At 73.3% G+C, this 54562-nt stretch carries 54 protein-coding genes (1 of these 54 cut by a window edge); 25 read left to right on the top strand and 29 right to left on the bottom strand.

Annotated elements, in window-relative coordinates; translation table 11 throughout:
- Nucleotides 1–1517: the 5' portion of a helicase-related protein gene (locus tag H596_RS21480; protein ID WP_037301332.1), read on the bottom strand. Its footprint begins 1336 nt before the window's first position; only the first 1517 of its 2853 coding nucleotides appear in the window; the start codon lies at nucleotides 1515–1517; the stop codon falls past the left edge of the window.
- Between the two features lie 87 nt (nucleotides 1518–1604).
- On the opposite strand from H596_RS21480, the gene H596_RS0113055 reads away from it, so the two are divergent.
- The 5 genes from H596_RS0113055 (at nucleotide 1605) to H596_RS0113035 (ending at nucleotide 7134) form a co-directional block, all read left to right on the top strand.
- A complete protein-coding gene (locus H596_RS0113055; protein ID WP_027285273.1) occupies nucleotides 1605–2735 on the top strand; it encodes an MFS transporter in 1131 nt (376 codons plus the stop codon).
- Between the two features lie 69 nt (nucleotides 2736–2804).
- On the top strand, nucleotides 2805–4325 hold the full coding sequence (locus H596_RS0113050) for a replicative DNA helicase (protein ID WP_027285272.1): 1521 nt from the start codon (nucleotides 2805–2807) through the stop codon (nucleotides 4323–4325).
- A gap of 207 nt (nucleotides 4326–4532) precedes the next feature.
- On the top strand, nucleotides 4533–5582 hold the full coding sequence (gene alr, locus H596_RS0113045) for an alanine racemase (protein ID WP_027285271.1): 1050 nt from the start codon (nucleotides 4533–4535) through the stop codon (nucleotides 5580–5582).
- A complete protein-coding gene (locus H596_RS0113040) occupies nucleotides 5579–6364 on the top strand; it encodes an MlaE family ABC transporter permease (protein ID WP_027285270.1) in 786 nt (261 codons plus the stop codon). The genes alr and H596_RS0113040 overlap by 4 nt, the downstream gene beginning before the upstream one ends.
- Complete coding sequence (locus H596_RS0113035) at nucleotides 6361–7134, top strand: ABC transporter ATP-binding protein (RefSeq protein ID WP_027285269.1); 774 nt, start codon at nucleotides 6361–6363, stop codon at nucleotides 7132–7134. The genes H596_RS0113040 and H596_RS0113035 overlap by 4 nt, the downstream gene beginning before the upstream one ends.
- Before the next feature lie 11 nt (nucleotides 7135–7145).
- Here H596_RS0113035 and H596_RS0113030 read toward each other — a convergent pair whose 3' ends face one another.
- Entirely contained in the window at nucleotides 7146–7382 is a 237-nt protein-coding gene (locus H596_RS0113030; RefSeq protein WP_027285268.1) for a hypothetical protein, read from the bottom strand.
- A 96-nt stretch (nucleotides 7383–7478) separates the two neighbouring features.
- Between H596_RS0113030 and H596_RS22985 the strand changes: the two genes are divergently transcribed.
- A complete protein-coding gene (locus H596_RS22985; RefSeq protein WP_051212963.1) occupies nucleotides 7479–7841 on the top strand; it encodes a hypothetical protein in 363 nt (120 codons plus the stop codon).
- 1 nt (nucleotide 7842) lies between these two features.
- Nucleotides 7843–8421, top strand: coding sequence for a hypothetical protein (locus H596_RS21470; protein WP_156910114.1), 579 nt, complete (start codon nucleotides 7843–7845; stop codon nucleotides 8419–8421).
- Between the two features lie 99 nt (nucleotides 8422–8520).
- Here the strand turns inward: H596_RS21470 and H596_RS0113015 are convergent, their stop codons facing one another.
- The 7 genes from H596_RS0113015 to groES all read right to left on the bottom strand — a co-directional run bounded on the left by H596_RS0113015 (nucleotide 8521) and on the right by groES (nucleotide 17300).
- Nucleotides 8521–9678, bottom strand: a complete 1158-nt coding sequence (locus H596_RS0113015; protein ID WP_027285267.1) for a methionine adenosyltransferase domain-containing protein — start codon at nucleotides 9676–9678, stop codon at nucleotides 8521–8523.
- Nucleotides 9668–12589, bottom strand: coding sequence for a cation-translocating P-type ATPase (locus H596_RS21465; RefSeq protein ID WP_051212959.1), 2922 nt, complete (start codon nucleotides 12587–12589; stop codon nucleotides 9668–9670). Before H596_RS21465 ends, H596_RS0113015 begins: the two co-directional genes overlap by 11 nt.
- Nucleotides 12590–12891: 302 nt before the next feature.
- On the bottom strand, nucleotides 12892–13095 hold the full coding sequence (locus tag H596_RS0113005; protein ID WP_027285266.1) for a cold-shock protein: 204 nt from the start codon (nucleotides 13093–13095) through the stop codon (nucleotides 12892–12894).
- 199 nt (nucleotides 13096–13294) lie between these two features.
- The gene (locus H596_RS0113000) at nucleotides 13295–14959 is read right to left on the bottom strand and encodes a hypothetical protein (RefSeq protein WP_051212957.1); all 1665 of its coding nucleotides are present in this window, start codon (nucleotides 14957–14959) and stop codon (nucleotides 13295–13297) included.
- A gap of 34 nt (nucleotides 14960–14993) precedes the next feature.
- On the bottom strand, nucleotides 14994–15221 hold the full coding sequence (locus H596_RS0112995) for a hypothetical protein (RefSeq protein WP_027285264.1): 228 nt from the start codon (nucleotides 15219–15221) through the stop codon (nucleotides 14994–14996).
- Between the two features lie 78 nt (nucleotides 15222–15299).
- Nucleotides 15300–16934: a chaperonin GroEL gene (gene groL, locus H596_RS0112990; RefSeq protein WP_027285263.1), complete on the bottom strand. Its 1635-nt coding sequence runs from the start codon at nucleotides 16932–16934 to the stop codon at nucleotides 15300–15302.
- A 51-nt stretch (nucleotides 16935–16985) separates the two neighbouring features.
- Nucleotides 16986–17300 (bottom strand): co-chaperone GroES, encoded by a 315-nt coding sequence (gene groES / locus H596_RS0112985; RefSeq protein ID WP_027285262.1) that lies wholly within the window; start codon nucleotides 17298–17300, stop codon nucleotides 16986–16988.
- Nucleotides 17301–17615: 315 nt separating this feature from the next.
- On the opposite strand from groES, the gene H596_RS0112980 reads away from it, so the two are divergent.
- On the top strand, nucleotides 17616–17867 hold the full coding sequence (locus H596_RS0112980; RefSeq protein WP_037301350.1) for an usg protein: 252 nt from the start codon (nucleotides 17616–17618) through the stop codon (nucleotides 17865–17867).
- Nucleotides 17868–17921: 54 nt separating this feature from the next.
- Here the strand turns inward: H596_RS0112980 and H596_RS0112975 are convergent, their stop codons facing one another.
- Nucleotides 17922–18338 (bottom strand): rhodanese-like domain-containing protein, encoded by a 417-nt coding sequence (locus H596_RS0112975; RefSeq protein ID WP_027285260.1) that lies wholly within the window; start codon nucleotides 18336–18338, stop codon nucleotides 17922–17924.
- A gap of 121 nt (nucleotides 18339–18459) precedes the next feature.
- On the opposite strand from H596_RS0112975, the gene H596_RS0112970 reads away from it, so the two are divergent.
- From H596_RS0112970 to H596_RS0112960, 3 genes are all read left to right on the top strand, one after another.
- The gene (locus tag H596_RS0112970; RefSeq protein WP_051212954.1) at nucleotides 18460–19479 is read left to right on the top strand and encodes an ABC transporter substrate-binding protein; all 1020 of its coding nucleotides are present in this window, start codon (nucleotides 18460–18462) and stop codon (nucleotides 19477–19479) included.
- A 180-nt stretch (nucleotides 19480–19659) separates the two neighbouring features.
- Complete coding sequence (locus H596_RS0112965; protein ID WP_211225278.1) at nucleotides 19660–20460, top strand: ABC transporter ATP-binding protein; 801 nt, start codon at nucleotides 19660–19662, stop codon at nucleotides 20458–20460.
- The gene (locus tag H596_RS0112960) at nucleotides 20460–21290 is read left to right on the top strand and encodes an ABC transporter permease (protein ID WP_027285257.1); all 831 of its coding nucleotides are present in this window, start codon (nucleotides 20460–20462) and stop codon (nucleotides 21288–21290) included. Before H596_RS0112965 ends, H596_RS0112960 begins: the two co-directional genes overlap by 1 nt.
- Before the next feature lie 168 nt (nucleotides 21291–21458).
- Here the strand turns inward: H596_RS0112960 and H596_RS0112955 are convergent, their stop codons facing one another.
- Nucleotides 21459–22730 carry an AmpG family muropeptide MFS transporter gene (locus tag H596_RS0112955; RefSeq protein WP_037301330.1) on the bottom strand — a complete coding sequence of 424 codons (1272 nt, stop codon included), beginning with the start codon at nucleotides 22728–22730 and terminating at the stop codon, nucleotides 21459–21461.
- Nucleotides 22731–22777: 47 nt separating this feature from the next.
- Here H596_RS0112955 and H596_RS0112950 point away from each other — a divergent pair, with 47 nt between their 5' ends.
- The 3 genes from H596_RS0112950 to H596_RS0112940 all read left to right on the top strand — a co-directional run bounded on the left by H596_RS0112950 (nucleotide 22778) and on the right by H596_RS0112940 (nucleotide 25059).
- Nucleotides 22778–23401 (top strand): histidine phosphatase family protein, encoded by a 624-nt coding sequence (locus tag H596_RS0112950; RefSeq protein ID WP_027285255.1) that lies wholly within the window; start codon nucleotides 22778–22780, stop codon nucleotides 23399–23401.
- A gap of 147 nt (nucleotides 23402–23548) precedes the next feature.
- A complete protein-coding gene (locus H596_RS0112945) occupies nucleotides 23549–24361 on the top strand; it encodes a lipid-binding SYLF domain-containing protein (protein ID WP_027285254.1) in 813 nt (270 codons plus the stop codon).
- 8 nt (nucleotides 24362–24369) lie between these two features.
- Nucleotides 24370–25059: a lipid-binding SYLF domain-containing protein gene (locus tag H596_RS0112940; RefSeq protein WP_037301327.1), complete on the top strand. Its 690-nt coding sequence runs from the start codon at nucleotides 24370–24372 to the stop codon at nucleotides 25057–25059.
- A 101-nt stretch (nucleotides 25060–25160) separates the two neighbouring features.
- On the opposite strand, the gene H596_RS21460 is transcribed toward H596_RS0112940, so the two are convergent.
- From H596_RS21460 to H596_RS0112925, 3 genes are all read right to left on the bottom strand, one after another.
- A complete protein-coding gene (locus H596_RS21460; RefSeq protein WP_051212952.1) occupies nucleotides 25161–25430 on the bottom strand; it encodes a hypothetical protein in 270 nt (89 codons plus the stop codon).
- A 93-nt stretch (nucleotides 25431–25523) separates the two neighbouring features.
- Nucleotides 25524–27548, bottom strand: coding sequence for a TRAP transporter permease (locus H596_RS21455; protein WP_245584010.1), 2025 nt, complete (start codon nucleotides 27546–27548; stop codon nucleotides 25524–25526).
- A 101-nt stretch (nucleotides 27549–27649) separates the two neighbouring features.
- On the bottom strand, nucleotides 27650–28627 hold the full coding sequence (locus tag H596_RS0112925) for a TAXI family TRAP transporter solute-binding subunit (RefSeq protein ID WP_027285252.1): 978 nt from the start codon (nucleotides 28625–28627) through the stop codon (nucleotides 27650–27652).
- Nucleotides 28628–28770: 143 nt separating this feature from the next.
- Between H596_RS0112925 and H596_RS0112920 the strand changes: the two genes are divergently transcribed.
- Nucleotides 28771–29472 carry a CBS domain-containing protein gene (locus tag H596_RS0112920; RefSeq protein ID WP_245584009.1) on the top strand — a complete coding sequence of 234 codons (702 nt, stop codon included), beginning with the start codon at nucleotides 28771–28773 and terminating at the stop codon, nucleotides 29470–29472.
- Here H596_RS0112920 and H596_RS0112915 read toward each other — a convergent pair whose 3' ends face one another.
- Nucleotides 29473–30699, bottom strand: coding sequence for an alpha/beta fold hydrolase (locus tag H596_RS0112915; RefSeq protein WP_084602758.1), 1227 nt, complete (start codon nucleotides 30697–30699; stop codon nucleotides 29473–29475).
- A gap of 296 nt (nucleotides 30700–30995) precedes the next feature.
- On the opposite strand from H596_RS0112915, the gene phaR reads away from it, so the two are divergent.
- Nucleotides 30996–31535: a polyhydroxyalkanoate synthesis repressor PhaR gene (phaR, locus tag H596_RS0112910; protein ID WP_027285249.1), complete on the top strand. Its 540-nt coding sequence runs from the start codon at nucleotides 30996–30998 to the stop codon at nucleotides 31533–31535.
- Nucleotides 31536–31725: 190 nt separating this feature from the next.
- Here the strand turns inward: phaR and fabG are convergent, their stop codons facing one another.
- The 3 genes from fabG to lepA form a co-directional block, all read right to left on the bottom strand.
- Nucleotides 31726–32463, bottom strand: a complete 738-nt coding sequence (fabG, locus tag H596_RS0112905; RefSeq protein ID WP_027285248.1) for a 3-oxoacyl-[acyl-carrier-protein] reductase — start codon at nucleotides 32461–32463, stop codon at nucleotides 31726–31728.
- A 13-nt stretch (nucleotides 32464–32476) separates the two neighbouring features.
- Nucleotides 32477–33418: an ACP S-malonyltransferase gene (gene fabD / locus H596_RS0112900; protein WP_027285247.1), complete on the bottom strand. Its 942-nt coding sequence runs from the start codon at nucleotides 33416–33418 to the stop codon at nucleotides 32477–32479.
- A gap of 63 nt (nucleotides 33419–33481) precedes the next feature.
- Nucleotides 33482–35287: a translation elongation factor 4 gene (gene lepA, locus H596_RS0112895; protein WP_027285246.1), complete on the bottom strand. Its 1806-nt coding sequence runs from the start codon at nucleotides 35285–35287 to the stop codon at nucleotides 33482–33484.
- A gap of 159 nt (nucleotides 35288–35446) precedes the next feature.
- Between lepA and H596_RS0112890 the strand changes: the two genes are divergently transcribed.
- The 4 genes from H596_RS0112890 to H596_RS0112875 all read left to right on the top strand — a co-directional run bounded on the left by H596_RS0112890 (nucleotide 35447) and on the right by H596_RS0112875 (nucleotide 38168).
- Nucleotides 35447–35833 (top strand): cupin domain-containing protein, encoded by a 387-nt coding sequence (locus H596_RS0112890; RefSeq protein ID WP_027285245.1) that lies wholly within the window; start codon nucleotides 35447–35449, stop codon nucleotides 35831–35833.
- Between the two features lie 52 nt (nucleotides 35834–35885).
- The gene (locus H596_RS0112885; RefSeq protein WP_027285244.1) at nucleotides 35886–37286 is read left to right on the top strand and encodes an amidase family protein; all 1401 of its coding nucleotides are present in this window, start codon (nucleotides 35886–35888) and stop codon (nucleotides 37284–37286) included.
- Entirely contained in the window at nucleotides 37283–37633 is a 351-nt protein-coding gene (locus tag H596_RS0112880) for a hypothetical protein (RefSeq protein ID WP_156910112.1), read from the top strand. Before H596_RS0112885 ends, H596_RS0112880 begins: the two co-directional genes overlap by 4 nt.
- A gap of 283 nt (nucleotides 37634–37916) precedes the next feature.
- Entirely contained in the window at nucleotides 37917–38168 is a 252-nt protein-coding gene (locus H596_RS0112875) for a hypothetical protein (RefSeq protein ID WP_027285242.1), read from the top strand.
- Nucleotides 38169–38181: 13 nt separating this feature from the next.
- Here H596_RS0112875 and H596_RS0112870 read toward each other — a convergent pair whose 3' ends face one another.
- Complete coding sequence (locus tag H596_RS0112870) at nucleotides 38182–38646, bottom strand: nucleoside deaminase (protein WP_027285241.1); 465 nt, start codon at nucleotides 38644–38646, stop codon at nucleotides 38182–38184.
- A gap of 30 nt (nucleotides 38647–38676) precedes the next feature.
- On the opposite strand from H596_RS0112870, the gene H596_RS0112865 reads away from it, so the two are divergent.
- Both H596_RS0112865 and H596_RS21450 read left to right on the top strand, forming a co-directional pair.
- Nucleotides 38677–39708 (top strand): LLM class flavin-dependent oxidoreductase, encoded by a 1032-nt coding sequence (locus H596_RS0112865; protein ID WP_027285240.1) that lies wholly within the window; start codon nucleotides 38677–38679, stop codon nucleotides 39706–39708.
- 70 nt (nucleotides 39709–39778) lie between these two features.
- Complete coding sequence (locus tag H596_RS21450; RefSeq protein WP_037301324.1) at nucleotides 39779–40807, top strand: YeiH family protein; 1029 nt, start codon at nucleotides 39779–39781, stop codon at nucleotides 40805–40807.
- Nucleotides 40808–41102: 295 nt separating this feature from the next.
- Here H596_RS21450 and ggt read toward each other — a convergent pair whose 3' ends face one another.
- From ggt to aroQ, 5 genes are all read right to left on the bottom strand, one after another.
- Complete coding sequence (gene ggt / locus H596_RS0112855; protein ID WP_027285239.1) at nucleotides 41103–42764, bottom strand: gamma-glutamyltransferase; 1662 nt, start codon at nucleotides 42762–42764, stop codon at nucleotides 41103–41105.
- 46 nt (nucleotides 42765–42810) lie between these two features.
- Nucleotides 42811–44103 (bottom strand): calcium-binding protein, encoded by a 1293-nt coding sequence (locus H596_RS0112850; protein WP_027285238.1) that lies wholly within the window; start codon nucleotides 44101–44103, stop codon nucleotides 42811–42813.
- Between the two features lie 106 nt (nucleotides 44104–44209).
- Nucleotides 44210–45550: an acetyl-CoA carboxylase biotin carboxylase subunit gene (accC, locus tag H596_RS0112845; protein WP_027285237.1), complete on the bottom strand. Its 1341-nt coding sequence runs from the start codon at nucleotides 45548–45550 to the stop codon at nucleotides 44210–44212.
- Nucleotides 45551–45809: 259 nt separating this feature from the next.
- Nucleotides 45810–46340, bottom strand: coding sequence for an acetyl-CoA carboxylase biotin carboxyl carrier protein (gene accB / locus H596_RS0112840; protein WP_027285236.1), 531 nt, complete (start codon nucleotides 46338–46340; stop codon nucleotides 45810–45812).
- A complete protein-coding gene (gene aroQ / locus H596_RS0112835) occupies nucleotides 46337–46792 on the bottom strand; it encodes a type II 3-dehydroquinate dehydratase (RefSeq protein WP_037301320.1) in 456 nt (151 codons plus the stop codon). The genes accB and aroQ overlap by 4 nt, the downstream gene beginning before the upstream one ends.
- A gap of 143 nt (nucleotides 46793–46935) precedes the next feature.
- Here aroQ and thiS point away from each other — a divergent pair, with 143 nt between their 5' ends.
- The 3 genes from thiS (at nucleotide 46936) to H596_RS0112820 (ending at nucleotide 48523) form a co-directional block, all read left to right on the top strand.
- Complete coding sequence (gene thiS / locus H596_RS25045) at nucleotides 46936–47145, top strand: sulfur carrier protein ThiS (RefSeq protein WP_245584008.1); 210 nt, start codon at nucleotides 46936–46938, stop codon at nucleotides 47143–47145.
- 3 nt (nucleotides 47146–47148) lie between these two features.
- Complete coding sequence (locus H596_RS0112825) at nucleotides 47149–47940, top strand: thiazole synthase (RefSeq protein WP_027285233.1); 792 nt, start codon at nucleotides 47149–47151, stop codon at nucleotides 47938–47940.
- 91 nt (nucleotides 47941–48031) lie between these two features.
- Nucleotides 48032–48523 (top strand): cupin domain-containing protein, encoded by a 492-nt coding sequence (locus tag H596_RS0112820; RefSeq protein WP_027285232.1) that lies wholly within the window; start codon nucleotides 48032–48034, stop codon nucleotides 48521–48523.
- Here the strand turns inward: H596_RS0112820 and H596_RS0112815 are convergent, their stop codons facing one another.
- From H596_RS0112815 to H596_RS21445, 5 genes are read right to left on the bottom strand one after another with little or no spacing between them, the layout of a single operon-like run.
- Nucleotides 48524–50110: an ABC transporter ATP-binding protein gene (locus H596_RS0112815; RefSeq protein ID WP_027285231.1), complete on the bottom strand. Its 1587-nt coding sequence runs from the start codon at nucleotides 50108–50110 to the stop codon at nucleotides 48524–48526. It lies immediately after the preceding gene.
- The gene (locus H596_RS0112810) at nucleotides 50107–50940 is read right to left on the bottom strand and encodes an ABC transporter permease (protein ID WP_027285230.1); all 834 of its coding nucleotides are present in this window, start codon (nucleotides 50938–50940) and stop codon (nucleotides 50107–50109) included. Before H596_RS0112810 ends, H596_RS0112815 begins: the two co-directional genes overlap by 4 nt.
- Complete coding sequence (locus H596_RS0112805; protein ID WP_027285229.1) at nucleotides 50940–51917, bottom strand: ABC transporter permease; 978 nt, start codon at nucleotides 51915–51917, stop codon at nucleotides 50940–50942. Before H596_RS0112805 ends, H596_RS0112810 begins: the two co-directional genes overlap by 1 nt.
- Nucleotides 51918–51921: 4 nt before the next feature.
- Nucleotides 51922–53517: an ABC transporter substrate-binding protein gene (locus H596_RS0112800; RefSeq protein WP_027285228.1), complete on the bottom strand. Its 1596-nt coding sequence runs from the start codon at nucleotides 53515–53517 to the stop codon at nucleotides 51922–51924.
- A 12-nt stretch (nucleotides 53518–53529) separates the two neighbouring features.
- A complete protein-coding gene (locus H596_RS21445; protein ID WP_051212951.1) occupies nucleotides 53530–54318 on the bottom strand; it encodes a VOC family protein in 789 nt (262 codons plus the stop codon).
- Nucleotides 54319–54562 lie beyond the last annotated feature (244 nt).

Raw genomic sequence — 54562 nt, 5'->3', positions numbered from 1 at the left:
CCGCGCACCTGGCCCACCTTGTGGCCCTCGACCATCACCTCGCCCTGGCGGGTGACGGCGCTGAGCAGCTCCTCGCGGGCGTCGTCGAGGCGGCGGATGAGGTGCGCTGCGCGGCGGTCCACGAAGCGGGCGGTGAGGCGCTCGTGCAGCGCGTCGCTCACCGCGTCCTCCGCGGCGCGCGCGGCCTCCTGCTGCGCCGCGGCGTCCTTCACCCAGTCCGCGCGCGCAGCGATGTAGGCCCAGACGCGGATCGAGGCGAGGCGGGCCATCAGCGTGTCGAGATCGCCCTCGGTGTTGTGGCAGGCGGCGATCTGGGCGGCGATCCAGTCGGAGGGCAGCGCGCCCTCCTCGCAGAGATGGGTGAAGATGCGCGCGCAGAGCCGCGTGTGGCTGTCATCCGCGAGCTTGCGGAAGTCGGGCACCTGGCAGGCCTCCCACAGCAGCGCGACGCGCGTGCGGGAGGAGGCGAGGCGGCGGATCTCGGGCTCGCGCGCGAGCTGCGCGAGGGTGATGTGGTCCGTCGCGTCATGGCCCTTGGCGAGGCCGGGCGCGGGCGGCGGGGCGGCCAGGCTGTCGAGCAGCGAATCCACATCCGTGAAGTCGAGCGCGCTGTTGCGCCAGGCCAGCGCCTGCAGCGGCTCGAACTGGTGGCCCTCGATCTTCTCCACCATCTCCTCGGAGAGCGGCGGGCACTCCGCCGTGGTGCCGAAGCTGCCGTCGCGCATGCCGCGCCCGGCGCGGCCGGCGATCTGCGCCGCCTCCTGGGCCGTGAGCGCGCGCGGCGCCTGGCCGTCGAACTTCGAGAGGCTGGCGAAGGCCACATGGTCCACGTCCATGTTGAGGCCCATGCCGATGGCGTCGGTCGCGACCAGGAAGTCCACCTCCCGGTCCTGGTACATCTTCACCTGGGCGTTGCGCGTGCGCGGGCTGAGGCGGCCCATCACCACCGCGCAGCCGCCGCGGCGGCGGCGGATGGCCTCGGCGATCGCATAGACCTCGCCGGCCGAGAAGGCGACCACCGCGCTGCGCGGGGGCAGCTTGGTCAGCTTCGCGGAGCCGGTGTGGGTGAGCTTCGACAGGCGCGGGCGCGTCTCGATCTCCACCTGCGGAACGAGGCGCTGCATCAGCGGCCGGATGGTCTCGGCCCCCATGAACATGGTCTCGACCATGCCGCGCGCGTGCAGCAGCCGGTCGGTGAAGATGTGCCCGCGGTCGGGGTCGGCGCAGAGCTGGATCTCGTCCACCGCGAGGAACTCCACGCGGCGGTCGAGCGGCATGGCCTCCACCGTGCAGGCGAACCACTTCGCCTCCGGGGGCACGATCTTCTCCTCGCCGGTGATGAGGGCGACGTGCTTCTCGCCCTTCGCGGCGACCATGCGGTCGTAGTTCTCGCGCGCGAGGAGGCGCAGCGGGAAGCCGATGATGCCCGAGGCGTGCGCGAGCAGCCGCTCCATGGCGAGGTGCGTCTTGCCCGTGTTGGTAGGGCCGAGGATCGCTTTCACGCGGGGGTCGAACATGGAAGGGCGCTTCCCGAGCGGATTTGCGGCCTTATGGCGCATGCGCGCGCGATTGCAACGCCGCCCCGCCGCGCCGAGACTGGCGGGGTGAGCACGAGCCTCCGCTTCGCCCTCGCCTTCGGCGCGCAGTTCGCGGGCTTCGGCGCGATGATGCCCTTCCTGCCCGCCATCCTGGCCGAGGGCGGGCTGGATGCCGACGCGGTGGGGCTGGTCATGGCCGCAGGCGCGCTCACGCGGCTGGTCGCGGGGCCGATGTCGGGGCGGCTCGCCGATGCGCTGGCCGATCCGCGGCGGCTGCTCGCGCTCTCGGCGCTGCTGGCGGCGGCGACGGCGGCGGGCTTCGGCCTCGCTTCCGGCCTCGCGCTGCTGCTGCTGGTGCAGGTGCTGCACAGCGCTGCGGCCGCGCCCGTGATCCCGCTGACCGACGCCCGGGCGGTGGCGGCGGTGCGCGCGGGCGGCCTGGACTATGCGCGGGTGCGGGCGGTGGGCTCCTTCACCTTCATCCTGGGCGCGGTGGCGGCGGGGCAGGCGGCGGAATGGAGCGGCCCGCGCGCCGCGGCCTGGATGCTGGCGGGCGCGCTGCTGCTCACCGCCCTGGCGGCGCTGGCCCTGCCGCCGCCCGCCCCGCGCGCGGCCCCGCCCGACCGGCCGGGGCCGGGCCGCTCCCTCTGGGCGCCGCTGCGCGAGGGCGGATTCCGGCGCATCCTGCTCGTCTCGGCCCTCGTGCAGGGCAGCCACGCGGCCTACTACGCCTTCTCCACCCTCCACTGGCAGGCGGCGGGCCTCTCGCCCGGGCTGATCGGCGTGCTCTGGGGCTGGGGCGTGGTGGCGGAGGTGATCCTGTTCCTGGCCGGCGGCCGGCTGGCGGAGCGACTCGGGCCGCGCGGCCTCGCGCTGCTCGCGGCCGGGGCGGGGGCGCTGCGCTGGAGCGTGACGGCGCTGACGGCCGATCCCTGGGCGCTCTTCGCCGTCCAGGGGCTGCATGCGGCGAGCTTCGGGGCCATGCATCTCGCGGCCATGCGCGCGCTGCTCGCCCTGCCCGCGGAGCTCTCGGGCCGGGCGCAGACGCTGCACGCCGCGGCGGTGGCGGCCGCCACAGGGCTGTTCATGTGGCTGTGCGGGCCGCTCTATGCGTCCGGCGGGGGGCTCGTCTTCCTCGCCATGGCGGGGCTCTGCGCGGCGGCGGCGGCGGTCGCGGGCGGGCTCGCCCGGCGCTGAGCTTATCCCCGCCATCCACAGCCACCCCCGCATGGCGGCGCCCCCCGGGCGGGGAGTAGGATGGGGGCGATGAACAGCATTCCTCCCCCGTTCAGCGGAAACGCCCCGGCCGGCGCGGAGGGTTTCGCGCTCGGCACGCGGCTGCCGCCGGCCAATCTGGAGGCCGAGCAGGCGCTGCTCGGCGCGCTGCTGGCCAACAACAAGGCCTATGAGCGCGTGGCCGAGTTCCTCGAGCCCGAGCATTTCGCCGACGCCATCCACGGCCGGATCTACGCCGCCATCCGCCGGCGCATCGAGGCCGGGCATCTGGCCGACGCCATCACCCTGCGTCACGAGTTCGAGCACAGCGGCGAGCTGGCGGAGGTGGGCGGGCCCGCCTATCTCGCCCAGCTCCTCTCGGCCATGGTGGGCATCGTCAACGCCGGGGAATACGGCCGGCTGATCCATGACTGCTGGATCCGCCGCCAGCTCATCGAGCTGGGCGAGACGGTGGTGAACAACGCCTTCGGCGCGAAGCCCGAGCTGGACGGCCGGCAGCAGATCGAGGCGGCCGAGCAATCCCTCTTCGAGCTGGCGAGCGAGAAGGCGGGCGAGGGCGGGCCCATCGGCTTCGACCGGGCGCTGGCGCAGGCCATCGAGGTGGCGAACGCGGCGCTCAAGCGCGGCGGCGGGGTCTCGGGCCTCTCCTCGGGGCTGCGCGACCTCGACGCCAAGATGGGCGGGCTGCACAAGTCGGACCTGCTGATCCTCGCCGGCCGCCCGGGCATGGGCAAGACGGCGCTCGCCACCAAGATCGCCTTCGGCGCGGCCAAGGCCTCGCTGGCCGAGGCCGAGGCGGCGGGCGGCAAGCCCGGCGTCGTCGCCATCTTCTCGCTGGAGATGAGCGCGGACCAGCTCGCCAACCGCCTGCTCTCCGAGGCGAGCCGCATCTCGGGCGACCGCATCCGCCGCGGCGAGATCAGCCAGCGCGAGTTCGACAATTTCGTGGCCGTGAGCCGTGAGCTGGCGCAGCTTCCCATCGTGATCGACGACACGCCGGCCATCACCCTCTCGGCCCTGCGCACGCGCTGCCGGCGGCTGAAGCGCACGCGCGGCCTGGCGATGGTGGTGGTGGACTATCTCCAGCTCATGCGCCCCGCCGTCGGCACGCGGCCCGAATCGCGCGTGCTCGAAATCTCGATGATCACCCAGGGGCTGAAGGCCATCGCCAAGGAGCTCTCCATCCCCGTTCTCGCGCTCTCTCAGCTCTCGCGCGCGGTGGAGCAGCGCGAGGACAAGCGCCCCCAGCTCGCGGACCTGCGCGAATCGGGCTCGATCGAGCAGGACGCGGACGTGGTGATGTTCATCTACCGCGACGACTACTACCTCAAGCAGCGCGAGCCCAAGCTCGCCGCCTTCGCCGACGACGCGAAGTTCGAGGCGGCGATGCAGCGCTGGCAGCAGGACATGGAGCGCGCGCACAACCGCGCCGACCTGATCATCGCCAAGCAGCGCCACGGCCCGACCGGGACCATCCCGCTCTTCTTCGAGGCCGAGTTCACCCGCTTCGGCGACCTCGACACGGTGCACACGCCGCCCTACGGCGATTGATACGGTCGGCATCACATGCCGACCGTATCGCGCGCAGGGTTGGTGGGCACCCATCGAAGCTTTGCTTCGATGGGACCCGGTGTGGCGGCTGCGCGCCAGGACAAAGGCATACCAGCGGCCGCACCGACTCCTCAGGAGTCGAAATCAGCGGCCGCTGGTATGAGGGCGGCCTCGACAGGGCCGGGCCGCGCCGGTAAGCCCGCAGCGATGGAGCAGGGGCTTCTGACCGTGGATTGCGGCGCCATCGTGCGGAACTGGCGCCGCCTGTCCGCGCTGCACGCGCCGGGCGCGGTGGCGGCCGTGGTGAAGGCCGACGCCTACGGCCTCGGCGCAGCCCCGGTGGCGCGGGCCCTGCGCGCGGCCGGCTGCGCGCATTTCTTCGTCGCCCATCCGGCGGAGGGCGAGGCGCTGCGCGCGGCGCTGGGCGAGGGGCCGATGATCGCCGTGCTCGACGGCTTCGCCCCCGGCGCGCATCCGCGCCTCACCCCGGTGCTGAACAGCCTTGCCGATGTGCGCGCCCATGCGGCGCGGGGCGGCGAGGCGATCCTGCACATCGACACGGGCATGGCGCGGCTCGGCCTCGACGCGGCGGAGCTCGATGCCCTGGCCGCCGACCCCGCGCCGCTCGCGCGGCTCGATCTGCGCTTCGTCATGACGCATCTCGCCTGCGCGGACGAGCCCGACCACCCCCTCAACGCCGCGCAGCGCGCGCGCTTCGAGGCGGCCTGCGCGCGGCTGCCCGCGGCGCCGCGAAGCCTCGCCAACTCCTCGGGCCTCTTCCTCGGCGCGGGGTTCCGCAGCGACCTCGCGCGGCCCGGCTGCGCGCTCTACGGCATCAACCCCACGCCCGGGCGCCCCAACCCGATGGAGCGCGCGGTGACGCTGGAGGTTCCGGTGCTGCAAATCCGCGAGATCGCGGCCGGCGAGACGGTGGGCTACGGCGCCACCTGGCGCGCCGCGCGCCGCAGCCGCGTGGCCACCTGCGCGGCGGGCTATGCCGATGGCTGGCTGCGCGCCCTCTCCGGCAAGGGGTTCGGCGTGGCGCATGGCCGGCGCGCGCCGCTGATCGGGCGCGTCTCCATGGATCTGACCACCTTCGACGTGACCGACATCCCCGAGCTGCGCCCCGGCGAGACGCTCACCCTGCTCGGCGCGGAGCAGGACGCGGACGCCGCCGCGGCGCTGGCGGGCACCATCGGCTACGAGATCCTCACCGCGCTGGGCGCGCGCTACGCGCGGCGCTACCTTCCGGCATGACGCGCGCCCTCGATCTTCTCGCGCTGATCGGGCGCGGGGCCTTCGCGACGCTCGCCACCGCGGGCCAGGTGGCGATCTTCGCCCTGGTCGGGCTGTCGCATCTGCTGCGCCCGCCCTTCCATGCGCGGCAGTTCTGGCGGCACTTCGCCGAGATCGCCTATTTCTCCCTGCCCGTGGTGGCGCTGACGGCGCTGTTCACCGGCATGGTGCTGGCGCTGCAGAGCCACACGGGCTTCTCGCGCTTCGGGGCGGAGACGGCGCTGCCCAGCCTCGTCGTCCTCTCCATCACGCGCGAGCTGGGGCCGGTGCTGGCGGGGCTGATGGTGGCCGGGCGCATCGGCGCGGCCATGGCGGCCGAGATCGGCACCATGCGCGTGACCGACCAGATCGACGCGCTGACCACCCTCTCCACCGACCCGATGCGCTATCTCGTCGTGCCGCGGCTGCTCGCGGGCACGCTCGCCCTGCCGCCGCTGGTGCTGGTGGCGGACATCCTGGGCGTGCTGGGCGGCTTCCTGATTGCCACGCTCCAGCTCGGCTTCGTGCCGCAGGGCTACCTCGACGCGACCTGGGACGTTCTGGAGACGATGGACGTGGTCAGCGGCCTCGTGAAGGCGGCGGTGTTCGGCTTCCTGATCGCGCTGATGGGCTGCTGGTGCGGCTACACCTCGCGCGGCGGGGCGCAGGGCGTGGGGCAGGCGACGACGCGCGCGGTGGTGGCGGCCTCCATCCTCATCCTCGCCTTCGACTACGTGCTCACCGCGGCGTTCTTCAAGCAGTGAGCGAGACCCCGAAAATCCGCCTGCGCGGGCTGCGCAAGGCCTTCGGCGAGAAGCAGGTGCTGGACGGCGTGGACCTCGAGGTGCGCGCGCGCCATTCCATGGTGCTGCTGGGCGGCTCCGGCTCGGGCAAATCCGTGACGGTGAAGTGCATCCTCGGCCTGATTCCGCCCGACGAGGGCGTGATCGAGATCGACGGGCAGGACGTGGCGAAGCTCTCCCGCCGCGACCGCGCCGCGCTGCTCGACCGCACGGGGATGCTGTTCCAGAACGGCGCGCTGTTCGACAGCCTGCCGGTCTGGGAGAACGTCTGCTTCAAGCTGCTGGCGCAGCGGCGCATCACCCGCCGCGCGGCGCGCGACCGCGCGGCCGAGGTGCTGGCGCAGGTGGGCCTCGCCGCCAGCGTGGGCGACCTCTCGCCGGCCGAGCTCTCGGGCGGCATGCAGAAGCGCGTCGCGCTGGCGCGCGCCATCGCCGCCCAGCCCGACATCATCTTCTTCGACGAGCCCACCACCGGGCTCGACCCCATCATGGGCGCGGTGATCGACGGGCTGATCGTGGACTGCGTGGAGCGGCTCGGCGCCACCGCCTTCTCCATCACGCACGACATGGCGAGCGCCCGGCGCATCGGCGACGACGCGGCGATGATCCACAAGGGCCGCATCGTCTGGACCGGCAGCGCCGAGGCGCTGGGCCACACCGGCCACCCGATGGTGGACCAGTTCGCCAATGGCAGCCGCGAGGGGCCGATCCAGATGGAGCTGCGGCGGTAGGAGGCCCGGCGCTACAGCCCGATCAGGCTGCGCCAGTTCAGCAGCCGCTTGAGCTCCGCGCGCGGCAGCAGCAGCGTCAGCGTGCGACCCTCGCGGTCGGCCAGGGCGACGATGACGCGCGCCGGGTCGTCGGTGTTGACGCTCACGGCGTCGAACTCGAAGCGCCGGGTCTCGCCGTCGCTTTCGAGAAGGGCCTGCGCCCGCAGCGCGCCGCCCCCGGCGGCTTCGGAGGAATCCGACCCGGCCAACGCCCATGCTCCCCAACCTGCGCCCGCAGGATAGCGCCGCGCCCAGGCCCGCGCTACATCACGGGGCGTCCTTGGCTGTGCAGGGAGATCGGCGCCGTGGTTCCGCTGCTGCTGTTCGGGGCAGGTGTCGCGGTCGGCCTCGGGGTCGCGGCGATGGCGCCGGGCCTGATGCCGCAGGTGGCGCGCGCCGCGCGCCCCGCCGCGAAGGAGGCGCTGAAGGGCGCCCTGCTCGGCTACGCCCATCTGCGCGTCGCCGCCGCCGAGGCGGCGGAGGCCGCAAGCGACCTGATGGCCGAGGTGCAGCACGAACTCGACAGCGCGGCCAGGCCCGCGCCGGCCTCCGCCTCGCCGGAGCCGGCCCCGCCGGCGCCCGACGAGGCGGGCGAGGCCGCCGCGCGCGCCGCCGCCGCCGCCCGGGCTGCCGCCGCGGCCGCCCGCGCCGCCGCCCATGACGGATGACATGACCGGAGGTGGCGCGCACGCCGGCCCGCCCCCGCCCGACACGGCACGCCGCGTCGAGGCCCGGGCTGGCGGCGGCCCGCCGGGACAAGGCGATACCGGCGGCCGCACGCGTGAGCCGCCGGCCGCGCTGCTCGTCCATGACGGGCCGGGCCGGATGCGGCTGCGCCTGCCCGCGCTGCGCGGCGATGCGCCCCGCCTGGCGGCGCTCGCGCTCGCGCTCGCCGGGCTGCCCGGGGTGGTGGCGGCCGAATCGGCGGCGCTGACGGGCAGCGTGCTCGTTCTGCACCGCGCCGAATCGGCCGGGCTGCTGCGCGCGGCCGAGGCGGCGGGGCTGCTGCGCCTGACGGAGGAGGCGCCGCCAGTGGAGGGCCCCTCCCTCTCGCCCGCCGTGTTCTGGCCGGCGGTGGGCGCGGCGGCGGTGGCGCTGCTCGCGCTGCACCAGCTTCTCCAGCGGCAAGTCCTGCCGCCGGCCTTCAGCCTGGCCACCCAGGCCCTCGTCCTGGCCCGCGCGGCCTGGGCGGCCCAGCACGGCGAGGCCGCGCCGCTGGCGGAGGATGCGCCCGACCTGCCGGGGTGATCCGCCCCTGGACCGTGATCCGATGGCGCGGATCATGGTCTCGTCTTGGCCGATAGGGCGCTTCGCCGCTCCGGCGATTCCGCCTTCGCCGATCGCGCCCTAACCCCGCAGGGCCGCGGCCAGCTCCGTCGCCTCCCAGGGCAGATCCAGGTCGCTGCGGCCGACATGCCCATAGACCGCCAGCGCGCGCAGGAATCCGCCGGGCGCGGCGGCGGCGCGCCCGCGCAGGTCCATCCGGCGCAGCAGCGCGCCGGGGCGGAAATCCGCCGCCCGCAGCAGCCGCTCGGCCAGCTCCGCCTCGGGCAGACGCGCCGTGCCGTAGCCGTGCACGCGCAGGCTGGCGGGCTCGGCCCGGCCGGGCGCGTAGCAGAGATGCACCTCGCAGCGCGCCGCGAGCCCGGCCGCCACCAGGTTCTTCGCCGCCCAGCGCGCCGCATAGGCCGCGAGCCGGTCGATCCGCCCCGGATCCTTGCCCGAGAGCGCGGCCTGGGGCTGGCGCGAGAACTCTCCATAGCTGTCAATGCCCGGCTTGCGCCCCGTCAGCCCCGGATGGGTGGCCGGCCCGCCGCCGCGCGCGACGCCGCCCGGGTTCACCGCCAGCACCGTCGCGGAATCGAGACCGAGGGGCGCGCCGGCCAGGGCGGGGCCCAGCACCTCGGCGCGCAGCAGCCCGGGCAGGGCGGCGCGGGCGGCTTCCTCGCCGCCGCAGATCAGCGTCACCGCGCCGATGCGCAGCGGCCGCCCATCCCGGTACACCACCGCCACCTGGACCTTGGCGTCCGGGCTCAGCGCGCCGAGCCGCCCCGCCGCGCGCGCCGCGTCGAAGGCCCGCGCCACGCGATGCGCGAGCAGGATGGGCATGGGCATCAGCTCGGGCGTGTCGTCGCAGGCGAAGCCGAAGGCGTTCACATGCTCGTCGGCCAGGGGATCCTCCTCGGCGCGCTCCTCCTCCGGCAACTCGGTGAGGCTGGTGAGGATGCTGCAGCGCCGCGCGTCGAAGCCGCCCGGGCCGGGCTCGGCATAGCCGGCCTCGGCGGCCACCTCGCGCGCGATGGCGGGCATGTCCACCGCCGCGCGGGCGGCGAGGCGCGCGGCGAGGAAGACGATGCCGCTCGCCACCGCGCATTCCACCTCGGCCGCGGCCATCGGGTCCTGGCGGAGCACCGCCTCCACCACCGCATCGGCGATCAGGTCGCAGAGCTTGTCCGGGTGGCCGGGTGTGACGGATTCCGAGACGAAGACGGATTCAGGCCCCATCGCGCGCCCTCCCTTGTCCCTGCCGCGCCGCCGCCGAGAGGGCGCGGTTCGCCGCGAAGGCCCCGAGCCCCGCGCCGGCGGCGAGCAGCGCGCCCCCCGGCGTGAGCGGCCCGAGGCCGAGCAGGCGCCTCAGCGGCGGCAGCGCCTGCGCGAGCCCTTGCAGCGCCAGCCCGCCGCCCACCGCGCCCAGCAGCAGCCGGTTGGCCGGCACACCGCGGCCCGGCCCGCCCCGCTCGGCGCGGCAGGCCAGCGCGTGCAGAAGCTGCGCGAGCGTGAGCCCGTGGAAGGCCACCGCCCCGCCCGCCGCCCCGCGCCCGGCCAGGAGCTGGGCCGCCAGCACCGTGCCGGCCATCACCGCCCCCTCGCGCCCGATGCGCCAGAGATCCTCCCGCCCCAGCAGCGGCGCGCCGGGCGGGCGCGGGGGCTGCGTCAGCTCGTCGCCCTGCGGCGGATCGAGCCCCAGCGCCATCGCCGGCGCCACGTCGGAGACGAGGTTGAGCCAGAGAAGCTGCATGGGCGAGAGCGGCTCCGGCAGCCCCGCCCCGGCCGCGCCCAGCATGACCAGGCTCTCGGAGAGGTTGGTGGAGACGAGGTAGCGCAGCACCTTGCGGATGTTGCCCGTGGTGGCGCGGCCCAGCCGCAGCGCGCGCAGGATGCCCTCCAGCTCGTCGCCGGCGAGCACGATGTCCGCCGCCTGGCGCGCCACCTCGCTGCCGCGCGCGCCCATGGCGATGCCGATGTCGGCCGCGCGCAGGGCGGGGCCGTCGTTCACCCCGTCGCCGGTCATCGCCACCACCCCCCCGCCCGCCTGCAGCGCCTGCACCACGGCGAGCTTCTGCGCGGGGCTGACGCGGGCGAAGGCGTCGGCGCGGGGGGCGAGGGCGTCCAGCACCTCGGGCCGCGCGGCGTCGAGCTGCCCCGCCTCCAGCACCGTGATCTCGGGGCCGCGCGAGAGGCGCAGCTCCCGCGCGATGGCGATGGCGGTGGCCGCCTGGTCGCCGGTGATCATCACCGTGCGCACCCCGGCCGCGTGCAGCGTGGCGATGGCGCCCTTCGCGTCCTGCCGGAGCGGATCGGCGATGCCGGCGAGGCCGCACCAGACGAGCCCCTCCTCCGCCTCGCCCTCGCCGCATGCCACGCCCAGCACGCGCAGCGCGCGCCCGGCCATGGCGTCGTTCGCGGCGCGGATGGCGGCGCGCTCCGCGGCGTTGAGGGGGGCGGTGCCCGTCCCGTCGAGCCGCCGGTCGCAGAGCGCCAGCACCTCCACCGGGTCGCCCTTCACGGCGAGCAGGGGCGCGCCGCGCGGGCCCTCGTGCAGGGTGGCCATGCGCTTGCGCCCCTCGGCGCGCGGCCTGGCGGCGCGGCGCGGATGGGCGGCGCGCAGCGCGGCGATGTCGCAGCCCAGCGCCTGGGCGGCGCGCAGCAGCGCCACCTCGGTGGGCGAGCCGGCGAGGCCGCCCTCGGGCGCGATCCCGGCATCGCTGCACAGGGCGGCCGTGGCGAAGAGGCGGCGCAGCTCCTCCTCCGCGCCGGGGCCCGCGCCGGGCAGGGGGTGCAGCGCCTCGCCCTCGGCGGCGGCAGGGCCGGCGGGCGTGCGCGCCTCCACCACCGCCATCATGTTGCGCGTGAGCGTGCCGGTCTTGTCGAGGCAGACCACCTGCACCGCGCCCAGCGCCTCGATGGCGCCGAGGCGGCGCACCAGCACCCCCTCCTGCCGCATCTGGCGGATGCCGAGCGCGAGGGTGGTGGTCGCCACCGCCGGCAGCCCCTCGGGCACGGCGGCCACGGCGAGGGAGATGGCGCTGCGCAGCGCGGGCAGCAGCGCCTGCCCCCGCAGCAGCGACAGCCCGAGCACGCCGAGGCAGATGGCCCCGTTGATCCAGACGAGCCGCCGGCCGAGCCCCTCCAGCTCCCGCTGCATGGGCGTGGGCGGCGGGCGCAGCGCGCCCAGCAGCGCCTGGATCCGGCCGATCTCGGTGGCCGCGCCGGTCGCCACCACCAGCGCCCGCCCCGCCCCGCCGGTGACGGCGGTGCCGCGGAAGATCATGGTGGCGCGCTCGGCCAGCGGGGCCTCGGCCGGCAGCGCCGCCTCGGCGGATTTCGCCACGGGCAGGCTCTCGCCCGTCAGGGCCGATTCATCGAGGGCGAGATCGCGCGCCGCGATCAGCCGCGCATCGGCGGGCACGAGCAGCCCGGCCTCCAGCTCCAGCAGATCGCCGGGGACGATGGCCTCGGGTGGCAGCAGGCGGCGCAGCCCCCCGCGCAGCACGGGCACGGGCGGGGTTTCGCCGGCGTCGAGGGCGAGGATGGTGCGCTCCGCCTGGCGCTCGGTCGCGGTGGCGATGGCGGCATTGGCCGCGACCACGCCGAGGATCACGACGGCATCCGCGATGCCCCCGGTGGCGAGCGAGATCGCCGCCGAGGCGCCCAGCAGCAGCACCGGCAGGCTGGTGAGCTGCTCGGCCAGCAGCGCGGCGAGGGGGCGCGGGCGCGGGCGCTGCAGCCGGTTGGGGCCGAAGCGCCGCAGCCGCGCCGCGGCCTCCGCCTCGCCGAGCCCGCGCTCGGGGCAGGCGGCGGGATCGGCGGCGAGCAGCGCCGCGGGCGGCAGCGCATGCCAGGGCGGCCCGGCGGCGGCGGGCGGGGCGAGGGGGGCGAGGGCCGTGGCGCTCGGCGCGGCCGCTGCGAGCCGCGCCAGCGCCGCGGGATCGAGGCCCGGATCGTGATGCAGCAGCACCGAGCCGGTGACCGCGCTCGCCTCGGCCGAGCGCACGCCGGGCAGCGCCGCGAGCCGCCGGGCGAGCGCCCGCGCCGCGGCGGGATCGCCCCGCAGATGGCGCAGCCGCAGACGCAGCCGGCCCGGCACGGCGGCGTGCAGGATCTCGGCGGAGGCGGAAGCGGGCGCGGCGCACATGGACCTGGGAGGCTAGGGCCTCTGGCGCGCGCCGTGTATGGGCGGGGATGTGACAGCGCAGCGAGGGCGGCCCGTCGCGGCGGGGAGGAAGCGCCTCCCCGCCGCGGGCGTCATACCCGCGGCCGCTGATTTTGACTCCGCAAGAGTCGGTGCGGCCGCTGGCATGCCTTTGTTTTGGCGCGCAGCCGCCACACCGGGTCCCATCGAAGCAAAGCTTCGATGGGTGCCCGCCAACCCTGCGCGTGATCCGGGCGGCATGTGATGCCGACCGTATCAGGCGGCGCTCCGGGCCGCCGCCCGCGTCAGGCGAGGCGCAGGTTCACGGCGGCGAGGCGGCCGCGCTGCTCCTGCGTCTCGAAGCTGACGGCCTGGCCGTCATTGAGCCCCTGCAGCCCGGCGGCCTGCACGGCGGTGATGTGGACGAACACGTCCGAACCGCCGCCGGCCGGCGCGATGAAGCCGTAACCCTTGGTGGCGTTGAACCATTTCACGGTGCCCTGGGCCATTCCGTGTGTCTCCTTCTGCTCTGTCGCCCCGCGCGGAAGATCCGCAACGGGGGCGCGACCGGCTCGCCGGACGGGTCTTGAAGGCGTCCGGCGGCGGGTGAAGGCGCATCGGTGGGCACGGCAAGGCGAAAGGCGGCGCCGGAGGCGCGGGCGCAGAAGCGCATGCCCGGCGCCGGAAGTCAAAGAAAACCGACGCGCCTCAGCGCAGGGGAGCCACGCTCCAGGTGAAGGACTGCAGGTCGAGGCCGCACAGCCCCTCGCCCACGCGCCATGCGTCGGCGTAGCGGCGCACCGCCTCCAGATACTCGGCGCGCGGCGGGAAGCTGCCCGGCCAGTGCGGCGGGTTGAAGGTGGAGATGCCGTTGACGGTGGGCAGGCGCAGCAGTTCGGCCACCAGCATCGCCTCGGTGTTGTGGTTGTAGATGTCCTCCACCTTCTCGCCGAAGCGGCTCTCGGCGCGCGCGGCGGTGACGAAGAAGGCGCGGCATTCCGCGGGCGGGGCGGGCAGGCGCGCGAGCCGCCCCGCCTCCAGCGGCCGGTCGAGGAAGCGCGGCGCATAGGCGTTCACCTGCTCGGCCACCAGCAGCAGCGGCAGCAGCGCGGCGAGGGCGCGGGCCAGCCGCGCGCGCTGCCCCGCCAGCGCCGCCAGCCCCAGCACCGCCAGCGCCGTGACCGGCACGGCGAGGAAGATCTGGTAGCGCGCCACCACCCGCGCCGCCTTCGCCCCCGGCACGCCCTGATACACCCACCACCAGGGCGAGACCTCGCCGAAGCGCATGGTCAGCGCCCAGGTGAGCAGCACCGCCACCGCCACGGCGCGCCACAGCGCCGCGCGCGGCTCGCCGGGCCGGGGACGGGCGAGCCAGACCAGCGCGCCGGCGAAAAGCAGAAGCAGCAGCACCGGAAAGCCCGTCATCTGCTCGGTCCAGAAGGGCATCTCGGGGCGGAAGGCCTGGTTCAGCGCCCGCACCAGCCAGCCCCAGAGCCAGTTGCGCTCGCCCACATGGATGAGGTCGAGCGGCGAGAGCGTGTACTGCGCCACCATGCCGGCATAGTCGTGCATGCCCGTCTCGCGCGCCTTGGGCAGGTAGAGGCGCAGGAAGGGCAGGTTCACCGCCACCGCCAGCGCGGCCAGCCCGGCCAGCGGCGCGAGGCAGCGGCGCAGCCCGGCCGCGAGCGCCGCCCGCCCCTCCCGCCCCGCGAAGCCGAGCCAGGCCGGCAGCAGCACGAGGCCCAGGAACACCGAGTACCAGGCCATGTAGAAGCCCGTCATCAGCATGAGCGCGAGCCAGAGCACCGCCCCGGCGCCCCAGCCCAGCAGCGCCGCGCGCCGCCCCTCCAGCAGGGCCGCGCCCGCGCCATGCGCCAGCACCGCCAGCACCGGCACGAGGTTCACGCTGAAGAGCTGCACATGGCTGCCGCGGATGGCGAGGTTGTTGGCCAGCGTGAACAGCACCGCGCCCAGCAGCGCCCAGAGGAAGGCGACGCCGAAGACGCGGCGCATCATCCAGAAGAAGCCCGCGAAGCCGAGGCCGCGCAGCGCGACGTTGGCGAGCTCCCCGGCCAGGAAGGGATCGGCCCCGCCGGCGCGGAACAGCGCATAGGGAATCCCGAAGCCGAGGTAGCCGTCGTTGTAGCCCAGCGTGGCGGGCACGGGATGGAAGTAGAAGGTCTGGTCCCAAGCGGCGCGGCCGGCGAAGACGTTCGCCCAGTGCTCCATGATGGCGAGCGCGATCACGCCGTCATGCCGGTCGCCCAGCAGCAGCGTGAAGCCGTCGCCGATCTGGCCGCGGAAGAAGACGGCGAGCGAGGCGGAGAGCGCCGCGAGGAAGAGCGCGGCGCGCAGGGGAGGGGAGAGGGTCATGGCCGCGGCTGATGCCGCGCGATTGCGGCAAGCGTCAGGCCGCGCCCGCCTCCGGCTCGCCCTTCATCATCTCCTCGAGCTCGGCGGTGCTGAAGAGGAGGATCTTCCGCGGGTCGAGCACCTGCACCGCCTGGTGGCGCAGCGTCTCCCAGCGCGCCTCCACCGCGTCGAGCGCCTCGTCCAGCGTGGCGAAGCTCTCGATGGCGGGGGCGGCGCCGCCGGCGCGGAAGCGCAGGTGATAGGGGCCTTTCGTCTCGCTCATGGGCTGCTCCGGGTCGCTGTCACGAAAAAGGGGCGGCCCTCGCAGGCCGCCCCCGGTTTTCCGATCCCTGGCGGGGGATCAGAAGTCCATGTCGCCCATGCCGCCGCCCGCGGGGGCCGCGGCGGGCTTCTTCTCGGGCCGCTCGGCCACCATCGCCTCGGTGGTGATGAGCAGCGAGGCGACCGAGGCCGCATCCTGCAGCGCCGTGCGCACGACCTTGGTCGGGTCGATGATGCCGGCCTCGACGAGGTTCTTGAACTCGTCCTTCTGGGCGTCGTAGCCGAACTCCCAGGCGGAGTTGCGCAGCACCTCGCCGGCCACCACCGCGCCGTCCTTGCCGGCGTTGGTCGCGATCTGCTTGGCCGGGGCCTGGATCGCCTTGCGGACGATCTCGATGCCCACCTGCTCGTCGTTGTTCACGCCCTTGAGCGAGGCGAGCGTCTCGGAGAGGCGCAGCAGCGCCACGCCGCCGCCCGGCACGATGCCCTCCTGCACCGCCGCGCGGGTGGCGTGCAGCGCATCGTCCACGCGGTCCTTGCGCTCCTTCACCTCGACCTCGGTGGAGCCGCCCACGCGGATCACGGCCACGCCGCCGGCGAGCTTGGCCAGGCGCTCCTGCAGCTTCTCGCGGTCGTAGTCCGAGGTGGTCTCCTCGATCTGCGCCTTGATCTGCTCGCAGCGGCCGTTGATCTCCTCCTTGGAGCCGGCGCCGTCCACGATCGTGGTGTTCTCCTTCTCGATCCGCACCGTCTTGGCGCGGCCGAGCATGTTCAGCGTCACGTTCTCGAGCTTGATGCCGAGATCCTCGCTGATCATCTGGCCGCCGGTGAGGATCGCGATGTCCTCGAGCATCGCCTTGCGGCGGTCACCGAAGCCGGGCGCCTTCACGGCGGCGATCTTCAGGCCGCCGCGCAGCTTGTTGACCACGAGGGTGGCCAGCGCCTCGCCCTCCACGTCCTCGGCGATGATCACGAGCGGCCGGCCCGACTGCACCACCGCCTCGAGCAGCGGCAGCATGGGCTGGAGCTGGCTGAGCTTCTTCTCGTGGATCAGGATGTAGGGGTTCTCGAGCTCGGCGACCATCTTCTCCGCATTGGTGATGAAGTACGGAGAGACGTAGCCGCGGTCGAACTGCATGCCCTCGACGACGTCGAGCTCGGTCTGGATGGACTTCGCCTCCTCGACCGTGATCACGCCCTCGTTGCCGACCTTCTCCATGGCCTTGGCGATCATCTCGCCGATCTCGGCCTCGCCGTTGGCGGAGAGGGTGCCGACCTGGGCGACCTCGGCGGAGGTGGTGATCTTCTTCGTCTTGGCCTCGAGCTGGGCGACCACATGGGCCACGGCCTTGTCGATGCCGCGCTTGAGGTCCATCGGGTTCATGCCGGCGGCGACGGCCTTGGCGCCCTCGCGCACGATGGCCTGGGCCAGCACGGTCGCGGTGGTGGTGCCGTCACCGGCCAGGTCGTTCGTCTTGGACGCGACCTCGCGCACCATCTGCGCGCCCATGTTCTCGAACTTGTCGGCGAGCTCGATCTCCTTGGCGACCGTCACGCCGTCCTTGGTGATGCGCGGCGCCCCGAAGGACTTGTCGATCACCACGTTGCGGCCCTTGGGGCCCAGCGTCACCTTCACCGCGTCGGCCAGGATGTCCACGCCGCGCAGCATCTTCTCGCGCGCCGTGGCGCCGAACTTCACGTCCTTGGCAGCCATGTGTCTCTACCTCTGATCTGGTCTGGAATGGATGAGCCGGAGAGGAGGCCTTCAGGCGGCCTTGGCGGCCGGGGCGCTGCCCTCGAGAATGCCCATCACGTCGGACTCCTTCATGATCAGCAGCTCCTCGCCGTTGATCTTCACCTCGGTGCCCGACCACTTGCCGAACAGGATGCGGTCGCCCGGCTTCACGTCCAGCGGGCGGACCTCGCCCTTCTCGTTGATCGTGCCGGCGCCGACGGCGATCACCTCACCCTCCTGCGGCTTCTCCTTCGCGGTGTCGGGGATGATGATGCCGCCCGCGGTCTTCTCCTCGGCCGTGATGCGGCGGACGAGGACGCGGTCGTGCAGGGGACGGAACTTCATGGCGGTTCTCTCTCCTGAACGCTTTCAGGGATGGGGAACCTCCTGCCCGACGGCGCCGTTAGCACTCGCCCGGGAGGAGTGCCAGCGATCTAGAAACCCTGCCGCGCGGAGTCAAGGCGGTGGCAGCACTCGCGGGCGGTGAGTGCTAGTGCCTTGATTTTGCGCGAGATTTTTCTGGAATCCCGCGCGGGGCCGTGTCATCCTCGCGTCATGGGCGGCCCCGCACGGGCCGGCCGGGAGGAAAAAGCGCCGGCCATGCGGGCCATCCCCGCCCTCGTTGAGGAGGTCACGCGCGTGCTCGATGCCCTGGAGCCCATGGTGAAGATCCCCGATTGGCGGCTGACCACCGCCGAAATCCTCTACCGCATGCCCGACCATCCCTCGGTGCTGCAGAGCTTCGTCTGGCAGAAGCATGACCTCGCGCCCGGCTTCCCCGAGCTCAGCCGCTTCCTCGACTTCTGGCGGCGCGAGATCGAGGGCGTGCTGCATTCCGTGCGCGTGGCCAGCGCGGCGCTGATCAAGCCCGCGGAGCTGCGCTACGCGAACGGCGTCTTCACCATTCACTGACGCGGCCGGCGGCCACGCCGCCGGGCCCATCGCAGAGGCCGGGCGGCCGGCCCCTCAGCGTTGCCGCCAGGGCAGGCCGGCCGCCTTCCAGCCGGCCACCGTGCCGCGGTGGCCCTCGGCGTCCACCGGGCCCTCGAAGCCGTCGGCGATGTTGAAGGCGTGCGGGAAGCCCGCCGCCACCGCCGCCTGGCCGGCCGCCAGGCTGCGCGCGCCGGAGCGGCAGAGGTAATAGACCTTGTGCTGCGGCGTGATGCCCGCCTTGCGCAGATGCTCGACGAAATGCCCGTTCACCTGCATGGTGGGAAACACCTGCCAGGGGATGAGCACCGGCTGCTTGCCCGCGGCGCTGAGGTCCGGCAGGCCCACGAAATTCCATTCCGCATCCGTGCGCACATCCACCAGCACGGCGTCGGGGTCGGTGGTCAAAGCCTCCCAGGCCGCGCTGGGCGGCACATCGGGCACATGGGTCATGGCGCTCTCCGCGAGGTGTCGGCCGCAACATGGTGCACCGCACGGGGCGGGGCAATGCGCCCCTTGCCCTGCCGGCCCCCGCTGCGGCAGCGTCAGCCGCCCCGAACGCGAGGAACGCCGCATGATCCGCCTCTCCCGCCGCGCCGCCCTGGCCGCCGCCGCCCTTCCTTTCGCCGCCCCCGGCCTTCTCCACGCCCAGCCCCCCCGGCTGCGCCTGACCCTCGACTGGGCCTTCCAGGCCCCCAACGCCTTCGCCCTGCTGGCGCGCGAGCGCGGCTATTTCCGCGAAGCCGGCATCGAGGTGCAGGTGGACCGCGGCCAGGGCTCGGGCGGCGTGCCGCCGGCCCTCGTCGCCGGCACGCACGACATGGGCTACGCCGACATCAACCCGGCCATCCGCTTCCTCGCGCAGAACCCCGATTCGGGGCTGCTCTGCGTGGCCGTGCTGCATGACCGCGCGCCGCTGTGCGTCATCGTGCGCGCCGATGGCCCCATCCGCACGCCGAAGGATCTGGAGGGCAAGCGCCTCGCCGCGCCGGATTTCGACGCGGGCCGGCAGCTCTTCCCCGCCTTCGCCCGCGCCGCCGGGGTGGATGCGAGCCGCGTGACCTTCCTCTCCGTGGCGCCCGCCCTGCGCGAGCCCATGCTGGTGCGCCGCGAGGCGGACGGCATCACGGGCTTCGTCACCACCTCGGCGCTGGCGCTGAAGGGCATCGGCCTCGACCATCCGCAGCAGCGGGTGATGATGTATTACGACCACGGGCTGAACCTCTATGGCGGCGCGCTGCTCACCACCCGCGCCTTCGCCGAGCGCAACCCCGCCCTGGTGCGCGGCGCGGTGGCCGCGCTGATCCGCGGCTTCCGCGACAGCATCGCGAGCCCGGACGCCATGCTCGCCGTGCTGCGCCAGGTGGAGCCGCTGACCGACATCGCGATCGAGCGCGAGCGCCACATGATGAACATGGAGCGCGTGGTGATCACGCCGCATGTGCGCGCCAACGGCATCTCGGCGGTGGACATGGCCCGGCTGCAGACCGGCATCCGCGCCGTGGAGGGCGCCTTCAACCTGCCCGAGCGGCTGGAGGCGGCGCGCTTCTACACGGCGGAGTTCCTGCCGCCGGCCGAGCAGCGGCGGATCTGATCCGTCTTGCGGGCGGGCCGCCGCCCGCGCCCTGCCCTGTTCCCGGCCGCTCTGCCCGATTTTCGGGCAGCGCGGCGCCCGGGGGCGACGCCGCGCCGCCCCGCCCCGCTTGGCCCCCGCGCCCCGCCCCTGCTACGCGCCAGGGATGCGCCGAGATTCCCGCCCGCCCGAGACCCCCGCATGAGCAACGCCTTCGTCCAGATCGACAATGTCGCCATGCGCTATGGCGGCGTGGAGGGCACGCTCGCGCTGGAGGGCTGCTCGCTGGAGGTGCAGCAGGGCGAGTTCGTCGCCGTCGTCGGCCCCTCGGGCTGCGGCAAGTCCACGCTGTTGCGCCTCGTCTCCGGCCTCTGGCCCGCCACCGACGGCAATGTGCTGGTGGGCAACAAGGAGGTGGACGGGCCGCTCGACCTGGTGGGGATGGCCTTCCAGAACCCCACCCTGCTGCCCTGGCGCACCATCCTCGAGAACGTGATGCTGCCGCTCGAGATCGTGCCGGCGCACCGCAAGCGCCTGCGCAGCGAGCGCGCGATGTACGAGGCCAAGGCGCTGGAGCTGCTGAAGCTCGTGGGCCTCGAGGGCTTCGGGGCCAAGCAGCCCTACCAGCTCTCGGGCGGCATGCAGCAGCGCACCAGCCTCTGCCGCGCGCTGATCCACGAGCCGCCGCTGCTGATGCTGGACGAGCCCTTCTCCGCGCTCGACGTGTTCACGCGAGAGGATCTCTGGGCCGTGCTGCAGAATGTCTGGATGGCGCGCAAGCCCACCGTCATCCTCGTCACCCACGATCTGCGCGAGGCCGCCTACCTCGCCGACCGGGTGCTGGTGATGAGCGCGCGCCCCGGGCGCATCATCGCCGAGCGCCGCGTGGATTTTCCGCGCCCCCGCACCATGGAGACCACCTTCCTGCCCGAGTTCACCGCGCTGGTCGCGGATTTGCGGGCCTATATCGCCGCCGCCCGGAAGGGCGAGGAGGTCGCCTGATGTCCACCCGCGCGCAAGCCCGCCTCGAAGCCATGGCGGCGGCGGCCCGCCGCCAGCGCCGCCTGCAGGCCTGGCTGCCCTGGATGGTGCTGATCGGCGCCTTCCTGCTCTGGGAAATCCTGGTCGAGGTGTTCGGCATCTCCACCTTCATCCTGCCCGCCCCCACCGATGTCTGGGCCGCGGCGGTGCGCTGGTGGAAGCCGCTGATGGACGACAGCCTGGTCACCCTCGGCACCACGCTGGCGGGCTTCGCGCTGGCGGTGGTGGGGGGGCTGCTGCTCGGCATCGCCATCGGCAGCTCCACCCTGGTGTACAAGGGGCTCTACCCGCTGCTGATCGCCTTCAACTCCATCCCCAAGGTGGCGGTGGTGCCGGTGCTGATCGTCTGGTTCGGCATCGGCATCTGGCCGGCCATCATCACCGCCTTCCTGATCAGCTTCTTCCCGATCGTGGTGAATGTCGCCACCGGCATCGCGACCGTGGAGCCCGAGCTGCGCGACGTGCTGCGCGCGCTGGGCGCACGGCCGGTGGACATCATCCGCAAGGTGGGCCTGCCGCGGGCCATGCCCTATTTCTTCGCCTCGCTGAAGGTGGCCATCACGGTGGCCTTCGTCGGCGCCATCATCGCCGAGAGCGTGGCGCCCAACGCGGGCATCGGGCGGCTGATGATGGTCGCCTCCTCCCGCTTCGACGTGCCGCTCGTCTTCGCCGGGCTGATCGTGACGGGGCTGATGGGCATCATGCTCTACTGGATCGCGGAGTTCATCGAGCGCCGGACCATCGGCTGGGCGATGCGCGGGCAGGAGCAGCAGCTCTCCACGGGCGGGTGATCCGTTTCATACCAGCGGCCGCTGATCTCGACTCCTGAGAAGCCGGTGCGGCCGCTGGTATGACTTTGTTTTGGTGCGCAGCCGCCACACCGGGCCCCGACGCGGCGCGCCGCGTCGGGTGGCGGCAACCCGGCGTGCGAGATACGTCCGGCGTAGCCGCCGGCCGTATCACCCGTCCTGCACCCCGAGCGCGCGCGCGGGCGCCGGGGGCGCGGGCGGCAGCCGCCGGAGCAGGAACAGCATCAGGAACAGCGCGGGCAGGGCGGCGGCCGTGGTCATCAGGAAGAACCAGGTCCAGCCCAGCGCCTCGGCCCATTGGCCGGACCAGCCGCCGAGCACCCGCAGCGGCACCGCCGCCAGCGAGGAGAGCAGCGCGTATTGCGTGGCGCTGAAGGCGCGGTTGGTCAGCGAGGTGAGGTAGGCCACGAAGGCCGCATCCGCGAGCCCGTCGGTGAAGTTCTCCACCCCCACCTGGGCGTAGAGCATCCCGATGTCGCGCCCCGCGTGGTGGAGCGCCACATACATCAGGTTCGAGAGCATCTGCAGCAGCCCGGTGACGACGAGCGCCCGCCCCGTCCCGATTCGGGCGACGACCCAGCCCCCCGCCAGCACGCCGCCCAGCGTCATCGCCAGGCCGAAGACGCTGGCCACCGCCGCCACCTCGCCGCGGGTGAAGCCGAGCTGCCGGTAGAAGGGCGCGGTCATGATGCCGGCCAGCGCCTCGCCCAGCTTGAACAGCGCGACGAAGAGCAGGATGGCGAGCCAGTGGCGCCGGCCCATGAAGTCCAGGAACGGATCCACCACCGCCACGCGCAGCCGCCGCGCCCAGCCCATCGCCGCGCGCGGCGGGGCCTGCGGCTCGGGCGCCAGCAGCACGGCGAGGAAGCCCACCCCGACGAGCCCCGCGCAGTAGAGGAAGGCGCCGTCCCACCCCACCAGCCCGACCATGCCCAGCGCCCCGGCATTGGCCGCCAGCAGCGCGAAGCGATAGCCCCAGACATAGCAGGCGAAGCCGTAGCCCTGATCCTGCTCCTGCAGGATGTCGATGCGATAGGCGTCCACCACGATGTCCTGGCTGGCGGAGAGGAATGCGACCAGCACGGCCACCGCCGCCGTCAGCGCCGCGCCCTGCGCCGGGTCGGTCAGCCCCATCGCCGCGATGGCGAGCATCAGCGGCGGCTGGATGGAGGCGAGCCAGCCGCGCCGCCGCCCCAGGCGGCGGAACAGCGGCGGCGGCGCATGGTCCATCACCGGCGACCACAGGAACTTCAGCGAATAGGCGAGGCCGATCAGCGCCGTGAAGCCGATGGCGGCGAGGCTGAGGTTGCTCTCGCTGAACCATTGCCGCAGCACGAAGCCCGTCAGCGGCAGCGGCACCCCGGCCGCGAAGCCGAGGGCGAGCAGGATCAGGAAGCGGCGGTCACGGAGCAGGGCGGCCATGCGGCGCTTCGCTATCAGGCGGCGGGGCGCTTCGCTACATCACAGGGATGACCGCCCCGGCCCGCCTGCACCTGATCCGCCACGCCCTGGTCGAGCCCTCCGCCCGCGCCGTGCTCTACGGCAACATGGACGTGGCGCTGTGCGAGAGGGCGCTGCGGCAGGAGGCGGCGCTGTATCGCTGGCTGGCCGCGCGGCTGCCGCGCCCGGCGCGCTGGGTGGCCACGCCGCTCTCGCGCACCCGCGCCACGGCGGCCGCCATCTTCGCCGCCGGCTATCCGGCGCAGGAGATCGCCATCGAGCCCGACCTGGCCGAGCAGGCGCTGGGCGAATGGCAGGGCATCTCCCACGAGGCGCTGACCGAGCGGCTGCGCCACCCGCCCCACCCCTTCTGGCCCCACGCCGCGCATGAGCGCCCGCCCGGCGGCGAGAGCCTGGACGATGTGCGCCGCCGCGTGGGCCCCGTGATCGAGCGTCTGGCTGCGGCCGGGGGCGAGAGCGTCGTCATCGCCCATGGCGGCAGCATCCGCGCCGCCCTGGCGCACGCGATGGACCTCGACGCGCACCGCGCGCTGATGTTCTCGGTGAAGAACCTCTCCGTCACCACGCTGGAGAAGCATGGGCGCGACTGGCGCGTGGTGTCGGTGAACGAGGAGCCCTTCTGGCCGGGCTGACGCCCGCGGCGCGGCGTCCTCCCTGCGCAAAGGGCATCGCGCCCAGGACAGGCCGCCCGCCGCCCCGCCCTCGCCCCGAAATCGCTTCCGGCACGCCACAACCCCGTCTAGAATCGCGCCCCGTGCGGGAGTTATCGGGGGAAACTCATGCGCCATCTGATCCTTCTCGCCGCCGCCGCGCTGCTCGCGGCCTGCGCCGGCGAACCGACGCGCAACGCGCCCCAGGCGCTGGTGGACCGCGCGGCGCTCACCGTCCAGGACATCCTGATGGAGGAGCATGACCGGCTGGACGCCGCCTCCGCCCTTCGCCGCGCGCGCGGCGTGCTGGTCTGCCCGCGCACCTTCCGCGCCGCCTTCTTCGCCGGCGGCGAGGGCGGAGGCTGCGTGCTGGTGGGGCGCGACGCCGCGGGCTCCTGGTCCTCGCCGGCCTTCTACGCCATCGGCTCGGGCAGCATCGGCTTCCAGGCCGGCATCCAGGACAGCCAGACCCTGCTGCTGCTGATGAACGACCGCGCCCTGAACGCGGTGATCGACAACCAGTTCAAGCTGGGGGCGGACGCCTCCCTCGCCCTGGCCACGCTCGGCGGCTCGGTGGAGGGCGCGACGACGACCAATCTCGGCGCCGACATCCTGGCCTTCTCGCGCTCGCGCGGGCTGTTCGCCGGCCTCGCCATCGAGGGCGCGGTGATCAACGCGCAGCCCGAATGGAATCGGGCCTATTACGGCCGCGATGTCGGCGCGCGGGACATCGTGGTGAACATGGCCGCCCACAACCCCGGCGCGGACCCGCTGCGCGCCGCGCTGCTGCGCTTCGGCGGCCAGCCCGCCCGCGCCGCCGCGGCCGAGCCCGCCGCCGCCCCCGCCCCCATCGCGGGGGCCGCGCCGCGCCGCGCCCAGCAGGCCGCGCGCGCGCCTTCGGGCGGCGTGAGCCGCACGCCGCTCCCGCCCCCGCCCCGCTGAGGTCCGCCATGCTCCGCCGCGCCCTGTTCGCCGCCCTCCTGCTCTGCGCCGCGCCCACCGCCCGCGCCGATGCGCTGCAGGAATCGCAGGCGCTGGTGGACCAGGCGACCCTTGCGCTCCCCGAGCTGCTGGCCTTCGGCGAGCCGGGCCTCGAGCAGCAGGCGCGCAACCTGCTGCGCGAGGCGCGCGGCGTGGTGGTCTGCCCGCGCATCTTCCGCGCCGGCTTCTTCTTCGGCGGGCGCGGCGGCGGCTGCGTGATGCTGGGCCGCATGGCCGATGGAAGCTGGACCTCGCCCGCCTTCTTCGCCCTGGGCGGCGCGGGCTTCGGCCTGCAGATCGGCGTGCAGGACATGGCGCTGCTCATGATCATCCGCAGCGAGCGCGCGCTCTCCGCCCTGCTCGACAGCCAGTTCACCTTCGGCGGCGATGTCGGCCTCTCCGTCGCCACGCTCGGCGCGGGCGTGCAGGGCGCGCTGACCTCGGCCCTCGGCGGGGCGGATGTCGTCACCATCGCGCGCACCCGCGGCCTCTTCGCGGGGCTGAGCCTGGAGGGCTCGCTCTTCTCCTCGCGCAGCGAGTGGAACCGCGCCTATTACGGGCGCGACATGGCCGCGCGGCAGATCGTCCTGTTCGGCGAGGGCCACAACCCGGCCGCCGACCGGCTGCGCGGCGAGCTCTCGCGCTTCGTGGCGCGCTGATACGGGCGGCATGACATGCCGACCGTATCGCGCGCAGGGCTGGTGTGGCGGCTGCGCGCCAAAACAAAGGCATACCAGCGGCCGCACCGCTTTCGGAGGGGTCAGAAGCAGCGGCCGCTGGTATGAGGCGCCCGGCGTCGGAACGTGACCTCCGCCCAGGCGCGTGAGGCGATGGCGGCGATGCGCTCAGGCTGATTGGCGAGCCGGTTCCAGGCGTCGCAGGGGGCGTTGCCGATGGCGTCGTCGCTGTCGAGCACACGGTTGCCGAGCGTGTGGGTGCGCAGGAAGGCCCGGCTGTTCTCGACCGGGTTCGCCTCGCGTGCGCAGGGCAGCGGCAGCAGCGGCGTGTTTGTGGCGGGGGGCGCGCTCATGGTCGCTGGTGCGCGGCAGGCAGCGCCAGCCCCGCGGCCAGACCGCGCGCGGCCCAGAGGCGGGTGATACGGGCGGCGGTCACGCCGACCGTATCATCCCGTGCTGGCCGCGGCCCGCCCGCGCCGCGCATATTGCTGCCCGAGCAGCAGCAGCCCGAGCCCCAGCCCCACCCAGTGCGGGGCGGGGATGCTGTCGGCCGCCACCGCCTCGACGATGGCGGGGAACACCATCAGCAGCCCCGCCAGCGCCATCAGCCAGCGCTCCCACCCCGCCATGGGCCGCAGCCCGTAGCCCTGGGTCGCCGAGGCCAGCGCCGCGAGGCCGAGCGTGGCGAAGAGCACCTGCCACACCGCGTCCATCCAGCCCATGCCGGGCAGGAAGTTCAGCAGCAGCGCGACGCCCTGGGGGTCGGTGACGAAGACGAAGGGCAGCACGAAGGCGGGCAGCGTGTACTTCCACGCCATCAGCGTGGTGCGGTAGGGCCCGCCGCCGGTGATCGCGGCGGCCGCGAAGGGGCTCAGCGCCGTGGGCGGAGAGACCTCCGAGAGCACCGCGTAGTAGAAGATGAACATGTGCGCCGCGTAGTCGGGCACGCCGAGCTTGATCAGCGCCGGCGCGGCCACCACCGCGCAGATGATGTAGCTCGCCGTCACCGGCACCGCGAGGCCGACGATCCAGACGATCAGCCCCGTGTAGATCGCCGTGACGATCAGCGAGCCGCCCGCCGCCTGGATCGCGATGTCGCTGAACTTGAGGCCGAGCCCCGTGAGCGTGATGCAGCCCACGATGATGCCCGCCGCCGCGCAGGTGGCGGCGATGCCGATGGCCTGCTCCGCGCCGCTGGCCAGGGTGCGGATCAGCTTGCGCGGCCACAGCGCATGCTCGCGCGAGAGGAAGGAGAGCGCCACCGCGAGCAGCATCGCGTAAAGCACCGAAAGCGTGGCCGAATAGCCCATCGCCATGAAGGCCACGATCGCGATCAGGCTGGTGAAGTGGTACCAGCCGCGGCGGAACATCGCGCCCACGCGCTCCACCGCCATGGGCGTGTCGTCCTGCCGCGCGCCGCTCGCACGGATGCGCCGCTGGTCGAGCTCCACCATGAACAGCAGCGCCGCGTAGTAGAGCACGGTGGGGATGATCGCCATGATCAGCACGTCGAGGTAGCTGATCTTCAGGAACTCCGCGATCAGGAAGGCCGCCGCCCCCATGATGGGCGGCGAGAGGATGGCGCCCATGCCGCCCGCGGCCAGCAGCCCGCCCGCATCCTGCGGCGTGTAGCCCACGCGCTTCATCATCGGCCAGGCCACGCTGCCGATGGTGACGGTGGTGGCCACGCCCGAGCCTGATGGTCCGCCCAGCAGGAAGGCCGAGAGCACCACGGTGCGCCCCGCGCTGGTGGGCTTGCCGCCTGTGGCCGCGAAGGAGAAGTCCACGAAGAACTTGCCCGCCCCCGTCGCGGCCAGGATCGCGCCGTAGAGCGTGAACAGGATGATCAGCGTGGCCGAGACATCCACCGCCGTGCCGAAGATGCCCTCCAGCGTGATGGAGAGGTGCGGGATCAGCCGCTCCGCGTCGTAGCCGCGATGCGTCCAGGGCTGCGGCAGGTGATTTCCGAAGAAGGCGTAGAGCAGGAAGGCGATGGCCACCACCGGCATGATCGGCCCCGTGGCGCGCCGCGCCACCTCGAGCACCAGGGCGATGAGCAGCCAGCCCACCACGATGTCCATCGGCTCGGGGAAGATGATGCGGTCCTGCAGGTCGTCGCCGCCCGAGATGAGATACCAGGTGACGTAGAGCCCCGCCGCCACCAGCGCGACATCCCAGGGCATCACCCTGTCGCGGTAGCGGCGCGCCACCGGATAGAGCAGGAAGCCCAGCACCATGGTGAAGCCCACATGCGCGAAGCGCAGCGTGGTGGTCGGCACGATGCTCCAGGCCGCGTAGAGGTGGAACAGCGACATGGCGAGCGCCACGCCGACCGCCACGACGCCCATCACGCCGCCCAGGCGGTTCATCACGCCTTCCTCGGCCTCGATCAGCCGCTCCACGCGCTTCGCGGTCTCGGCGTCGAGCGCCTTGGGGTCCATCTCGGGGGGCAGATGCGTGGTGCTGGACACGGGCGGGGCCTTTGCGCGGAGGCTCGAGAAGCGGCGCGGGCGCGGCGCGGGAAAAAGGGCGCTCGGACGGAAATCCGGGCGCCCCGGGGGTTCGGCGCGGCTCAGCTCAGGCGGGCGCCGGCGTTGCGCCAGAAGGCCTCGGCCGCCGGATGCCAGGGCACGCCCGCCGCGGCGGATTTCTGCTGCTCCAGCGTGAAGTCGCGCGCCGCGGAATGCACGCGCGCCCAGTCCTCGCGGTTCTGCCACAGCACGGTGAGGATCTGCGTGACGAGCTGCGGGTTCGCGTCCTCGCGCACCGCGAGGATGTTGGCCACCGAGAGCTGATGGTTCGGCGTGGTCTGGCCCGGATAGGTGCCCGCGGGGATGGTCTCGGCGAAATAGACCGGCCCGTGCTCGCGCACGATGGGCTCGAGCAGGTCGGCGTGGTCGATCAGCACGAGCTGCGTGCCCGGCGTGGCCGCGAGGTCGGTGATGGCGCTGGTGGGCACGCCCGAGACGAAGAAATAGGCGTCGATCTTGCCGTCACGGATGGCGTTGGTGCTCTCGGCCGGCGAGAGGCGCTCGCGCCCGCGGAAGTCGCGGTTGATGTCGAGGCCCGCGGCGGCGATCAGGCGCAGCGCGAACAGCTCGGTGGCCGAGGCCGGCGCGCCGGTGGAGATGCGCTTGCCGCGCAGGTCCGCCATGGAGCGGATGTTGCGGTCCGCCACCGTCACCACCTGCATGCGGTTGGTGTAGAGCACGGCGATGGCGCGCGTGGGCACCACGCGGCCGCGGAAGGGCCCGGCGCCGCGCACGGAATCCACCGCCGCGTCCACCTGGCCGAAGACGATCTGCGCGCGGCCCGCGCCCAGAAGCTGGAAGTTGGCGACCGACCCGGCCGTGACCTCGGCCGTGGCCGAGACGCCGGGGATGCCGCGGGTGAGATAGTTCGCGAGCGCGCCGCCGAGCGGATAATACACCCCGCCGGTGGTGCCGGTGGCGATGCTCATCTGCGTGCCCTGCGCGCGGGCCGTGGCGGCGAAGAGCGCGGGGGCGGCGAGGGCGGCGCCCAGCGCGCCGCGGCGGGTGATCTCGTTCATGAAGCTCCTCCCGGAAAAATGGACAGTTGCCCGGGAATAGGCGAAGCCGCCCGCCGCGGGAAGGGGCTTGTCCATTGCGCTGGCGCAAGGCGCGGCCGGGCAAGCCGGGGCAGGCTGCACTTACCCATCATTGGAGGCCCGCCATGAAAACCCCGCTCACCGCGCGCGACCTGATGACCCCCGATGTCGTCACCGTGCCGCCCGAGACGCCCGTGATCGCCGTCGCGCGGCTGCTGGCCGAGCGCGGCATCAGCGCCGTGCCGGTGCTGGGCGCGAAGGGCGAGGTGCTCGGCGTGGTGACCGAGGCGGACCTGATCCGCCGCCTCGCGGGCGAGGAGGACAAGCCCATGTCCTGGTTCGCGAGCCTCTTCTCCAACCCGGCCGAGCTCGCCGAGCGCTATGCCCGCACCCATGGCGCCACCGCCGCCGACATCATGACCACGAGCGTGGTGACGGTGGGCGAGGACGACACGGCCGCGCACATCGCCCATGTGATGGAGGAGCGCGGCATCCGCCGCGTGCTGGTGGTGAGCGAAGGGCGGCTGCGCGGCATCGTCAGCCGCGCCGACCTGCTGCGCGCGCTGGTCGCGCCGCCGCCGGCCGAGGAGGCGATGTCGGACGAGCGCATCCGCCGCGCCGTGCTCGCCGCCATGCAGAAGGAGCCCTGGGCCGACAGCTTCTACACGCTGGTGGACGTGAAGGACGGCATCGTGACCTTCCACGGCTTCATGCGCGACGCGGGGGTGAATCGCGGCCTGCGCGTGCTGGCGGAGGGCATCCCCGGCGTGAAGGGGGTGAAGGACGAGACGCAGCCCATGCCGATGTATCTCTTCGCGGGCACCTGATCACAGCGCCCTGATCCAGCCCAGCAGGGGCCGCCACAGCGCGGCCTCCGCCCCCATCCCGGCCACCATGCCGACATGGCCCGCCTCCGCGACATGCAGGGCGGCGGCGGGCAGGGCGGCGGCCAGCGGCCGGGCGCTCGCCGGCGGCACGATCCGGTCGCGCGCCGGAATCGCCAGGAAGGCGGGGCCACGCCAGGCGGCGGGCGTCACGGGCAGCCCCGCCACCGCCCATTCGCCGCGCATCGGCGCGTTGCGCCCGTACCAGTCGCGGATCGCCTCCCGCGCCACGGGCGCGGCCAGCGGCACGCCGTCGTTCAGCCAGTCCTCGATGGCGACGAAGCGCCGCGCCCGCGCCGAGGCGGGATCGAGCCGGCCGAAGGCGCGGAACTTCTCGCCCACCCCGTAGGGGTCGAGCAGGGCGAAAAGCCATTGCAGCGCGTCCACCGGCAGCGCGCCGGCCGGCTCCATGAGCGGCTCGAGCCCGGGCAGCAGCCGCGCGAGTCCCGCCGCCTGCGAGTCGGCGTGGAAATCCCAGGGCGTGGCGAGCAGCGCGAGCGCCCGCACGCGCCCGGGCTGGCGCAGCGCGGCGGCGAGCGCGAGCAGCCCGCCCATGCAGTAGCCCGCCAGCACCAGGTTGCGCGGCGCGGCCTGGATGGCGCGTTCGAGCCGGCCGGCGATGTGGTCGGTCAGGGTGAAGCGGCGCTCCGCCTCGCCCGGCCAGCCCCAGTCGAGCAGCAGCGGCCGCACGCCGTTCGCGCGCAGGAAGCGCAGCAGCGAGGCGCCCTCGTCGAGGTCCAGCACATGGGCGCGGTTGACCAGCGAGGGCACGAAGAGCACCGGCCGCCCCCGCCCGCCGTAGTCGAGCAGCCGCGCCGCGCCCTCGCGCCACAGCACGGGCGGGTCTTCCAGCGCGCGGCGGTGCGGGTGGCGGCGATAGGCGGCGATGCCCCTGAGCAGCGCCGCATCCTGCCGCCAGAGGCGGCGCAGCACGGCCGCCCGGAACAGCTCAGGGGCGCGGCTTTGGCCGGCGGCCTGCAGTTCGGCGAGGCGCGCGGCGATCCGCGCCGCCTCGGCCTGGCCGGCCTTCGACCGCGGCCAGCCGGCGCTCCAGCTCGGCAAGCCGGGCGCGGAGGGCGGCGGCATCGTCAGCGCCAGAAGCCCGCGCATCCCGCCCAGCATCAGGTGCAGCGGCAGCGGGCGGGGGCCGCGGCGGGGCGGCGGGCTCATCGCCGCGCCCCCGGCCCATCGCGCCCAGCGCCGCGGCCTGCGCGCGCCAGAAGGCGGCCATCAGCGCCACCCCCGCCGCCCAGGCCTCGGCGAGTTCCGCATCCTGAGCCAGCGCCGCGATCTCGCTCTCCCAGAGCGCGATCCAGTCGGCGGCCAGGCGGTCGAAGTCGTCGGAAGGCTCCATCCATGCCCGTGGGGTGTCGTGCATCGCCGGATGCGTCGTCGGCGAGAGGCTTATCGCATCCCCGCCCGCCCGTGCTAGGCTTCCCCGCAACGAAAGGTGCAGGGGAAGAGGCATGGCCGACCAGACGGCAGAATCGAAATCCGCGACGCCGCCCGTCGTCGTCAAGAAATACGCCAACCGCCGCCTCTACAACACCGAGAGCAGTAGCTACGTCACGCTCGAGGATCTGGCGCAGATGGTGCGCCAGGGGCGCGATTTCGTGGTCTATGATGCGAAGAGCGGCGAGGACATCACGCGCGGCGTGCTGACGCAGATCATCGTCGAGGAGGAAGCGAAGGGCAGCCACCTGCTGCCGGAGAGCTTCCTGCGCCAGCTCATCGGCTTCTACGGCGACAGCCTGCAGGGCGTGCTGCCCCGCTATCTCGAGATGACCATGCAGGGCTTCGCCCGCCAGCAGGAGGAGCTGCGCCGCGGCCTGGAGCAGGCCTTCAAGCCCTTCGGGCTCGAGGAGATGAGCCAACGCAACATGGCGATGATGGAGCGCGCCATGAGCCTGTTCACCCCCTTCGCCGGCCGGTCGGAACTGGAGGCGCTGAAGGCCGAGAACGCCCGCCTCAAGGCGGAGGTGGAGGCGCTGAAGGCGAAGGGCTGAGCCCGGCGGGCCGTTCGGCCGCCCGCATCATACCAGCGGCCGCTGATTTCGACTCCTGAGGGGCCGGTGCGGCCGCTGGTATGCCTGTGTTTTGGCGCGCAGCCGCCACAGCGGGTCCCATCGAAGCAAAGCTTCGATGGGTGCCCGGCGACCCTGCGCGCGATACGGCCGGCATGTCATGCCGGCCGCATCAGAACATCGCCATGCCGCCGTTGACGTGCAGCGTGGTGCCGGTGACCCAGGCCGCCTCGTCGGAGGCCAGATAGACCACGGCGGCCGCCACATCCGCGGCGGAGCCCATGCGCGCGAGCGGGATGCGCGCCAGCATCTGCGCCTTGATGGCCTCGCCCAGCTTCTCGGTCATCGGCGTCTCGATGAAGCCGGGCGCGACCACGTTCACCGTCACGCCGCGCGGCGCCACCTCCTGCGCCAGCGACTTGCTCATGCCGATCAGCCCCGCCTTGGCGGCGGCGTAGTTCGCCTGCCCCGCATTGCCGGTGACGCCGACGATGGAGGCGATGGAGACGATGCGCCCCGACCGGCGCTTCATCATGCCGCGCAGGGCGGCGCGCGCCAGCCGGAAGGGCGCGTTCAGGTCCACCTCCAGCACCGCGTTCCAGTCGGCGTCGCCCATGCGGAGCGCCAGCATGTCGCGCGTGAAGCCGGCGTTGTTCACCAGGATGTCGAGCCGGCCATGGGCGGCCTCCACCTGCTCGACCAGCAGGGCGGGGGCGGCGGGGTCCGCGAGGTCGGCGGCGATGGCCTCGGCCCGCGCGCCGAGCTCGGCGGCGAGCGCCTTCAGCTCCGCCTCGCGGCGGCCGGTCAGCACCACATGCGCCCCCTGGCGGTGCAGCGCCCGCGCGATGCCCACGCCGATGCCCGAGCTCGCGCCGGTGACGAGGGCGACCTTGCCGGTCAGGTCGAACATGGGCGCGCTCCTCTCAGAGGCTTTTCAGGAAGGCTTCGATGTCGGCCGGGGTGTTGAGGGCGAGCGCCTGCGCCTCGGGCGCGTTGCGCTTCATCAGCCCCGTCAGCACCTTGCCCGCGCCGATCTCCGCGAAGCGCGTGCAGCCGGCGGCGACCATGGCGGCCACGCATTCCCGCCAGCGCACCGTGCCCGTGACCTGCCGCACCAGAAGCTCGCGGATCGTGTCCGGATCGCTGACCGGGGCGGCGGTGACGTTGGCGACGACCGGCACGGCCGGGTGCGCCATGGCCGCCTTGCCCAGCGCCTCGCGCATCACCTCGGCGGCCGGGGCCATCATCGCGCAATGGAAGGGGGCGGAGACGGGCAGCATCATCGCGCGCCGGATTCCCGCGGCCTTCGCCGCCTCCACCGCGCGCGCCACCGCCGCCGCGGCGCCGGAGACGACCACCTGGCCGCCGCCATTGTCGTTCGCCACCTCCAGCACCTCGCCCCCGGCGGCCTCGGCGCAGATGGCGGCGGCCTGCTCGGGCTCGGCGCCCAGCAGCGCGGCCATCGCGCCCTCGCCCGGCGGCACGGCGGCCTGCATCGCCTCCCCGCGGGTGCGCAGGAGCCGCGCGGCGGTGGCGAGGTCGAAGCAGCCCGCCGCCGTCAGCGCGCTGTATTCGCCGAGCGAATGGCCCGCCACCAGCGCCACCTGCCGGCCGAGGTCGAAGCCGCCCTCCTTCGCCAGCACCCGCGTCACGGCCACCGAGACGGCCATCAGCGCCGGCTGCGCGTTGGCGGTGAGGGTGAGCTCCTCCGCCGGCCCCTCGAAGATCAGGCGCGAGAGCTTCTGCTTCAGCGCCTCGTCCACCTCCTCGAAGGTTTCGCGGGCGATGGGGAAGGCGTCGGCGAGGTCCCGGCCCATGCCCGGGGCCTGGCTGCCCTGGCCGGGAAAGACGAAGGCGAGCGACATGATGATTCCGTGAGAGTGGCGTGACGCCCCTTCGCGCCCCGCCGCGCGGGTGTCAACCGGGCGTCACGCGTCCATCTTCAGCGCGGCGATGAAGGCGGACTGCGGGATTTCCACCTTGCCGAACTGGCGCATCTTCTTCTTGCCCTCCTTCTGCTTCTCGAGAAGCTTGCGCTTTCTCGTGATGTCGCCGCCGTAGCACTTGGCCGTGACGTCCTTGGAGAGGGCCGAGATCGTCTCGCGCGCGATGACGCGCCCGCCGATCGCCGCCTGGATCGGGATCTTGAAGAGCTGGCGCGGGATCAGTTCCTTCAGCTTCTCGCAGATCGCCCGCCCGCGCTTCTCGGCGGCGGAGCGGTGCGCCATGAAGGCCAGCGCGTCCACCGGCTCGTTGTTGACCAGGATGCTGATCTTCACGAGGTCGGACTCGGAATAGCCGTCCATCACGTAGTCGAAGCTCGCATAGCCGCGGCTGACGGACTTGAGCCGGTCGTAGAAGTCGAACACCACCTCGTTCAGCGGCAGGCGATAGACGGCCATGGCCCGGCTGCCGACATAGGTGAGCTCCACCTGCTGCCCGCGCCGTTCGTTGCAGAGGGTGAGGATGGCGCCCAGATGCTCGTCGGGGACGAAGATCGTGGCCTTGATCCAGGGTTCCTCGATGGCGGCGATCTTGGTCGGGTCCGGCATGTCGGCGGGGTTGTGCAGCTCCTGCACCGAGCCGTCCGTCATCCGCAGCTTGTAGACCACGCTGGGCGCGGTCGCGATCAGGTCGAGGTCGAACTCGCGCGACAGGCGTTCCTGGATGATCTCGAGGTGCAGGAGGCCGAGGAAGCCGCAGCGGTAGCCGAGGCCGAGGGCGAGCGAGGTCTCCTGCTCGTAGTGGAAGCTCGAATCGTTGAGCCTGAGCTTGGCCAGCGCGTCGCGCAGCTTGTCGAAATCGTCCGCGTCCACCGGGTAGAGGCCGCACCACACCACGGGGATCGAGGGCTTGAAGCCGGGCAGCGGCTCGGGGGCCGGGTTGCGGTCGTCGGTGATGGTGTCGCCCACCGAGGTGTCGGCCACCGTCTTCATCGCGGCGGTGAGGTAGCCCATCTCCCCGGGGCCGAGGCTGTCCACCGGCACCATCTTGGGCGTGAACACGCCCACCTGGTCCACCGTGTAGGTGGCGCCGTTGGACATCATGCGGATCTTCTGGCCCTTGCGCAGATGCCCGTCCTTCACCCGCACGAGGATCACCACGCCGAGGTAGCTGTCGTACCAGGAATCCACCAGCAGCGCCTTGGTCGGCGCGTCGGGGTCGCCCTTGGGCGGGGGCAGCTTCGTGACGATCGCCTCCAGCACGCCCTCGATGTTGAGGCCGGTCTTGGCGCTGATCTCCACCGCCTCGGAGGCGTCGAGGCCGATCACGTCCTCGATCTGCTGCTTCACGCGCTCGGGCTCGGCCGCCGGCAGGTCGATCTTGTTCAGCACCGGCACGATCTCGTGGTTCGCGTCGATGGCCTGATACACGTTGGCGAGAGTCTGCGCCTCCACGCCCTGGGAGGCGTCCACCACCAGCAGCGAGCCCTCGCAGGCGGCCAGGCTGCGGCTCACCTCGTAGGCGAAGTCCACATGGCCCGGCGTGTCCATGAGGTTGAGGATGTAGGTGTTCCCGTCCTTCGCCTTGTAGCGCAGCCGCACCGTCTGCGCCTTGATGGTGATGCCGCGCTCGCGCTCGATCTCCATGTTGTCGAGGAGCTGATCCTTCATCTCGCGCTCGGAGACGGCGCCGGTGAACTGGATCAGCCGGTCGGCGAGCGTGGACTTTCCGTGGTCGATGTGTGCGACGATGGAGAAGTTGCGGATGAGGTGGAGCGGCGTGTCGGTCATCGGAGCCCGGCTGCAGGGCGGGCGGGGAAGGCCCCGCGCCCGGAGGATGGGCGGGACATAAGGCAGGGGCGGCGGATGTCAAAGCCGGCGGAGGCGCATTCCGGTCCGTCCCCGCCCCCTCTATGAAGGCCCGGCACCGGAGGGAGAGGGGGGCGGCGGATGAGCCAGCGCGCGGAGTTCCACAACATCCATGACGAGGCGGACGGCCTGTTCCGCGAACTCGCCCCCGGCCTCACCACGCGCATCTTCGCGGGCGAGCAGGCCATGCTCTCCATCGTCACCATCGCGCCCGACACCATGGGCGTGATGCACCACCACCCGGAGGAGCAGTGGGGGCTGCTGCTGGAGGGCAGCGCCGTGCGCATCCAGGGCGGGGAGGAAATCCCGGTGCGGAAGGGCGATTTCTGGCGCACCCCGGGCGGCGTGCCGCACACCATGAAGGCGGGGCCCGAGGGGGCGAAGGTGCTCGACATCTTCAGCCCGCCCCGCCCCGAATACCGCAAGCCGGGCAAGGGCTTCGGCACCGGGGGCGCGGCGGGCGATTGACGCCCCGCCGCGTGGCGCGAAGGATGCGCCCCGCGATGCGAAGGGGGCGGCGATGAGCGCGATGTGGGGCTGGACGGCGGCCGAGACGGCAAGGCGCGTGAAGGCGCGCGAGGTCTCGGCCGTGGAGGTCGCGCGCGCCGCGCTGGCGCGGCTCGATGCGGTGAACCCGAAGCTCAACGCCGTGGTCGCGCCGCTGCACGAGGAGGCGCTGGCCGCCGCCGCGGCGGTGGATGCGGCGGTGGCCGCGGGCCTCGCCACCGGCCCGCTGGCCGGCGTGCCCGTGACGGTGAAGGTCAATGTGGACCAGGCGGGCCAGGCCACCACCAACGGCCTCGCCCTGCAGCGGAACCACCGCGCGCGCGAGGACAACCCGGTGGTGGCGAACCTGCGCCGCGCGGGCGCGGTGATCCTGGGGCGCACCAACACCCCGGCCTTCTCGGTGCGCTGGTTCTGCTCGAACCTCGTCCATGGCGCGACCTTCAACCCGCATGGGCGGGAGATCACGCCCGGGGGCTCCTCGGGCGGGGCGGGCGCGGCCACGGCGGCGGGCATCGGCGCCATCGGCCACGGCACCGACATCGGCGGCTCCATCCGCTACCCGGCCTATGCCTGCGGCATCCATGGGCTGCGGCCCACCCTGGGGCGCATCCCGGCCTGGAACCCCTCCCTGCCCGAGCGCGACATCGGCCCGCAGCTCATGGCCGTGAGCGGGCCGCTGGCGCGCAGCATCGAGGATCTGCGCCTCGGCCTCGCCGCCATGGCGGCGCGCGATGCGCGCGACCCCTGGTGGGTGGACGCGCCGCTGCAGGGCCCGCCCGTGCCGAAACGCGCCGCCCTCTGCGTCGCGCCCGAGGGGATGAAGGTGGCGGCCGAGGTGGAGGCGGCGCTGCGCGCGGCCGCCTCCCGGCTCAGCGAGGCCGGCTGGGCGGTGGAGGAGGTGGACGCGCTGCCCCCGCTGCGAGAGCCGGCGCGGCTGCAGGCCATGCTCTGGCTCGCCACCCTGCCGCGCGGCGCCATGGCGATGGTGGAGAAGGAGAACGAGCCCGCCTCGCTCGCCGTCTATCGCCACATGCAGCGCCTGGCCCCGCCGCCCAGCCTGGAGGAGTTCCAGGACGGGCTGACCGCGCGCGCGGGCTTCCTGCGCCAGTGGAAGCTGTTCTTCGAGCGCTTCCCGCTGGTGCTCTGCCCCGTCTCGGGCGAGCTGCCCTTCCCGAACGAGGACGACACGCGCGGCTTCGAGCGGTTCTGCGAGATCATGGAGGCGCAGCTCACGCAGGTGGGGCTGCCGCTGATGGGGCTGCCGGGGCTTGCGGTCACCACCGGCTTCACCCCGGCGGGGGTGCCGGTGGGGGTGCAGCTCCTGGCCGGGCGCTACCGGGAGGATGTGCTGCTCGAGGCCGGCGAGGCGCTGACCGGCGGCGCGGCCATGCCGGTGAAGGAGCCCGCGTGGTGAGGCGGCTGGCCCTTCTCGCCCTGCCGCTGCTGGCCGCCTGCGCGGCGGAGGCGCCCGGCCCGGGCGCGCTGGGCGCCTGCACCGGCCCCGTGACGCTGCGCAACGAGGCGCGGCTGGCGGTGGAACAGTTCTACGCCAGCCCCGAGGGCCCCGGGGCCTGGGGGGAGGATCTGCTCGCCCCTGGCACGCTGCCCGTCGGAGGGGCCTTCTCCGCCCGGGTACCGCCGGGCACGAGCCATGTGCGCGTGGTGTTCGTGGACGGCAGCGCGGCCGAACTCGCCGGGCTCGACCTCTGCCGCAACCGCACGGTGACGGTCACGGGGCGGGAGATCATCGGCGGCCCCTGAGACGGGCGGCGCCTGCGCCGGACGTGCCATGAGGCCCGGCCTGCCCTGGCGGGGGCAACCTTCGGTTGAGAGGCTGCCCCGCGCCCGCACCGGCGCGCGCATTTGCGTTGCAAAATGCAAGAGCTTTCGCGGATCGCGCGGATCGGGACAGCCGAATGGCTTGTTTTCACGAAGGATTCATCATCGCGGCGATGGCATGTCTCCTGCAGACGCCATCATGCCGCGCATGGGGCGCGGCCCGCCGCATCCCGGCGGTTGACCGCACCGGAAGGCCGTGCCCGCCATGCGCAGCAGCTTCCCGATCTTCGCCGCCGCCTTCGCCGCGGTGCTCGCGCTGGCCCCCCCGGCGCTGACGGGCGGCGGGCGCGCGCCCCTGGGAACGCTCTGCACCGCGCCGGTCGAGGACGTCATCAGCCCCGCGCGCAACTGGCTCGGCAGCCTGCGCGGCTGGTCCGACAGCCCGCTGGTGCTGCACTGGCGCGCCTTCGTCGCGCAGACCAAGGGCCGCGCACCGCCGCCGGGCTGCGAGGGGTAGCCTCGTCAAAAACTCAATACGGCATCTTGTCCGGCTTCGCCTCCCAGAGCCGGAAGGCCTCCCGCGCCTCCTCGGCGAGCAGCCGGCGCAGGGGCAGGCGCCGGGCCTCGAGCGGGCGGGCCACCTCCTCGTAGATCGCGGCATCGTCGAAGCCGATGGCCGCCGCCCCCGCGCGGTCATTCGCATAGACGATCTCGCCGATGCGCGCCCACCAGATGGCCGAGAGGCACATGGGGCAGGGCTCGCAGCTCGTGTAGATCACCGCCCCCGTCAGGTCATGGGTGCCGAGCGCCGCGCAGGCGGCGCGGATGGCCACGATCTCGGCGTGCTGGGTGGGGTCGCGCCCCGGGACCACGTTGTTGCGGCCCTCGCCGATGATGCGGCCCCCCCGCACCACCACCGCGCCGAAGGGGCCGCCGCCTTCCTCGACCCCCTGGCAGGAGAGGGCGATGGCGCGGCGCATGAAGCTCTCTTCCATGGTGGTCCCTCGCCTCGTTACCTTGGGGGCATGGTTCTGCCCGCCCTCTCGATCCTCGACCAGTCCACCATCGTCTCCGGCCGCGGCCCGGGCGAGGCAATCCGCGAGACGCTGGAGATGGCCAGGCTGGCGGACCGGCTGGGCTACGCCCGCTACTGGCTGGCCGAGCACCACAACAGCCAGAGCCATGCGGGCAGCGCGCCGGAAATCCTGATCGCGGCCATCGCCGCCACCACGCGCCGCATCCGGGTGGGCAGCGCGGGGGTGATGCTGCCGCACTACTCCGCGCTGAAGGTGGCCGAGCAGTTCCGCGCGCTGGAGGCCATCGCGCCGGGCCGCATCGACCTCGGCCTCGGCCGCGCCCCGGGCAGCGACGGGCGCACCGCCTTCGCGCTGAACCCCAACGCCGCCCAGGCGGCCGATCTGTTTCCCCAGCAGGTGCGGGATCTTCTGGGCTGGCTGGGCGACGGGCTGCCCGAGAACCACCCCTTCCGCGCCGTGCGCGCCTCGCCCGAGGTGGAGACGGCGCCGGAGGTCTGGATCCTCGGCTCCAGCGACTACGGGGCGCAGGTGGCGGCCTTTTTCGGCCTGCCCTACTGCTTCGCCAGCTTCATCACCGACGGGCGCGGCGCGGAGGAGGCGCTGGCGATCTACCGCGAGGGCTTCCGCGAGCTGCGCGGCCGCCCCGCCCATGCGGCGGTGGCCGTCTATGCCCTCGCCGCCGAGACCCGCGCCGAGGCCGAGCGCCTCTTCGCCCCCCGCGCGCTCTGGCGGCTCTTCCGGGACCGCGGCGTCTTCCCGCCCTTCCCGACGGCCGAGGAGGCCGAAGCCTACCCCTACACCGAGGAGGAGCGCGCCCGCGTCGCACGCATGCGCGAGCGCGCGATCATCGGCACGGCGGCGGAGGTGCGCGAGCGCCTCGCCGCGCTCGCCGCGGAGCTCGGCGTGCAGGAGGTGGCGGTGCTCACCCCCTGCCACGATCCGGCGGCGCGCGCGCGCTCGCTCACCCTGCTGGCCGAGGGGTTCGGCCTCTCCCCCGCCCGGCCCCTCGCCGCCGAATAGCCCGCCCCCGGCTTGACGCCCGGCCCCCCCGGCGGGAGGGTCGCGGGCGAAACGTCCCCACGCCGGATTCATGGCCGCCCCCAGCACCGCCAGCGCCCCCGCGCAGCCTCTCGCCCAGCGCCTCCGCAACCTCGCCCCCGGGCTGCTTCTCTGCTTCGGCATCGCCGCGCTGGCGATCCTGCTGCGGAACCTCACCGGCATCGCCGCGCTGAACCCCGTCGTGGTGGCGCTGGTGCTCGGCGTGGCGGTGGGGGCGGCGGTGGGGCGGCCGGCGGCGCTCAAGCCGGGCGTGGCCTATGCCGTGCGGCCGGTGCTGCGCGCGGCCATCGTGCTGCTCGGGCTGCAGGTGACGCTGGGCATGCTCTGGTCGCTCGGGCCGGGGGCGCTGGCGCTGGCGGTGCTGGTGGTGGCCGCCACCCTGCCCTTCACCATCTGGCTCGGCGCGCGCATGGGGGTGGACCCGGCGCTGGCGCAGCTCATCGGCACGGGGACGGCCATCTGCGGCGCCTCGGCCATCGTCGCGGCCAACCAGGTGGCGCGCGGGCGCGAGGAGGATGTGACCTACGCGCTGGCCGTCATCACCCTGTTCGGCACGCTGGCGCTGGTGCTCTTCCCCTATCTCGCGGACCTCATGGGCATGCCCGCCGAGAGCTACGGGCTCTGGGCCGGGGCGGCGATCCATGAGGTGGTGCAGGCGGTGGGCGCGGCGGCGGCGGGCGGGCCGGAGGCCGCGCAGTCCGGCACGGTGATGAAGCTCGCGCGCGTCTTCCTGCTCGCGCCCGCGGTGCTGGCGCTGGGCTGGTGGGTCGCCCGCCGCACCCACGCCGAGGCCGGGCCCGTCAAGGCGCCCGTGCCCTGGTTCGCCTTCGGCTTCCTCGGCCTCGTCGCGCTCGGCTCCACCGGCCTCGTCCCGGCCTTCGCCGTGGAGGCAAGCCGCTTCCTCGTGCCGCTCATGCTCGCCGCCTCCGTCGCGGCGCTCGGCCTGCAGACGGACCTCAAGGCCCTCAAGGCCCGCGGCGCCACCCCCCTGCTGCTGGGCGCCGCCAGCACAGGCTTCATCACCCTCCTCGCCCTCGCCGGCGTGCTGGCGATCGGATAGCGGAGACAGGCCGGGACCGGGGCGCCGAGCGGCCCGGGGAAGGGCGCCGCCCTTCCCCGATACCCCATCCCGCCGAGGGCCAGTGGGCCCTCGGAACCCATTCATGGGAAGGGAGAGGGAGGGGCGTCGCTGGCGCGCCCGTGAGGCCGGGCACGCCATGCCCCTCCCTCTCCCTTCCCATCAACCGATGGTTTCCAAAGGCCAATGGCCTTTGGCAGGTGGGGTCTGGGGAGGGCAGAGCCCTCCCCAGTGGTCATCTCGCGCGCGCCCCTGCCGGCCTGTCTCCGTTCTCCGTTCAGCCGCGCGCTGCGTCGGGCCAGAAGCGGACGCCGGGGCGGGCGAGGCCGCCGGCGAGGGCGGCGGGGCTGCCGTCGGCGCGCCAGCAGGCGGCGCCTTCCATCTCGCCGTCCTCGTGGAAGCGGATGGCGCACATGCCGCCTGCGACATGGGGCACGGGCAGGGTGTCGTGGCCGAGGGCGGAGAGGGCGGCGCGGGTGGCGTCGTCGAAGCCGGGTTCCATTTCGACCGGCCCGCCCATGGTCCAGAGGCGTGGGGCCTCCACCGCTTCCTGCAGGGACATGCCGTGGTCCAGCAGGTTCATCACCGCCTGGAAGGTGGAGGCGAAGATGCGCAGCCCGCCGGGCAGGCCGAGCGCGGCGAGCGGCCGCCCCTCGCGCCGCAGGATGAGCGGCGACATGGAGGTGGTGACGCGCTTGCCCGGCGCGATGGACTGGGCGCGGCCCGGGATGGGGTCGAACAGCGCCATGTAGTTGTTGGGGATCAGCCCGCTCTCCGGCAGCAGGATGCGCGCGCCGAAGAGGCTGTTGATGGTGTGGGTGCAGCAGGCGATGCGCCCCTCGGCGTCGGCCACGGTGACGTGGGTGGTGTTGGCGCTCTCGCGGTCCGGCGCGAGGCCGGGGCTCCAGGCGCGCGCGGCGGCGGGGTCGAACAGGGCGCGGCGCGCGGCGGCGTAGTCCCTGGCGATGAGGCGCGCGACCGGCACGGGCAGGAAATCGGGGTCGGCGGTGGCCACGGCGCGGTCGGCGAAGGCCATCTTCAGCGCCTCGGCGATCAGGTGCAGGCTGGCGGGCGTGCCGAAGCCCAGGGCGCCGATGTCGAAGCCCTCGACGAAGTGGAGCATCTGCAGCACATGCACGCCCCCGGCCGAGGGCGGGGGCGGGCCGATCACCTCCACGCCGCGATAGAGGCCGCGCACCGGGTCGCGCCGGATCATCCGCGCCGCCGCCAGATCGTCGGTCGAGAGCATGCCGCCCTTGCGCGCCAGGTCGAAGACGCAGGAGGCGCCGAGATCCCCGCCGTGCAGCGCCGCCGCCCCCTCCCGGGCGAGGGTGCGCAGCGTCTCGGCCAGCGCGCCGTTCGCCACGCGCTGGCCGGGCCGGAGCGGCGCGCCGCCGGGCAGGAAGAGCCGGGCCATGCCGGGGTCGCGCGCCAGGTCCGCCGCCACCTCGGCCACGCATTCGGCGAGGTAGGGCGAGGCGGCGAAGCCCCGCGCGGCGAGGCGCAGCGCAGGCGCGGCCACATCGCCGAGGGAGAGGCGGCCGTGCCGGGCCAGCGCCGCCTCCCAGGCCAGGAGGTTGGCGGGGACGCAGACGCTGCGCGCGCCCAGGCTCTGCAGCTTCGGGTCGCGCCCCTCGAACATCTCGGGCCGGGCGGCCATGGGGGCGCAGGCCATGCCGTCCAGCACCTCATGCGCGCCCTCGGGGGTGGCGATGTGCATGAGGCCCCCGCCGAAGGCGCCGACCATCATCGGCTCCACGACGCTGAGGGCGAGCAGGGCGGCCACCGCCGCGTCCACCGCCGTGCCGCCTTCGGCCAGCATGGCGAGGCCGGCGGTGGAGGCGGCGGGGTGGTTGGTCACCACCATGCCCCCGCGCCCGCGGGCCGGGCTCTTTTCCGGGGTGAAGAGGGTGCCCGCACGGGCGCGCCAGCCGCTCATGGGCGAAGCGTCGCGCGGGGGCGGGGCGCTGGCAAGGCGTGCTGCGTCAGAAAAGGACGCCCTCGTTCACCCAGCGCCCGGTGTCGAGAATGAAGGAGAGGGTCTCGGCGGCGGCCAGCAGGGCGGCGCCATCGGCGTAGGGGCCGCCGGTCTCGGCCAGGAAGGCCTCGGCGCCCGCGAGGGGGCTGGGCGCGGCCTCGAGCCGGTCCAGCCAGGCGTCGAAGGCGGCGCGGCTGGGCAGTTCCCCGGTGCAGAGAAGGTGGAAGCGCACGGCGAGCATCGCCTCCTCGTCCGGCACCCAGATGGGGTTGTCGAGGGGCGCCTCGGGCTCGGGGGAGAGGGCGGCGGCGGCGCGGGCGCGGGCGGCCTCGTCGGCCGCGCCGAAGCGGCTGCGGTATTCCTCGCTGGCGAAGATGCGGGCCACCAGCTCCTCCGCCGTGCCGCCGCGGTCGAGGAAGGCGGTCCAGCCGGCGAGGCCCTGCGGGTCGGCGGCGCGGCCGAGCAGGGCCTGGTAGAGCCGCTCCACCTGCCAGGCGTTGTCGGCGGTGGTGAGCGCCCAGAACCCGTCGCGGAAGGCAAGGCGCTCGACTCCGTCATACTGGTCCGTGCCGCTTTCGGTGCTGACGCGCTGGAAGCGGAGATCCACCGCCACCTCGCGGCGCAGCTCGGCCCAGGCGGCGGTGTCGAAGCCCTCGCCGCCGATCAGCCAGTCGGCGCCGGGCCCGCCCATCAGCCAGTCCTCGCCCGCGCCGCCGAAGAGGCGGTCATCGCCCACGCCGCCGAAGAGCGCGTCCCGCCCCGCCGTGCCATGGGCCTCGCGGCCGGTGAAGGCGAGGATGTCGGCGCGCAGCGCATCGAGCCGCGCGTCATAGCCCCAGCGGATGCCCGAGGCCTCCTCGGCGTCGGAGAGGAAGAGGGCCTGGATGGCCTCGATGTCGAAGTCGAGGAGGCGGGAGGAGCGCCCGCCCTCGGCCATGACGGTGAGCGCCGGATCGGCCCCCTCGGCGACGGGGTTGAGGCCGAGGGCCGCGCCGGTGAGGCGCAGCAGCGCCGCCATATCCTCCCCGCCCGTGAGGGTCACGGCCCCGCCCTGCACCGAGGCCGCCGCGCCGCGGGCGAAGGCGAGGCTGGCCTGGCCGGGCTTCGGGATCTCCACGAAGAGGACTCCCGAGGCCTCGTCCCAGGCGGCGAGGGCGGCGCGCAGTGCGGCCTTCTCGGCGGGGGCGAGGCTGTCGTCGAGATGGACGGTGAGGGTGGCGCTGCGGGCCGGCCCCCCGGTCCAGGGGTTCAGGCCGAAGGGGGGCAGCAGGTCACGGGGCGAGAAGGGGAGGGCCGGCATGGCCCGATCCTCTTCACCCTTTCTTCAGATGTCAACAAAAATGAGACTTTTTAACAAAAAAGAACCTCAAGTGTCACGGCGCGGGAGGCCGGGCACGCCGCCCGGCTCATCCTCCCCGCGCGACGAAGCGCTCCAGCCAGTGGATGGTGTAGTCGCCGCGCTGGAACTCGGGGTCGTCCATGATGCGGCGGTGCAGGGGCAGCGTCGTCTCGATGCCGTCCACCACCATCTCGTCCAGCGCGCGGCGGGTGCGCGCGATGGCCTGGGCGCGCGTCGGCGCGTGCACGACGAGCTTCGCCACCAGGCTGTCGTAATGCGGCGGCACCGTGTAGCCGGAGTAGAGCGCGCTGTCCACGCGCACGCCGAGCCCCCCCGGCGCGTGATAGGTGGTCACCCGCCCCGGCGAGGGCGCGAAGGTCTCGGGGTGTTCGGCGGTGATGCGGCACTCGATGGCGTGGCCCGAGAAGCGCACATCCTCCTGCCCGTAGCCCAGGCGCTCGCCCGCGGCGATGCGGATCTGCTCGCGCACCAGATCTATGCCGCAGACCATCTCCGTCACCGGATGCTCCACCTGCAGGCGGGTGTTCATCTCGATGAAGGCGAACTGCCCGTCCTGCCAGAGGAACTCGAGCGTGCCCGCGTTGCGGTAGCCGAGCTGGCGCAGCGCGCGCGTCACCTGCGCGCCCAGCGCGTCGCGCTCGGCCGCGGACAGCACGGGCGAGCCCGCCTCCTCCACCAGCTTCTGGTGCCGGCGCTGCAGCGAGCAGTCGCGCTCGCCGAAATGCACCACGTTGCCGTGGGTGTCGGCCAGGATCTGCAGCTCGATGTGGCGCGGCCGGTCGAGATACTTCTCCATGTAGACGCTGTCGTCGCCGAAGGCGGCCTTGGCCTCGGTGCGCGCGACGCGCCAGGCCTCCTCCAGCCCCGCCTCGTCGTGGGCCACCTTCATGCCGCGCCCGCCGCCGCCGGCCGCGGCCTTGATGAGCACGGGATACTTGATCTCGGCGGCCACCGCGCGCGCCTCCTCCAGCGAGGAGAGCGCGCCGGGCGAGCCGGGGACGAGTGGCACGCCCAGGCGGCGCATCGTCTCCTTGGCGGTGATCTTGTCGCCCATCATGCGGATGTGCTCCGCCGTGGGGCCGATGAAGGTGAGGCCATGCGCCTCCACCATCTCGGCGAACTTGGCGTTCTCCGAGAGGAAGCCGTAGCCGGGGTGGATCGCGTCCGCCTGGGTGATGGTGGCGGCGGAGAGGATGGCCGCGACGTTGAGGTAGCTCTCGCGCGCCGGGGGCGGGCCGATGCACACGCTCTCGTCGGCGAGGCGCACATGCATGGCCGAGGCGTCGGCCGTGCTGTGCACCGCCACGGTGCGGATGCCCATTTCCTGGCAGGCGCGATGCACGCGCAGCGCGATCTCGCCGCGATTGGCGATGAGGGCCTTTTTGATGCGGTGAGTCGCCGCGCGGGGGCTCCGGCGCCTTGGCTCCGCCGCGCCACGGGCGCGCCCGGCCAAGCGGGGAAGTGGGCGGCGCCGGCCGCGGTGCGGCCGGATGGCTCGGGGCGGCCGCCCGGACGCGCTCCGGCGCCTTGGCTTCGCCGCGCCACGGGCGCGCCGAGCCGGACGGTGGGGTGGGCGGCGCCGGCCGCGCTGCGGCGGGACGCTCGGAGGGAAGCGATGGTTCTCGCCATGTGGCCCGGGCGCGCCGCTATTCCACGATCACCAGCGGCTCGCCGTATTCCACTGGCATGCCGCTCTCGACGAAGATGCGCGTCACCGTGCCCGCCTTCGCCGCCTTGATCTGGTTGAAGGTCTTCATCGCCTCGATCAGCAGCAGCGTCTGCCCCGCCGCGACCCGGCTTCCCACGGTCACGAAGGGCGGCGCGCCGGGTTCCGGCGAGAGATAGGCCACCCCCACCATGGGCGAGGTGACAAGCCCCGGGTGGTTCGGATCCACCGCCTCGGCCGAGGCCGGGGGCGGCGCGGGCGGCGCGGCCGGCGCTGCGGCGGGCGCGGCGACCATGGCCGGCGCCATGGCCGGCGGCGGCATCGGCGCCGGCATCACCGGCGCGGCGTAATAGCTGGGCGCCACCGGGGCGGGGGGCGGCGGCGGGATCACCCGCGCCACGCGGATCTTCGCGTCCTTCTCGGAGAGCTCGATCTCCGTCAGGTCCGTCTCGCGCAGGATTTCCGCGAGGCGGCGGATCGCCTCCGGGTCGAACTGGATGGCGCTGGTCATGCGTCCTCGTCCTCCTCCGCCCCGATCAGCCCGGCCATGGCCTGCAGCGCCAGCGCGTAGCCGGCCACGCCCAGGCCGCAGATCACGCCCGTCGCCGCCTTGGAGACGAGGCTGTGCTGCCGGAATTCCTCGCGGCGGTGGATGTTGGTGATGTGCACCTCGATCACCGGCAGCCCGACGGCGAGCAGCGCGTCGAGAACCGCGACCGAGTTGGTGGTGTAGCCCGCGGGGTTGATCACGATGCCCGCCGCGCGCCCGGCGCATTCCTGGATCCAGGTGACCAGCTCGCCCTCCGAGTTGGTCTGCCGGAAGTCGATGGCGAGCCCGAGCTCCTCGGCCGTCTCGGCGCAGAGCGCCTCCACGTCGTCCAGCGTCGCGGTGCCGTATTTCTCCGGCTCGCGCGTGCCGAGCATGTTGAGGTTGGGGCCGTTCAGCACGGCGATCAGGTTCATGGGGCGCAGCCGAGATGAGGGGCCGGGCCGACGCGCGGCCCGCCGCAGGGTCCGCAGCCGGTAGCACCGCCCCGCCCGCCCCGCAACCCGCGCCTGCGCCGGCCCGGCTTGCCGAGGGCGCGCCGCCGGGCCATCTCTGCCGCATGACCGGGGGCATCGGCATCCGCGTGAACGGCGAGGAGCGGCGCGTGGCGGCGGCCACCGTGGCCGCCCTGCTGGCCGAGCTCGGCCTGCCCGCCCAGAAAGTGGCCGTGGAGCGCAACCTCGAGATCGTCCCGCGCTCCCTCTACGGCGAGACGCGGCTCGCGCCCGGCGACGCCATCGAGATCGTCCATTTCATCGGGGGCGGCTGACCCATGGATTCCCTCACCGAGCCCGATGCCTGGACGGTCGCGGGGCGCAGCTTCCGCTCGCGCCTCATCGTCGGCACCGGGCGCTACAAGTCGCTGGAGGAGACGGCCGCCGCCATCGAGGCGAGCGGGGCCGAGATCGTCACCGTCGCGGTGCGGCGGGTGAACCTCAGCGACCCGAACGCGCCGATGCTGCAGGATTTCGTCCCGCCCACGCGCTACACCTATCTGCCCAACACCGCCGGCTGCCACACCGCGCAGGAGGCGGTGCGCACCCTGCGCCTGGCGCGCGAGGCTGGGGGCTGGAACCTGGTGAAGCTGGAGGTGCTGGGGCCCCCGCCCTTCCTCTACCCCGACATGGCCGCCACCTTCGAGGCCGCCGCCGCCCTGATCGCCGACGGCTTCGAGGTGATGGTCTATTGCGCGGACGACCCCGTGGCCGCGAAGCGGCTGGAGGAGATGGGCTGCGTGGCCATCATGCCGCTCGGCGCGCCCATCGGTTCGGGCATGGGGGTGGTGAACCCCTTCCTGATCCGCGCCATCAAGCAGCAGGCCAAGGTGCCCGTGCTGGTGGATGCGGGCATCGGCACGGCGAGCGACGCCGCCTTCGCCATGGAGCTCGGCTGCGATGCGGTGCTGCTCAACAGCGCCATCGCCCACGCCTCCGATCCGGTGCGGATGGCGCGCGCGATGAAGCACGCCGTGATCGCGGGGCGCGAGGCCTTCCTGGCCGGGCGCATGCCGCGCGCCTACCGCGCCGACGCCTCGAGCCCGATGGAGGGGCGCATCGCGCCCTGACCCGGGCGGCCTGGCCCCCGGCCGCATCGCGATTCCGGGCAATGCGGCGGCGAGGCTGCTAGGCTCGGGGCCTCGCCATCCGGAGGCCCCCATGCCCGACAGCCCCCTTGTCATCCTTCCGCCCGAAGGCGGGCGCGAATACTGGCAGCCCGTGCCGGCCAACGGCTTCGTGCGCGTGCTCCTCTCCTCGGCCGAGATCGGCGCCGAGGCCCCCTTCGCCATGGGCACCCAGACCGTGGACCCCGGCTGCTTCGTGCGGGAGCACGTCCATCCGGAGAACGAGGAGGTGATCTTCGTCCTCGACGGAGAGGGCACCGCGCTGATCGAGGGCCAGGAGCACCCGATGGCGAAGGGGAGCTGCTTCTTCCTCGGCAAGGGGCGGCCGCACCGCTTCCAGGCGGCCGAATCCGGGCCGCTCACCTTCCTGTGGCTCATCCTGCCCGGCGGTCTCGAGACCTTCTTCGCCCGCATCGGGCGCGAGAAGCAGCCGGGCGAGGCGAAGCCCGCCCCCTTCCCGCGCCCCGCCGATGTGCTGAAGATCGAGGCCGAGACGGTGGTCGGCGTGCTGCCGAAGCGCGCGTGATCACGCGCCCAGCAGCGCCCGGCCCGGGATCGCCTCGATGAGGCTGCGGGTGTAGGGATGCTTCGGCGCGGCGAAGACCTCGCCGATGCGCCCCGTCTCCACCACCGCGCCGTCGCGCATCACCGCCACCTCGTCGCAGAGCTGCGCGGCCACGCGCAGATCGTGCGTGATGAACAGGATGGACAGGCCGAGCCGCGCCTGCAGATCGCGCAGCAGCGCCAGCACCTGCGCCTGCACGCTGACGTCGAGGGCGGAGACGGGCTCGTCCGCCACCAGCACCTGCGGCTGCATGGCCAGGGCGCGCGCGATGCCGATGCGCTGGCGCTGCCCGCCCGAGAACTCGTGCGGGAAGCGCGAGACCGCCTCGGGGTCGAGGCCGACCAGGCCGAACAGCCGCCGCGCCTCCTCCATCGCCTTGCCGGGCGGCGTGCCGGCGGCGATGGGCCCCTGCGCCACCTGCGCCCCCGCCCGGCGGCGCGGGTTGAGCGAGGCGTAGGGGTCCTGGAACACCATCTGCACGAGCCGCGCCGCCTCGCGCCGCCGCCGGGGCAGGGGCGCGCCGCCGATCACGATCTCCCCGCCATCGGCGCCGAGCAGCCCCACCACGCAGCGCGCGAGGGTGGATTTGCCCGAGCCGCTCTCCCCCACCACCGCGAGGGTGGCGCCGCGCCGCAGGGTCACGCTCACGCCGTCCAGCGCGCGCACGGGCCTGCGCCGGCGGAACAGGCCGCGCGTGGCGTAGGTCTTGGACAGGCCGCGCACCTCCAGCACCGCATCGGGCGAGAGCGGGCGCGGCGCGGGGGCCGAGGCGCCGGGCACCGCGGCCAGAAGCGCCCGGGTGTAGGGGTGCTCGGGCCTGGTCAGGATGTCGCGCGCCGCGCCCTGCTCCACCACGCGCCCATGCTGCATCACCGCCACGCGGTCCGCGATTTCGGCCACCACGCCGAAATCATGGGTGATGAACATCACCGCCGTGCCATGCCGGCGCTGCAGATCCTTGATGAGCGCGAGCACCTGCGCCTGGGTGGTCACGTCCAGCGCGGTGGTGGGCTCGTCGCAGATCAGCACCTCGGGCTCCAGCGCCAGCGCCATGGCGATCATCACGCGCTGGCGCTGCCCGCCCGAGAGCTCGTGCGGGAAGGCGCGCAGCGCGCCCTCGGGGTCGGGCAGCTTCACCTCGCGCAGCCCGGCGAGCGCGCGCGCCTCCGCCTCGCGCCGGTCGAGGCCGAGATGCACGCGCCACATCTCGGAAAGCTGCGCGCCCACGCTCATCAGCGGGTTGAGCGCGGTCATCGGCTCCTGGAACACCATGGCGATGCGGCGGCCGCGCAGCCGGCGCCACTCCTCGGGAGACTTCGCGCGCAGATCCTCGCCCGAGAGGCGCATCGCGCCGCCCGCGACGGAGAGCCCCGGCGCGAGCAGCCCCATCACCGCCGAGGCGGTGACGGATTTCCCCGAGCCGCTCTCGCCCACCACGCAGAGGATTTCGCCCGAATCCAGATGCAGCGAGACATCCTGGATGGCGAACTCCCGGTCCGCCCCGCGGGGCAGGCGGATGGAGAGGCCCTCGACCTCGAGCCGCCTCATCGCCCGCTCGCCAGGCGCGGGTTCAGCGCGTCGTTCAGCCCCTGGCCGACGAGCGAGACGCCGAGGATGGTGAGCAGGATGGCCACGCCCGGAATGGCCGAGACATACCACTCCGTGCGCAGCACGTTGCGCCCGAGCCCGATCAGGTTGCCCCAGGAGGGCACGTTGGGGTCGGAGAGCTGGAGAAAGGCCAGCGCGCTCTCCAGCAGGATGGCCACGGCCATCACCACGCTCGCATAGACGATCACCGGCGGCAGCGCGTTGGGCAGCACCTCGCGCAGGATGAGATGCGCGTCCGGAAGCCCCTGCACGCGGCAGGCCTGCACGAACTCGCGCGTGCGCAGCGTCAGGAACTCGGCGCGGGTGAGCCGCGCGACCGGCGGCCAGGAGACGAGGCCGATGGCGATCGTCACCGTCTCGATGCTGCTGCCGAACACCGCCACCAGCACCAGCAGCAGCAGGAAGTTGGGCAGGGTCTGGAAGGCCTCGGTGACGCGCATCAGCCCCGTGTCCACCCCGCCGCCGTAGAAACCCGCCACCGCGCCCATCGCGATGCCGATGAGCACGGCGATGGCGGTGGCGACGACGCCGATGAGCAGCGAGACGCGCGCCCCGTGGAAGAGCTGGGCCGCGATGTCCCGCCCCGAAGGATCGGTGCCGAGCGGGAAGCGCGGATTCGCCCCCGGCCATTGCAGCGGCCGGCCCGCGAGGCCCAGCGGATCGTTCGGATAGAACCACTGCGCCGTCACCGCCATGAACAGCACGGCGAAGAGGATCGCGCTGCCGAAAAGCGCCGGCGGGCTGCGCAGATAGGCCCGGAGCGCGCGCATCAGGAATCCGCCGAGATGCGCGGATCGAGCCGCGCGTAGAGGATGTCCACCAGGAAGTTGATGGCGATGACGAGCAGCGCCGAGACGAAGACGATGCCGAGCAGCGTGTTCAGATCCCGCTGCACCACGCTCTCGTAGGCCAGCCGCCCCAGGCCGGGCAGGGCGAAGACGCTCTCCACCACCACCGAGCCGCCGAGCATGGTGCCCGCCTGCAGGCCGATCAGCGTCACCATGGGCAGCATGGCGTTGCGCAGCACATGGCGCGCCACCACCCGCGTTTCCGAAAGGCCCTTGGCGCGCGCGGTGCGCACGAAGTCGAGGCTCAGCACCTCCAGCATCGAGGCGCGCATGATCCGCAGATAGATGGCGAGGAAGATCAGCCCGAGCGTCAGCGTCGGCAGCACCAGGTGGCGCGCGATGTCGAGCAGCGCTGCGATGCCGGTGAGTTCCTGCGTGATGTCGGAGAATCCCCCCGCCGGCAGCCATTGCAGATGGACGCTGAACAGGACGATGGCCATCAGCCCGAACCAGAAGCTCGGCGTGGCGTAGAAGATGAGGCCGAGGGTGGAGATCAGCGTGTCCGGCCAGCGGTTCACGCGCCGCGCCGCGATGACGCCGAGCACCAGGCCGAAGAAGAAGGCGAAGGAGAGGGCGGAGACCATCAGCAGGATGGTGGCCGGCAGCCGTTCCAGGATCACGGTGGCCACCGGCTTGCCGTAGATGGCCGAGAAGCCGAGATCGAGTGTGGCGAGCCGCAGCAGATATTGCCCGAGCCGCGCGGCGATGCCGAGGTCGAGGCCGTAGAAGCGGCGCAGCTCTTCCGCCAGTGCCGCGTCGCCCCCGCCCATCTGCGCCATCAGCGCGTCCACCGTATCGCCGGGGGCGAGCTGGAGCAGCAGGAACATGCCCACGAGGATGAGCAGCAGCGTCGGCAGCGAGGCCGCCAGACGCCGCAGCGCGAGCTTGAAGACCCTCAAGGCGTCAGGAGGCCAGCCAGGTGTCGTGCCAGGAGGAGGAGGCCCAGCGCGGGTTGTTGCCCCCGTTGCGCACGCGGCGGTTGAACACCGAGACGAAGATCTGCTCGATGGGCATCCACAGCGGCAGCTCGGTCTGCACCGCGCGCACGAAATCGGCGTAGAGGGCGCGGCGGCGGGCGGGGTCCACCTCGGTGGCGGCGTTGTCGATGATGGCGTCGATGCGCGGGTCCACCCAGCCCCACTGGTTCGTCCAGGGGGCGCCGCGCGGGCTGCCCGAGCGATACCACACCGTGGTGCTCACCGCCGGGTCGCTGCGGTACTGGTGCCAGCCGGTCGCGAGGTCGAAGGCGTGGTCGTTGTACACGGTGCGCAGATAGCCCGCGGCGTCGAGGCGCACGATCTCGATGCGGATGCCCACCTGCTGCAGCGATTGCTGGATGAAGGTGGACCACAGCGCGATGTCCTCGCCCCAGGGGGCGGGGTGCAGGCGCAGGCTGAATCGCACCCCGCCCGCGCCGCGCCGGTGCCCGGCCTCGTCGAGCAGCCGGTTCGCCAGCGCCTGGTCGAAGCGGTACTGCGGGATGTCGCCCGCGGGGTAGTAGTCGGTCGAGACGGAGGGGATGGGCCCGGTGCCCACCTTGGCGAAGGGGCCGAGGAAGTTCTCGATGAAGAAGGGCACGTTCAGCGCATGCGCGATGGCCCGGCGCACGCGGATGTCGGCGAGCTGCGGCGTGCGGAAGTTGAACTCCAGCGTGTTGGTGCGCGCATTGCCCTCGTTGCCCCGCGTCGTCACCTCGAAGCGCGGATCGCGGCCGAGGCGCTGCATGTCCGCGATGGTGAGCGAGGAATAGGGGCTGAACAGGATCTGCCCCGCCTCCATCTGCGCCGCCGCCGCCGCGCGGTCGGGCACCACGCGCCAGACCACGCGGTCGAGATAGGGCATGTTCTCGCGCCAGTAGTTCGGGTTGCGCTCGGCGATGATGAACTGCCCGCGCTCGTACTGCACGAAGCGGAAGGGCCCGGTGCCGACGGGCGCGGTGTTGGCCGGGTTCTGCCGGATGTCGCCCGTCTCGAACACGTGCTTGGGCGAGATGTAGCCGAGGTCGGGCAGCGCGCGCAGCAGCAGCCCCTGCGGCATCGGCCGCTCGTACTTGAAGATGGCGGTGTGCGGATCGGGCGTCTGGACCTCGGTGAGGAACTGCTGGAGCGTGGTGCCGTAGTTGAGGATCTTCTTCCACATCTCCATGGCGGTGAACTGCACGTCCGCCGAGGTGAAGGGCCGGCCGTCATGCCAGGTCACGCCGCGGCGCAGGCGGAAGACGTGGGTGAGGCCGTCGGGCGCGCTTTCCCAGGATTCCGCCAGCACGCCCACCGGGTTGCCCTGCGCGTCGAGGTCGAGCAGCGCCTCCTGGATCTTGCCGCCGACGATGTAGACGCCGGTGGAGGCCTGCAGCGAGGGGTTGAGGATGCGCTGCTCGGTCGCGAAATGCACCGTCAGCACCCCGCCGCGCCGCGGCGTCTCGGCCTGGGCCAGGGCGCTGGCCGGAACGAGCGCGGCGGCGCCGAGCAGCAGGGTCTCGCGGCGGGTGGGTCCGGTCATCGGCGCACTCCTTCAGGGGGTGTCGAACAGGATCAGCGTGCCGGTGGCGAAGGCCGGCGGGCGCGGCTGCGGCGTGGCGAGCAGGATGGCCGCGCCACCCTCCTCGGGCAGCCGGGCCGGATCGAGCCCGCCCAGCGCGGCGATGGCCGCGCGCGGGGCGAAGCCGATCTCCGCGCGGCCCGGCCCGGTGGGCACGAGGTGCTGGCCGGCTTCCTCGCGCACGGCGCTGTCGAGCAGCCGCGCGCACCAGGCGGCCGCGCCGGCCGGATCGCGCGCCGCCACCAGCGCGCGCTTGATGCGCGTCACGCCGTTCGGGTGAGATTGGAGCGCGGGCACCCACACCGCATCGCGCGTGTGGTGCTGGCAGGCGAAGAGGCCAAGGCCCCCGGGCGCCTCCTCGCGCGGCCAGTGGAAGACGGAGAAGCGCGCCTCCGTCACCTTCTCCGGCGAGAGCGGCACGGGCCGGCCGAAATGCACGGGCCCCGTGGCCGCAAGGCCGCGCGCGCGCAGGGCCGCCGCGCCGGCCTCGGCGTCGGTGGTGGTGAGGGCCGCGCGCTCCAGCCCCTCGCGCGCGGCGAGGAAGGCGCGCAGCGCCTCGTTGTGCGGCCGGGGCGTCAGCACGCCGAGCAGTTCGAGGTAGTCCTCCCCGAACATCATGGTGTGGTTGCCGCTGCCCATATGCGCGCTGTGCATTCCGCGCGGCGAGAGGGTGAAGCCGAGCGCGGCCCACTCGGCCGCCGCCGCGTCCAGGTCGCGCACCGCGACCACGAGATGGTCCAGGCCCAGGATCGTCGGGAGCATCGCGCCTCGCCCTGTGTCGGCGCGAGCATAGGCAGGGCGGCTGCCGCACCGCAACAAGGGGTTGCGCCCCCTCATACCAGCGGCCGCTGATTTCGACTCCTGAGGAGTCGGTGCGGCCGCTGGTATGCCTTTGTCCTGGCGCGCAGCCGCCACACCGGGTCCCATCGAAGCAAAGCTTCGATGGGTGCCCACCAACCCTGCGCGCGATACGGTCGGCATGTGATGCCGGCCGTATCAGTTACCC

Origin of the sequence: Rubritepida flocculans DSM 14296 (assembly GCF_000425365.1) — a bacterium.
Classification (GTDB): domain Bacteria; phylum Pseudomonadota; class Alphaproteobacteria; order Acetobacterales; family Acetobacteraceae; genus Roseococcus; species Roseococcus flocculans.
This window is presented reverse-complemented; position numbering and strand designations above follow the sequence as displayed.

Excerpts from the sequence above, each read along its gene's own strand:
- H596_RS0112915 (WP_084602758.1), bottom strand. The coding sequence starts at position 30,699 with ATGAGCCCGCCGCCCCGCCGCGGCCCCCGCCCGCTGCCGCTGCACCTG.
- H596_RS0113050 (WP_027285272.1), top strand. The coding sequence starts at position 2,805 with ATGAACAGCATTCCTCCCCCGTTCAGCGGAAACGCCCCGGCCGGCGCG.
- H596_RS0112825 (WP_027285233.1), top strand. The coding sequence starts at position 47,149 with ATGGATTCCCTCACCGAGCCCGATGCCTGGACGGTCGCGGGGCGCAGC.
- H596_RS0112865 (WP_027285240.1), top strand. The coding sequence starts at position 38,677 with ATGGTTCTGCCCGCCCTCTCGATCCTCGACCAGTCCACCATCGTCTCC.
- H596_RS0112960 (WP_027285257.1), top strand. The coding sequence starts at position 20,460 with ATGTCCACCCGCGCGCAAGCCCGCCTCGAAGCCATGGCGGCGGCGGCC.
- H596_RS0112925 (WP_027285252.1), bottom strand. The coding sequence starts at position 28,627 with ATGAACGAGATCACCCGCCGCGGCGCGCTGGGCGCCGCCCTCGCCGCC.
- H596_RS0113005 (WP_027285266.1), bottom strand. The coding sequence starts at position 13,095 with ATGGCCCAGGGCACCGTGAAATGGTTCAACGCCACCAAGGGTTACGGC.
- H596_RS0112875 (WP_027285242.1), top strand. The coding sequence starts at position 37,917 with ATGCGCAGCAGCTTCCCGATCTTCGCCGCCGCCTTCGCCGCGGTGCTC.
- H596_RS0113015 (WP_027285267.1), bottom strand. The coding sequence starts at position 9,678 with ATGGGGCCTGAATCCGTCTTCGTCTCGGAATCCGTCACACCCGGCCAC.
- H596_RS0112810 (WP_027285230.1), bottom strand. The coding sequence starts at position 50,940 with ATGCGCGCGCTCCGGGCCTATCTGCGCAGCCCGCCGGCGCTTTTCGGC.
- H596_RS0112940 (WP_037301327.1), top strand. The coding sequence starts at position 24,370 with ATGCTCCGCCGCGCCCTGTTCGCCGCCCTCCTGCTCTGCGCCGCGCCC.
- H596_RS0112815 (WP_027285231.1), bottom strand. The coding sequence starts at position 50,110 with ATGAGGCGGCTCGAGGTCGAGGGCCTCTCCATCCGCCTGCCCCGCGGG.
- fabD (WP_027285247.1), bottom strand. The coding sequence starts at position 33,418 with ATGTCGCTCGCCTTCGTCTTTCCCGGCCAGGGCAGCCAGGCCCCGGGC.
- H596_RS0112890 (WP_027285245.1), top strand. The coding sequence starts at position 35,447 with ATGAGCCAGCGCGCGGAGTTCCACAACATCCATGACGAGGCGGACGGC.
- H596_RS0112850 (WP_027285238.1), bottom strand. The coding sequence starts at position 44,103 with ATGCCGGCCCTCCCCTTCTCGCCCCGTGACCTGCTGCCCCCCTTCGGC.
- phaR (WP_027285249.1), top strand. The coding sequence starts at position 30,996 with ATGGCCGACCAGACGGCAGAATCGAAATCCGCGACGCCGCCCGTCGTC.
- H596_RS0112945 (WP_027285254.1), top strand. The coding sequence starts at position 23,549 with ATGCGCCATCTGATCCTTCTCGCCGCCGCCGCGCTGCTCGCGGCCTGC.
- H596_RS0112980 (WP_037301350.1), top strand. The coding sequence starts at position 17,616 with ATGGTGAAGATCCCCGATTGGCGGCTGACCACCGCCGAAATCCTCTAC.
- H596_RS0112995 (WP_027285264.1), bottom strand. The coding sequence starts at position 15,221 with ATGAGCGAGACGAAAGGCCCCTATCACCTGCGCTTCCGCGCCGGCGGC.
- H596_RS0112950 (WP_027285255.1), top strand. The coding sequence starts at position 22,778 with ATGACCGCCCCGGCCCGCCTGCACCTGATCCGCCACGCCCTGGTCGAG.
- aroQ (WP_037301320.1), bottom strand. The coding sequence starts at position 46,792 with ATGAACCTGATCGCCGTGCTGAACGGCCCCAACCTCAACATGCTCGGC.
- H596_RS0112955 (WP_037301330.1), bottom strand. The coding sequence starts at position 22,730 with ATGGCCGCCCTGCTCCGTGACCGCCGCTTCCTGATCCTGCTCGCCCTC.
- groES (WP_027285262.1), bottom strand. The coding sequence starts at position 17,300 with ATGAAGTTCCGTCCCCTGCACGACCGCGTCCTCGTCCGCCGCATCACG.
- H596_RS0112800 (WP_027285228.1), bottom strand. The coding sequence starts at position 53,517 with ATGACCGGACCCACCCGCCGCGAGACCCTGCTGCTCGGCGCCGCCGCG.
- ggt (WP_027285239.1), bottom strand. The coding sequence starts at position 42,764 with ATGAGCGGCTGGCGCGCCCGTGCGGGCACCCTCTTCACCCCGGAAAAG.
- H596_RS0112920 (WP_245584009.1), top strand. The coding sequence starts at position 28,771 with ATGAAAACCCCGCTCACCGCGCGCGACCTGATGACCCCCGATGTCGTC.
- H596_RS0112820 (WP_027285232.1), top strand. The coding sequence starts at position 48,032 with ATGCCCGACAGCCCCCTTGTCATCCTTCCGCCCGAAGGCGGGCGCGAA.
- H596_RS0112975 (WP_027285260.1), bottom strand. The coding sequence starts at position 18,338 with ATGACCCATGTGCCCGATGTGCCGCCCAGCGCGGCCTGGGAGGCTTTG.
- H596_RS21460 (WP_051212952.1), bottom strand. The coding sequence starts at position 25,430 with ATGAGCGCGCCCCCCGCCACAAACACGCCGCTGCTGCCGCTGCCCTGC.
- alr (WP_027285271.1), top strand. The coding sequence starts at position 4,533 with ATGGAGCAGGGGCTTCTGACCGTGGATTGCGGCGCCATCGTGCGGAAC.
- H596_RS0113000 (WP_051212957.1), bottom strand. The coding sequence starts at position 14,959 with ATGACCCTCTCCCCTCCCCTGCGCGCCGCGCTCTTCCTCGCGGCGCTC.
- thiS (WP_245584008.1), top strand. The coding sequence starts at position 46,936 with ATGACCGGGGGCATCGGCATCCGCGTGAACGGCGAGGAGCGGCGCGTG.
- H596_RS0112870 (WP_027285241.1), bottom strand. The coding sequence starts at position 38,646 with ATGGAAGAGAGCTTCATGCGCCGCGCCATCGCCCTCTCCTGCCAGGGG.
- H596_RS21445 (WP_051212951.1), bottom strand. The coding sequence starts at position 54,318 with ATGCTCCCGACGATCCTGGGCCTGGACCATCTCGTGGTCGCGGTGCGC.
- H596_RS21450 (WP_037301324.1), top strand. The coding sequence starts at position 39,779 with ATGGCCGCCCCCAGCACCGCCAGCGCCCCCGCGCAGCCTCTCGCCCAG.
- H596_RS0112885 (WP_027285244.1), top strand. The coding sequence starts at position 35,886 with ATGAGCGCGATGTGGGGCTGGACGGCGGCCGAGACGGCAAGGCGCGTG.
- accB (WP_027285236.1), bottom strand. The coding sequence starts at position 46,340 with ATGACCAGCGCCATCCAGTTCGACCCGGAGGCGATCCGCCGCCTCGCG.
- H596_RS0112970 (WP_051212954.1), top strand. The coding sequence starts at position 18,460 with ATGATCCGCCTCTCCCGCCGCGCCGCCCTGGCCGCCGCCGCCCTTCCT.
- lepA (WP_027285246.1), bottom strand. The coding sequence starts at position 35,287 with ATGACCGACACGCCGCTCCACCTCATCCGCAACTTCTCCATCGTCGCA.
- H596_RS0112965 (WP_211225278.1), top strand. The coding sequence starts at position 19,660 with ATGAGCAACGCCTTCGTCCAGATCGACAATGTCGCCATGCGCTATGGC.
- H596_RS21470 (WP_156910114.1), top strand. The coding sequence starts at position 7,843 with ATGACCGGAGGTGGCGCGCACGCCGGCCCGCCCCCGCCCGACACGGCA.
- H596_RS0113040 (WP_027285270.1), top strand. The coding sequence starts at position 5,579 with ATGACGCGCGCCCTCGATCTTCTCGCGCTGATCGGGCGCGGGGCCTTC.
- fabG (WP_027285248.1), bottom strand. The coding sequence starts at position 32,463 with ATGTTCGACCTGACCGGCAAGGTCGCCCTCGTCACCGGCGCGAGCTCG.
- groL (WP_027285263.1), bottom strand. The coding sequence starts at position 16,934 with ATGGCTGCCAAGGACGTGAAGTTCGGCGCCACGGCGCGCGAGAAGATG.
- H596_RS21465 (WP_051212959.1), bottom strand. The coding sequence starts at position 12,589 with ATGTGCGCCGCGCCCGCTTCCGCCTCCGCCGAGATCCTGCACGCCGCC.